Below are 57671 nucleotides of genomic sequence, written 5' to 3' on the forward strand. Positions count from 1 at the left end.
TCCTGAACGACCACGAGCCGTTCTTCTCCCTTACCCTCAACGGTAAAAGCTGCCCCACAACTGGGACGTAGGGCTGGATGACTATTTTGTACAGTTAATTCAATATCCTGGGGATAATTATTACGTCCTCGAATGAGAATAATTTCCTTAAGCCGACCCGTAACAAACAATTCACCGTTTTTAATAAAGCCCAGGTCTCCTGTCCGCAAAAAGGGGCCTGCTCCTGTATCCGCTAAATAGGCTTGAAAGGTCTCCTGGGTCTCCTGGGGTTTTCCCCAATAGCCCTGGGCGATCGTTGTACCTGATACCCAAATTTCCCCGACGATTTCAGGTAAACAAGGCTTTAAGGTTTCGGGATCAACAATAACAATTTTGGTATCAATCGTTGTCCAGCCGCAGCCCACTAGGGTATGTACATTGGTATCTGTTTCAGTGGCCGCAATAATCTTATTTTGTTCTAGGGCATTGGCGTTAACTCGATAAAAGTGAGGGGGACTATCATAACTAACTGCCGTAACTTTGAGGGTAGCTTCTGCTAAACCGTAGCCAGGACAAAGGGCCGTTGCCTTGAAACCAGAGATTTGAAAAGCCTCTGCAAACCTTTCTAGTACTTCCGCTCTGACAGGTTCAGCCCCATTTAAAGCCATACGCCAACGACTCAGATCTAGGGAAGCACGCTTTTCGGCAGGAATTTTACGCACACAAAGATCATAGGCAAAATTGGGAGCCGCACTGTGGGTTGCTTTTTTATCGGCAATGGCTTGTAACCAACGTAATGGTCGTTCCATAAAGCTGGCAGGCGAGATCATGTAACAGAGAAATCCCTTGTACAAAGGCTGAATGACACCATAAATAAGACCCATATCATGGAACGTCGGTAGCCAGGTCACGATCGCACTATCTTGATCATGTCCCCAACCGCGATCTAGATCGGCTGAATTAATCAACAAGTTATAGTGACTAACCATTACTCCCTTCGGGGTTCCCGTTGAACCAGAGGTGTATTGTAGAAAAGCTAGACTGTTTTTTTCGAGGGTCGGTTCTTGCCAATCTGAACTGAGGTGATGGTCAATTTTATCGGTAACAACCCATTGCATCGCTGCTAATTCAGAATCTTTAGCCCATTGATTTTCCAAACTAGGAAAGAGGGCCGAATTAGTAAGAGTAAATCGAGCTTGAGAATCGGCAATAATCGCTTGTAAGCGCAATAGGTTTTGATTGCGTCGGGGCGGATAGGCGGGAATGGCGACGACTCCTGCATACATACAACCAAAAAAGGCTGAAATAAATTCCAGTCCTGGGGGATAGAGCAGTAAACCCCTTTCTCCTTCTGCTGCTAAGGATTGTAGATGAGCGGCGATCGCCCTAGCCTTTTGATCCAGTTCCCTGTATGTTAAACGAGCTTCTTCGGTTTCCCCATCCCGTAGGAAAATATAGGCGATGCGTTCAGGTTGACTACTGGCCCGATAACGGAGTAATTCAACTAGGGTTGAGAATTTATTAAACGGTTCTTGCAGATCATCATAGTTAATAGTCATAGAAGAGTATAGAAAAAGTTAGCAAGGTATGAAAATTTTACTTGGGAAAATTTACTGGGCGATCGCGGTTTTACAAGTCCGACAAAGGGATAATTCCACAAGTCTGAACCTTGGTTAAAACGAGATGAAGTTGCCATAATAAGACTTATTCGGGGTAAAGACAAGATACACGCAAAATTTAGCACGACGTAAAGTTTTGTAACAAATTTACTCAAAAGCCTAAATTTAACGTCTCCTCAAGTGCTGGTGGAATCGCATCAAGATCAATCAGATAATCACCAAAACGCTTAATATGACTGGTTAAATAAGGACTCAAAGCCACTAAATCTTCTCGCTCCCAGAAAAAACCTTCTTTTCTGAGTTGAAGCAAAACCTCAGTTAAATCAACCACATTGGCGTAAATAGAAGGTTCGTGTCACCAGGTGCAGCCTGGTAAAGTTTTGTAAAAATGACCCATTTGGGGGGCGGAATTGATAAGAAATACAAATGATAACTTTGCCTAGTTTGAGTCAATTTAGGCAATGTATAATGAAGGGAGAAACAGATCATAAAGCTTTCAGCCATTCTTACCCAACCACTCCAACTTCCCTTTTCGGCAAAAATGGTTTCTCACCCTTCTCCCCCTGTAAAAGTAGCGTCAAAGCGAGAGCGGGAATATTTGCGTAATTCGTGGAAGATACAGCAATAACTGAATAAACTCTGAAAACTTTAAGGATTAAATTTAATGAATTTACTGAAGAATAAAATTTATGGGTTTGGGTTTATTGTTATTACAGCAATTGTATTCGGAGTTGCTAACAATTCCAGAGCGCAATCTCGTTGTGATAATACGCAAACCCAAGCTGATATGAATGGTTGTGCTGTCGAGATGTTTAAACAAGCGGATGCTCAACTAAATGCTGCTTATCAACGATTAACTTATATTGTTTCTCCTGAACGAAAAGCAAAGCTTACTCAAGCTCAATTAGCTTGGATTCAATTTCGAGATAATCAATGTTTATTTGAGTTGAGTAATGCTGGACGTGCTGGTGGACATTCAGGTCTAGGGGTTATAACACGCTACACTTGCCTTAAACTCTGGACGGAAAAACGCACCAATGATTTTAACCAATATATTCAGAGTCAGTTACCTAAACCCAATAGGAATAGAAGTTTAGAAGACTTGGAACGTGGGCTTAATATTGGTTATGAACTTTTAAATATTAATCTTTCTGGAGAAGCTCACAATAATTTACAAGCCGCCCAAAGTTCTTGGTCTGTATTTCGGAATCTCAATTGTCAGTTTGAAGCAACATTTGCAGCCATTGGTCAAGATTTATGTTTAAGGCGCATGACTCAAGAACGAATAGAATGGTTTCCATCAGATCCTTAAAGGTTTTTGACCGGGCTGCTAGTTTAACGTTCCCGTGAAAAGATTCCAAGACATTCTTGTAATCCTAATTCGGCTTCATGGGAAACTTCATTTAAGTTTAAACGATAAGAACTATTTCCTAGATAAGTGACATCGGAGCCACGAAAAGATAAGTTTCCTTCTCGGGTAAAACTTGGATAAACAACATTCGTAATTGTATTGCCATTCAGTGTTCCTCCAAAACATTCTTCAGCACCAGAATTATATTTATAGCCAAGAACTGCATTCCCTTGTTTGACAAATAGAATGTACTGATTGTGATGAGGAGGATTCAAATTCGTTCGCTTCACATAAAGATATTTACCATTAGGTAAACTTTGAATTGTTGACGATGAATTTTGAGCTAAAAGATGTGATTTTTGAAATAGATTCGGTGGCCGTTCCGCTAAGGTTATTGAGGGAAAATTGCTAATAAAGGCTAGACTGGCAATTAAACTAACAATAAGTTGAATTTTCATCGGGTTTACTCTTATTTTAAAAAATTAGTTTTTGTTGTGATTAGAAACCATCATGATCACAAAAACTAAGCCGCCTCCCAAAACTGCACCTATTAAACCAGAGGTCATCCGTTTTTGGGCTGTTGCATCGTTATCAACGGTTGAAGTAATCGCAAAGTCACTACCCGATGCAAGTTCACGGCTGCGCTGTGCATTGCAGAGTGATGAGTCGCCACATTGCCGATTTATACCCACACCAGGGACGCTTTCATAAACATTTTGACTAACAGGCGTGACAGAAAATAGTCCTAGACAACCACCAATAATGGCACTAATTGTTGTTGCTGCTAAAATCTTAGACATTTTAAAACTCATTAGGTTATTTCTCTAAAAAAGCCTAGGGTTAATGAGATAATTTAACTCTTAATTTTTCATTATAATATAAAATGATATTATTCATGTTCTGTCACTCTCCGAAAACTTTTGCCATTTCTGGATTCTAGAGCTTTTGCATAGGAAGCGATCGCTGCTATTTCTTTCTAACAACAAATACAACAACCCAGTTTTTGTAATAGGATAGCTTGTATTGACTGACTAATAAATCTTCTAGGGATTGACCTTTTGGAGAGTGATAGAAGAGGGATAGTGCAAGAAGTAATTAAGGGTAGGATAAATCATGAGTACCAATGAGAATGAAGGAATGTCTGAATCTGCGGATATAGGTACAATAACTACTACAACCTAAAGCAGAGTTTCCATATAATAAATAGTTATGGGTACTTTTCAGGGACATAAAATAAACTGCTAGTTAGTCAGTCGCAAATTCAGCAAACGACTTTTTTTTGCTCTAGTAAATATAACTGGTTTCATGTACTTTAAGCACATTACTCTGAAAAACGTCGGGCCAATTGAAAAAATCAACTATGACTTTCCATTTAGCAATGATGGCCATCCTAAACCACTTATCTTAGTTGGCACAAACGGCTCTGGTAAAAGTATTTTTCTTTCATACTTATTGAATGCTCTAATAACTGCACAGCAGGTTGCTTTTGATGATCCAGAGGTAGAAGAAGGCAAGGTCTATAAACTTCGCAGTCCTCAGTACATAAGAAATGGATCGACGTACTGTTATGCAAGGGTGAACTTTGGTGCTGATTTTAGTTGCTATGAGTGGCAGCTTGCTTGCTCACAAGAAGATTATGTGAAAAACTTTGGCGACCCAGAAATCGACAGTTCATTTGGAGAGATTCCTTTATATGAAACATCAATATTTGGTGCAAATTTTATTAATAATCAAATAGAAGTCTCAAAACAATTCAATAGCAACTGTGTATTATACTTTCCAGCAAATCGCTTTGAACAACCAGCGTGGTTAAATGCTCAAAATCTTAAAGCCACGGCAGAATTCATTGAAAGTACAAGAATAAATAGAGTTTCAAACCGCTTGATTATTCAGCAATCGCCGCTTACTTTTTCTAAAAATTGGCTTCTTGATATCTTTTCAGATCGAGCAAATTACGACCTAAAAACAGTACCGTTTCAATTCAAATACGATTCTACACAAATAGTTTCGATACCTCCAGTGTGTTTGTGGTATGCAGGAAGTGCTACTAATATTTGGAATGCCACCACACAGCTTATTAAGCTAATTTTTAGAACTGATGAGAATGTTCGCTTTGGAATTGGGCCTCGGCAGAATCGTGCAGTATCAATTATGAAGAACGAGACAGAATTCATCCGTAATATTTTTCAGCTATCCACAGGTCAAACTTCAATTCTTAACATTTTCTTATCAATTCTACGCGACTTTGATATGTCTGGTGCATCCTTTGAAAATTTAGAAGATGTAAGTGGAGTAGTTATTATTGACGAGGTTGATGCACATTTGCACGCCGACTTACAGTGCAATTTGTTACCAGCAGTTATTAATATGTTTCCCAAAGTTCAGTTTATACTCACTACTCACTCACCATTGTTTTTGTTGGGCATGAAAACACAATTTGGCGATACTGGATTTGAAATTTTGTCTCTTCCAGCAGGAGTGAAGATTGGTGTTGAGGAATTTGAGGAATTTCAATCTGCTTTTGATTATTACAAGGAATCAAATACATTTAGGGACAAAATTAAATCCGAGGTAGAACAAGCCCAAAAACCGGTTATTTTTGTTGAGGGTGACTACGATATCAAATATTTGAGTAAAGCCGCTTTGCTGCTTGATAAACAATCAATACTAAACAAAATCAAGTTATTAGATGGCGATGGATTTGGGAATCTAGACAAGATTTGGACAACCTGTAATAATAGCAAATTGGCGATAGTTTTTCCAAATATCGTTGGTTTAATATACGATTGTGATACAAATAAGCCAAAAGGTGACAATCACATGGCTAAAAAACGTGTCATTCCCACAGTTTCTAGCAACCCAATTTCAAAAGGGATTGAAAACTTAATCCCAGCAAGCAGAATTAATAACCTTCGGGAATCCCATCCTCAGTTTTTTGACATAACTCCAGAGGTGGAAAGAAAAGTTCGTGCAGTATCTCAGATTCAGCCCGAGACTTGTGAGATTAATAAATTTGAAAAACGAAATCTTTGTAATTGGTTATGTGAAAATGGCACTGCTGAAGACTTTGCTCAATTTGAATTCGTATTTACTTTAATTGAAGAGATTATTGAGCATAACCAATGATAGGAATATAACGGTAATTATTAAGGTATTTTCCACTTCTTGATAAGCAATAATTTAATTATCCATAGAAGACTATTTAGGAATATAACTTAGCATATACAAACTTCAGGATTTTGCATCAGTAAAATTACGGATTTACTTAGACTTCTGCCGAGAAGATTTTTCCTGTACTTCCTCTTGAGCTAATCTCAAACTTTCACCGTTGGGGCAACTATCAATTTCCTTGGTAACTGTCGCAAATCCTTGAGTAATTAATTGTTCTCCAATCATATCCTCTGGCAATTTTCCAAGATTTGCATAAACTTCAGTAATCCATTGCTTCCCTTCTTTTGCCAAAAATGTTACCCCAACTTCTCCTTGAGATTCCTTAATAAGTTCATTCAGATAATTAATTGCAACTTGAGAGTTTTTATTCGGAACTTCAACACCACAAACTCGAATTTCTCTAGTATCAAACCAACCTTTATTAATAGTAAACCCAGTGGGACTATCAATTGATTTCACTTGCCAAACTTCCGTTATTTGCAGTTTCTCAGGTTGTGCCATGATAATTTTATCCTTCGTTTGTCTGGACTGCCAGAAAAAGAAACCCGAAAAACTTAATATTCCCAAAGCAACAAAAGCTGACAGAATCCTAGATATAGCAATCCTATTTGAGTTGTAGGGATAAATGAGCCTGAAACCCAGGCACAGCAAGGAGCCAATATTAGAACCTATTTAGGATTGCTATAGTTGATTTTTCATGGAGAGAACTGATGGCGATATTATTGGGTGTAATGACTTCTCTGTTATTGATTGTAGGTGTTACCGTATCCGTCGCTCAACAACCTACTCAAAACTGCGACCCTGCCTATCCCAGAGACTTAGCCGGAAATGAAATTTGTATTCCCTCCCCACCACCCGACTTAGATTGCAAGGATATCTCTTATCGGCGCTTCGTAGTTCTCCAACCTGACCCCCACAACTTCGATTCTGATAAAGATGGCATTGGCTGTGAAGGACGTTAATATTCAGTTATCATAAGGGATTGAATCTACTGCTAGTTGACCAATGATCATTCATAAAATCATCAATATCGGATTGCTCCATATCAACTGAAAAGCAATAAAGACTTGTACAAACATCATTAGCTGACATTTTTCGAGGGTACTTATCATTCTCATAAGTTTTAGCATAAATCTTAACTCTCCCAGTCCAACCGTTCGGAACTTGACTAATATCTTTCTCGTTGACAAGTCCCATATTAATAAACCCAGGCTGTCCGTCTAATTTACCTTCCAGACTAACTTTATCCTTGCCATTAATATTAAGAAAACTACTCCTAACGGTTAATTCCTCGCCATTCCAAGCATTCAACTGGGGACGAGCAAATGCGGTGAATTGAACTGCATAAATTGTTATTAACCAAACCTTTTTATTTTCTAAATTCTTTAGTTCTTCAATAATCTCATCACAAAATAACAAGAAAACTAATCCCGCAGTTCCCGATTTAGCTAAATGATTAACCCTCCAATAAGCCGCCGCCCAAGTCTTCGGAGGATAAGGTTTTCTCAAAGGATTGAGGGTTTCCCTCATAATAACTTCAGTTTGAACCTTAAATTTAGCCGTAACTTCTTTGACCAACCTATCATCATCATTAGCGGCTTTATGGGCTAAGGCTGCACCCATTTCGGCTCGATAAGCGTCACGTTCTCGTAGTGCGATCGCATCCTGAACAGCATCAGAAACAACAAGAGAAAATAAAGTAAATCTATAATCCATTGGAATTGTATCTTCCTTGAGATTAGGTTGTCGATAATAACTATTAACTAAACTAACTATTCGAGTAACAGTATCAGTTAAATTGTTATTCACCAAACAAGGACGAGTAAAATAACAATCATCAGATTTTAAGTCTGCCAACCATTGAATATCAGCACCAGATTTATCAAGAAATTCCTTAACAACTTTTAGACCATCTTGATTATTAGGATAAGCTGATTTTAAACTATCAACAGCTATTTGTAATTCTTGGGAAAGAAAATCAATTATCCTCATTTCCCCTTCCCCTGGGATATTCTGGACAATTAATTCAGCACCTATAGCTCTAGCTCGTCCTAACAAACTAGCAACAACACCAGTAATATCATTCATAGAATTAATAGCAATTTGTTGAAGACTTCCTGTTAGTGCAACCTTGGGAAATTTCTTAACTTTTGGTGATTTATCCATACCCTGCAAAGCGTAAGTTATTGCCGGATATCTTTGACTATTTATTAATTGAATAAAATCTCCATCAGTATCTCTACCAAGACTTAATAAAAGTTCACGAGTTGCGGCTAAAACTCCCCTAGTATTTTTGAATCTACCCTCATAAACATTGTTCCAAAGTTGAACATCTCCCCAATGTCTCATAGGATTGCAAAACACAATATACTCGCCTTCTTTGAAACTTGGTGAACAGAAGGTTTTAGGGCTAAAAACGAAATTATCGCCATAACGTTTCTGATATTTTTCAAGGCTAGTATCAGGAGTACACATAACTGAATAAAACCTAACTCCCGCACTTTTAGCCAGGTTTTTCCACATCTCTCTCAGTCTAAATTTAACCTTTAATAAAACATAAGGATGTAGAATTAAAACTCCTTTTTTATCAGCTTTAATAATTTTGAGAACCGAATCAACATAAGCTACTTCAGCATCAGGGTTATCATCAAGATTAGCTAATTCTTGTTCAGCTTCATCTAAATCAATTCGTAGGACATCAGCTAATTTATAAATATCATCAAGGGCAGTGCTTAATTTCTGACATTTCTCATGGAGTCTAGTAATGATTCCATCTTCTTCAAGAGTCTCGAAACTAAACCATTGCCACAACATCCAACCGGGTTTAGCCCGCCGTTCCTCGGCTTCATGCACAACCCCAATTAGAACTTTACCAGTATAGTTACCCGGTGCGGGTTTATTACCCTTAAAACAAGATAGGGGAATAACTAAATCATATCCTTTAAATCTATTATCGTTTTCAAACTTATAGGAATGACTTGCTGTTCCTTTAATTGTCCATTCCCTGAAGATTGCGGCTCTTATCTGAATGGTTTTTGGGTTATCTTCATTGCCAACTGTATCCCAGCTTTCTAATAGGGTTAGGAGACTTTTTGAAACTTTTGCATGACAATCCCCCGTATCCCAATGAACACCATTTACCCCATCATCTTGAGGACTACTATCCTTTGGATTCCGTCGTTCATCATCAACAACAATATATTTTATTTCTCTATAAAATAATCTATTGCATCCTGTATGCAAAATACTCCCGTAAATTATTCGTTTCCAGTCGTCTTTTTTAGGAAAATAATCTCTACCAATTGTTCTTTTTGGAGTAAATAAAAACCTCCCATGTGTTCTTGAATTAGAAGCTAAATCCAAAAAATAAGGGTCAGAAACAGCAGGAACTTTAAAAGGGTCTAATAAACTGGGGTTAGTTGATGTTTTAGGAATTTCACCAATAATAAATTCTTTAGCCGGATATAAAGCTGCCAACATTGTATTACGCAAAACTACTGGTGGTGAAGTTGAAAACCTCTGGTTTGTACAGTCCCAAACATAGAAAGTCGATATCGTTATTATTTGACCTTCTGTTCCATCTTCTTTAAGTTTTATATTCTCAAATGTTGTTGGCATAATTTCTCCTTAATTAATTTACTAATTAGTAATTCATAATTTGTAATTGATTAGAAGGGTTCTTCTGCAAAATGTTTTAACGAATCCCAGGTAGTTGTTTGAATGGTTTTATCAGAAATTTCTATAGGTTCATTAATATTTGTTAAATCAAACATTAAGGCAACTTCTTCATCATCATTGACATTAAATGCCCAAAATTTAACATAAGTAGATTTAGCTTCATTGAGCATCCGTTTGGAGAAATCAATAATGTAATCTCTCATTTGCTTCTCATTCATATCGTAAGTTCCGGCAAAACCCGTATCGGGTGAACCTGATAATCTGGTTCCAAAAAGATAGACAAGTCTACCAAATTTCACTTTCTTATCACTTAATTTAAAAGCAACTAAAATTAGTCCAGCAACCAGAGCAATCCAAGGCGCATAACCCATCAAAACTGCCCAAGCTCCACCAAATAAAGTTCCAGTAGCACTCCCAATTTTAGGCACTAATTGAGGTAAAGATTGTAATAGTCCTGCTGATAAATACCTACTAACTTCTGCACCTGCCGAACCAATAGCTTTACAAACAACTGATGTTACCGTATGGGTTAATACTTCTAATATCTGATTAGGAATACTAAACATTGATAAAAACCAATTTGCCAGTTTGTTAATTACCCCTACAACATCCCCTAACTTTGGTGTTGCTGTTGGTATTATTAATTCTATTGCTCCAAAACTCCCATAATTTACTATTGGTATTGATTGAGAACTAGAACTAATTCCCATAAATTTCTTAACAAAACTTCTGAGACGATATAATTGATTTTTAATTGTATTAGAAGCGTTTTCCCCAGCTTCTGCAATTAATCCTTCAAGTTCAGTAATTTTATCTTGAAGATAATTTAAACCAAATTTATCAGCAAATTGATTAATAGTTGATTGAGCTTGAGATTGAATCCCTCCAACTTTAGATTGAAGATTCGTTATTTCACTATTTAATAAGGGAATATTGAGGGTTTCATTGTAGGCAGAAATCCCCATAACATAATAATATTCATCATCAGAACTTGGGATATCACGACTCATTATATTGTTGGCATAAGCTACTAGATTTTGACCCTTATAGAGTTTTGTATTATAGGCTTTATTAATCCCATAGATTGATTCTAAGGTAACTAATCCTGCCAGAATTGAAATATCAGGAAGGGCGATAAGTTGTTCGGCTATCTGTTTTATCGGTTCTAATATTGGTTCAGTTAATCCTGTTAGGGTACTAACAACAGGAAAATTATTAACCCCATTATTGATGAACTCATAAATTTCAGAACCAATCTCTAAGATATCTTTTCCTAACCAATTCTTAGATTCCCCAGAATCAACAACCCGACTCTTTAATGTTTGTAGGTATTTTGCTGTTAATAACACCATATTGTTATTTGTTATTGGTAATTTGTTATTAGTTTGTTATTTAGCAATCGCAAATTATCAGGTTTAAGATTGCGATTGCTAGATTAATCGCGGGGTGGTTAATCTATTAATACCTGATCAATGGAGTAATAGCAATTTTGATTCAAGTATGTCGGAGATGGTAATACTGTAATTGAATTATTGATACCATATCGACAAATTCCTACAGCCAGAGTATTGCCTGATGCTGCATTAACAGATATGGGAAATTCCTTATAAGGAGTTACATTAAATCCATCAGGAATTGTACCAATATTTGCTCCAACGACGGCACTATTCACACCACTTATGGTAATTTGAACGCCACCTTGAATATGAATAAATGATCCGGCTCTACGAACTTTTAAGTCGCCTCCTGAAATACTAATCCCGGTAGTTAAAGGAATATTAACCCACTCTCCGAAAACGGGCATAGCCCCTGCTAAACCTTGAATACCTTGAATACCTTGAATCCCCTTGTCTCCTTTATCCCCTTTAGCTGCAATAAGTTTCCAGAAAATGTTGGGGCCAGTAAGAGGATTATCCCCAGGAGTAATCCCCATATTCTCAAAAATTGCCACATACGAACTTCCGTTGAAGCTAATGGGACTTAAACAAAAATCAAGCCCAAATCAAGCCTAAACTTGCTTTGTAGGCTGCAAATACATCCCTATTATTCTGGAGCCACTCCACAAATCGAAAGGAAATCGCTGTGCGGAAGGCTTCAAGGGCATCAGCAAATGTGTTTAAAGGTTTGTTAGCCCATCGACGTCTTAACCCTCCAGTTAAACTATGCCAGAGAATAAAAGTATAGGCACAAAATACCAAAATCCAATGTCTGATTAGACTTCTTTTATCTCGGACTTGATATTCTTTCAGCCCCAACCAACCCTTAGCTTCCCTGTAAAAAACTTCTATCCAATTTCTTTGTGAATAGGTCGTTACTATCCATTCTCCTGTGGCTTTTGATGCCTCAACATTAGTCATTAAATAATCAATATCACTGGCTTGGTCGAAAGTGGCAGCATTCATGACGATGGCTATTACTTTCTTCCCTGCATACTTTGATAATTCAATTTCTTTTGTTGCTACCCACACAGTTCTGGGTTTTTCTAGTTGGAGTTGAATTTCACTAAAAGCTCCTTGGGGCAACGATTTGGCTAAATTATCTAATCGAGTTTCCTCTGTTTTATCTTCCCCCTTTTTGAGGATTACCTTTCGATTCTTGGCGACTCCCCCTATATATTTTAATCTTTTTTTCTCTAACTCTTGTAAAAAATTTGTGTTATTTCCATACCCGGCATCTGTTAGCACAATTCCCGGTTGATATCCTCTCTCTAAGCTCCTTTCTATTAATTCTAATGCTATTTCCGGTTTCTTTTTAAATTCCGGGTCAGCTTTTCCTGACGGTAATGACTCGGCTTTTTGATATAATTCTATATCTAATGGTAGGCTTTTTTTGCCATCGTATAGATGGCTCGTTACTGCTACGATTCCATTGTCGGTTTTTCCGATTTCTCCGATGTATTGTCGTCCCACTCCATCAGTAAAGTTCCCGCTTTTTCGATGTCCTGAATCATCAATAATTAGGGCAAATCCCCGACTAATCTGGGTTTGCTTACACTGATTCATCACCTCCAGGCGACGCTGATTCAGTTTCATTGCTAACCAGGGAGCTTCGGTTAAAAAGTGGTGTAATCGGTGGTAAGCTACTCCTACGGAGTTATTCGCCATTTGCGACAGGTTTTTTCGCTCACTTTCTCCCAATAATCCCCCTAAATAGTTCCTAAATTCCCGTTTTTGGGCAAGATGACCAAATATATCGTCAAATCTTTGACACCATCGGTCAAAGCAGGGGGGCATCGCTGCCGGGGTTGTCTCTTTCATTCGTTATTCTTGAATGTTATGTGCTTGCTACATAATCATTATCATCTATTTCTTCCCTTATTTTTGTTTAAGTCCCACTAACAACATCAAAAGGCTGGTAACTATTCCCAACATCCCACAACCCTCTGAAATTTAAACTTTGTCCTGGTAAACCAATCCCCGGTTCTCCAGGCATCCCCGGTTCTCCAGGTTCTCCCTTATCCCCTTTATCTCCTTTAATTCCCTGAATCCCATCGTCATCAACAATTATCAAATTACATTCAGGAATAGCCCCCGCAACCGCACCCTTAAAACTCCCTAACTTCAAAGGAACAAATTCATCACCTTCAACTAAATTTTCTTGAATGATTGTAAATTCAAGGGTTTTTATTCCATCTTCACCATCAGCCCAAGTTAATAATTGAGCGCTCCCTGTTGTTGTTATTGGGTTAATCGGAAAAAAATCTAATTTCCGAGTCCCACGACCCAAACTAGAAGCCGAACTATTTGTTACTTTGACACTAACTAATCCTGTTGTTCCGACCGTTCTTTCAACACTAACTTTAGCTCCAATATAAGTTCCATCTTCTCGAACTCTAAACTCAGTTTGAGTGAAACTTAATTTCCCCGCAGCCATAATTTTACCTGGTAATTTGATAGTATTAGTTTATCACAAAGTTGATTTTTAGGACAACAAAATGGCACTATCTTGTCAACTGGCAAATACCTACTATCCCACCAAAAACTACGGGATTTCGAGTTGGTGGAGTTCACCTAAACTTGATGGAGTACGGGGACTCTACTTACCAACCGAACAAGCAATTTTTAGTCGAACATTGAAATCTAAATTCGCTGGTTTAGATCATATTCTCGACATCTGTAAACAACAAGGCTACATTTTGGATGGTGAGCTTTATATTCCTGGGGAACCCTTTGATGTTATTTCCGGTATCGTTAGAGGTGGGAAGAAGTACGATATTGCCAAGAAACAAAGATTGCAATTCCATATATTTGCTATCCTTTCAATTGAGACTAGGGAATGGTTAAGTACCCAAGAAATGATTGATACTATTCCTGGGGTTATCCCTTCTGATCAATCAATTGTTGTAGGCAATCCCTATACTTTAATTGAAAATACTCCCACGTCTATTCAAGCTCAAAATCAATTTAATAAGGATTCAGGATTATCCAATGAAGGAACAATTCTGCGGCATCCTGATATTGCTTATTTTGAGGGTAGAAGTAATGATTTATTGAAAGTCAAGAACTTTGAGAAATCTACCTTTATTTGCACTGGTTTCTTTAAAGGTACTGGTAAATATTCCCAGAGTTTAGGCAAAATATCTGTTCAATCTGATATTCTTGGCGTTCCTGTAGCTGCTAGGGTTGGTACGGGTTTTTCTGATGCTGAAAGGTTGGAGATTTGGAATAATCAATCAAACTATCGGGGTCGTCAACTTGAAGTAATTCATCTTGGGCTTACTAAAGCTAATTCAGTTCGACATCCGGTTTTTTCTAGGTTTATTTAGATTTAATTAATTTAGATTCTGAAGTAAAAGCATTAGTTAGAAATTCTAATTAATGCTTTTTTTGGCTTGGTTTCGTTTACATTCTAACTATATCATAAAATTAAGAAGCTACCGCTTAAATTTAATGAAGTTTATTTATCTAAAACCATGACTGAATTAAAGACTGAATTAAAAATGTATTCAAGTTTTTGTTGTTTTGAACAAGAGGCTATTGAATCGGCGCTCAAAGAGGCTGGGATTAATTATCGAATTGAACCATTGAATATGGGAAGTGATGAGCGACCGCTTGACTGTTTCAATCTCTTTACTGAACCTGAACCTAATTTAGATTTACAGTCCATTGAGATGGAAATTGTCCTCAAGTATCGTGAACAATTTAATCTCAAAAGTTGCTCCTCTCTATGGGAGATTCAAAAATTAGTCCAATACGGTCAATAAGTGCAATAAATCAATTCTAATTAACAAAAAGGGGCTACCGCTTTGAAAGGTTGCTCCTTTTTTAATTATTTAAAATGGAAACTAAAGAAATCAAAATGGAATGTTACTCAAACTATTTTGAGTATGAACAAGAAACCATCGAACAAGTTCTTAAAAAAGCTGGAATTAATTATCGAATTGAACCATTTTCTCGAACGGTGAAGGGCATTAAACGTCCGCTAAATTGTTTCTATCTCTTTATCGAGAAAGGTAAACGTAATATGGAGTTTAATATGGAGTTGTGGTTTAAAATTCATGCTATTGAACTTAAAATCATGCAAGAATACCGTAATAAGTTTTGCCTTGCCCATCTAACTCCCTTTGATATTCAAGAGTTAGTTCAATATAGTCAATAATCAATAAATCAATAAGCGGTAATTAGAATTGATGCTCTAGCTACCGCTTAAATTTAATGAAGTTTCTCTTAACTAAATCAAATGACTGAATCAAATACTGAATTAGAAATGTATTCGAGCTTTTGCTGTTTCGAGCAGGAAGCAATTGAACAAGCTCTTAAAGAATCTGGGATTAATTATCGAATCGAATACTCCAATAAATAACTTGAGCGGTAGGTCGCTATCGCGATAATTCAATGAAGTTTCTTCACTAAATCAATGAATACCATAACTTTTGCAGGAATTAAAGGTAAAGTTCTTAAATCATCTCCTCACGGAAATTATTGCATTGTTGAACTTTGCGATCGCATTACGATTGTGGGAACCAAAAACAATCAATACCAATGGTCAGAGGCACCTGATTCTAGTTCGGGCTTTACCAGTTTTATTGCTTATATTGGTTTCACAACTGAAGAACAATCAATCCTCCATGACCAAATTCAATTCTATGGCGGTCATATTCAGGACTCCCGTGATTCCAAACGTAATCAACATTTTCCCTTTGAGTTTAAAGTTAAAGAACTCTCCATCAGTAGTTTGTTAAATCTCTTTAATGAACTTCAATCATAAATTCAATAACAAATAACAAAACCAATAATGCTACTCAGGAGAATAACGTTATTGGCTTTGTTATGCGTTCAATTCGGTACAAATTTAGGATAACACAATGAGAGACAAAACAATCAAGGTTTGTAGAGAACTTTGCTGGCAAGAAGAACGGGACGAATGGGAGTCACCGGAAGGGAGATTGATCCCTTATATTCGATTTTCTAAGTTTATAATGCCAGAGAACGATGACATGAATAGTTACTACATCCAGATAACAATATGGGCTAAAAACGTTTCTCTCGACATCAAAGAATATTGTGGGGAATGCGGCCCAGAAATAGATTCTGAAGATAGATGGGTAATGAGTCGCACCTTCAGAATCGCCAAAGTTCCTTATGCAGAATTTATTGAAAGAAGTAACGAATTAATCCAACAAGCCAACCGGATTCTGTACGAAAAATTTACCCCTTAAAGTCAATAAACCAGCATTAGTTGTTGGTTTATTTTTTTTTCTACCTAAAACTATGAAACCTAAAACCAACAGCACCCCATTTGACTCCGCTCATGACAGGCTTCGACTCCGCTCAGGAGAGCCCTTCTACATTCAATTACAATTACCTTTATTTCCCAAACTCAAACGAAACCAGAAAGTCAAGATTAAAGGCTTAGATTCTGATGGGGAATATCCTAATCTAGTTGGGAAATTTGGAATAATATTTGCCATTGCCAATAATGGGATTTGGGTAAGATTCCCTGGTTATTATTTGGGGCGAACCAAGAAGCGTAAAGTAAAACTAATTTTGCTTTATTCCCTTTGGAATATTGAGTATTAATAAATAAAAGAAGCTAACGCTAAAGTAGGTGTTGTTCTTTTTCCCAATACAATGTCTATCTTTATTCAAACTAAAGCTCAAAAAACAACTTCAACCCTCATTGATTGCTTCCGAATCCTTGCTTGGCAACATTATAAGAGTACCAACAAAGGCTTAAAAGTTGAAGGTAAAGAAATCAGTGGTTTAGAACTTTATGAAAACTTCAAACCCCAATGGCTCAAGCATGAAATTCATAAAATGGATTTAGCTAAAGTCCGTAAATTCATCGAGGAAATGGGTTATACCGAAGATGAACTTATGGAAATCCGGTCTGATTATTACGAACAAAAATCTAATTATCAACCCAAAGAATCAACTGAATCAAAAGTTAATCAACTGAAACAAAAGTATCAAGAAGCTGATTCCGAATACGAGTCCAAACCTTTCTAGTTTCTAAACCTCTTAACTAATTAAGTCTTAGTCTCTTTGTGAGATTAAGGCTTTTTTTTATCCTCAAAGTTAGTGGTGAGATGCTAACGCAAGAATTGATAAAGTTTTTTGGTAACAAACAATGACTAACTTTCAATTTCCAATTCTAAACATCAAAATAGTTTTCCCTGGTAAAAGTCGAAAACATTTAATTAATTTAGGCAAAGAATTTCAGACTTTTGGCTATACTCCCCAAAGTTTTCGGGAGAATCTCTGGCAACAAATCCAGAACAGTCGCAACCAGCAAACACGAGAATTTAAGCGTTTGAGAAGTATGGCAATGAATCACAAACAGATAGCTTTATTGATTAAGGACGAGGAGCAAAGACCATACTCAGAAATCGTTATCCGGGCAGTTAGTTTTGTTCACCGAATCGAAGAACTAGCCCCATTAGGCGGTATTGAATCCGATGACAAAATGCAACCCGAAGCCTTTTATGAACTGTTGAAGCAATTAGGTTTTAAGCTACATCTCGTCAAATAAACCTAAATAAACCCCTAATTAATTAGATTCAATCTAGTTAGGGGTTTTTCTAATTCACTTAACTTTAAATCAATGAAAATCACTGTGGCTATTTCCGGTTCACGTTCAATCGAAACATTAAATACAGAAGCCCTAACTAGAATCAACAAAATAATTGAACTCAATTATGAGATTCTAATTGGTGATGCTCCTGGTGTTGATACCCTTGTTCAAACTTATCTTGATTCATTAAATTACGATAATGTTCAAGTTTGGTATGCCTTTAGTACCCTGAGAAACAATGTTGGTAATTGGGGAACCGTTAAAGTTCAGGGAAGTTATAGCCTTCGAGACAAATTAATGATGAGTTCTGCTGATTTTGGTTTAGCTATTTGGGATGGTAAAAGCCCTGGAACTCAACGAAATATCAAACAACTTGGTAAACGTTGCCGTGTTGTCTTAATTAATTAATTTACTTAATTAATAAATAATTTGGCGATAGCTTAGTGCTTGGGGTAGCTACCGCCAAAGATAGGTGTTTTATCGTTTTTTCTAACATAAATATTACCATGAATGAACTCAATGGTCAATGGCTTGAATGTGGCGGAAAACCCTGTTTCTGTCCTGATAATTCCCCATCTCCTTATGATTATCTTTGGGACGATGATATTGAAGATATTGAAGAAACTGAAGATATTGAAGAAACTGAAGATATTGAAGAAACTAAAGAAGTTATAGAATTTCGAGAAAAATGCAAACTGATTTCAAGATATTCAAGTCTTATCGAACCCTTCGACTCCGCTCAGGAGAGTTCCCTTGAATTTGAAATTGAATCTAATTCAAGATACGATGAGTTTTAAATTAAATCCTTAATTAATTAGATACCCAATCTAGTTAGTTGAGGATTTTTTTTACTATTGGCTACCGCTACAAGCTATTGCTGTTTTTCTTTCTATTTCTACTATGAAAACTGCATTTATTACCGGACATCGTTGCATTATTCGAGCTAAATCTACATCTGGAATTAATCAATTAACTGACCTTGCTATTCAACGAGGATTTAATTGTTTCTTGTCGGGAATGGCTGTTGGAACTGATTTATTAGCGGCTCAGATTTGGGCTAAACGACAATTAACCTGGAAAGCGATTTTACCTTTTCCTGACCAGTCAAATTTATGGACTCATAAACAGCGAATTAAGTACCGCCAACTATTGGCTAAAGCAACAGAAGTCAAGGTTTTATATCCTGAATATTCTAACGGTGTTTTTCAAGCTCGTGATCAATATCTTGTTAATAATTCCAGTCTGGGTTTAGCGGTCTGGGATGGTCGCAAAAATGGGGGAACTTATCTAACTATTACAATGGCACGAAAAGCTAAACTCCCAGTTATTATTTTCAATCCTAAAACATTAGAAATTAGCCATGAAGAACCCTTAAAACAATTAAGTTTGTTTGAGGACTAGCTACCGCTTAATGGCGTTGATGTTTTTTGGAATCAACCAATGTATCAACGTCATTCAACTCAATGGACAATTCATAGTGCTTTTGAAGGTGCAGATTTCTGGTTAATTGCCAAACATAATCGGGAAATATTAGGTAAACCAATTCGTGAATACAAAAAGGGTTGTTTTGGAATGTTAGCCCCTAAAAACATTGACCCAAACTATGGCTTTTATCTCTGTCAATACCTCTACAATGAGCGATTTTGGCAATCTTATAGTTATGGAGCTCTTGAACTCAATCACCTGCGAATTACCGATGTTCGAGAAGTCTTTAAACCCGATAGTTATTTACTTTCGCCTACTGGAACTCTAATTGTTTTAAGTTCTACTTGCCAACTGGCTACCGCTTAATCTTCTTGATTTCAATTAAAGGTAAACATGGAAACTAAACAAACACAAACTAAACTCAATCTCGATATTGATGTTGATGTTGTTATCGAACGACTGCAACTTGATGGGGTTTTCGAGTGCGATCGCATTCCCCAACATCTCGTTAAACAAGCTCTTTCTAAATGGCTCTCCAAGATTGAAGACAGCATCAATAATGAACCCGATTGGTGGATTCGACAGTTTGAATCTAAAGCCTTTAAATCTTCTATTGAATCCTTCCTTGATGATTATTCTCAAGATTCTGAAGGTATTGAACAATCTGAAGATTCTGAAAAAGATATTGAGTTTGCTGCCCTTTCCTAACAACAAACTCAAAACTATCAGAGTACAAGATAAGTAAACCAATTCACTAATAATACCAGGATTCTATTAGTTTGTCAATGGAATCTTGGTATTTTTCTATCAGTAAACCTCAACTAAATTAAACCAATGATTCCTAACAAATCTCAATTTCTTTCTGAATTAGAAGTTGATTCTGAATTAGACCTTGAACTCTCTACTGATCCTAATCAATCTATCCGAAAGTTTGTTGAACACAAACAAGTGATTAAGTTTCTTTCTGAACAACTCTCTGAAATTGAACCCGATGCAATCGTCGAAGCCCTTGCTATCCATCAAGATAACATGAATAACAACAAGAATAATGTTATTTATCAGGATAGCATTGCAAAAGTTGTTATTTGTTTTCGTCAAAAATATGTGAGTTCAAAAGATTCACCGGAGTTGGCAAAATTAGAGGAGTTGATTCGGTCTGAGGAAATTATTATCCTTAAACGCAATGGCGAGAAACTCAACAAATTAGATTCTGAGATTGAGGAACTTGAGAATCAAATTAAAGCGCTTGAAGTTCGTAAAGAAAAGCTCTTGAGTTCCAAACGGATTGAAAGTTTGAAAGCAGAATATCAGCAATTAATTCAGGAATTAGCTTACAAAGAACCTGGATTAAATATTAGCTTTAAACGATAAATATTAGGTTATAATGTTGGGAAGACTACTGAGTTTTTCCAACAAGATAATCTAGCTACCGCCTAGGGTTTTTGGTTGATTTATCCTAAGTAAAAAATCAATCACTAGAAACTCAAACAACTTACAAAACTAGAACAAACCATGAATATTATCCAAATCGACGGTTATGGATTTCTGATTCCAAATTCTCCGAGTCGTTATCGTGGGAATTGTAGTAAAGAATGGGGTCAATTTGTTGGAGGAAACACCAATAATATGACCTGTTCTGAAGCGGAGAAAGCGGGATTAACCAAAGGAAAATTTGTTGAAATGGCGGTTTGTCATATTTCAACGAAGATTCTTACCTTTGAACCTAATTATCTTAATGAGGAATTTCTGGAAATTTGGGGGATTCCGGTTGGCGGCGAAATGAAAACTCAATTCCATGAAAAGGCTTCTGAACTTTCAACCTTTTTACTGCACCGTCAAAGTAAAGATAAATTTCAATTGTTGACGGAACAATTTGTCAAGAAGGCGTTGAATAGTTGGGCTTCTGAAGGGATGAAAGATAACTTCAACAAATATAGTTTGGAGAAGATTCGGGAAAGCTACAATAACTTGATTTTCCGGTTCGAGATGACCAAAACGGAAGGAAAGTTTGGTAATTATTTCCACATTGCCAGTAGCTATCGGGAACCCAATGGCGAACTTGAATTAGCTGCGTTGAAAGCATCAAAAGATATTCAATCAATGGATGTCTGTAATGATCAACGATTGGTTGAAAATCAAGCGAAATGTTTTGCTTCAATTGCGGAAACCGAACTCAATCAAGCTCCAGTTGCTCAATTGAATGCAACTAACTCTAAACAACTGAAATCAGCTAAAGCCTAATTATAGAGTCGGGGAGAAATCCTCGGCTTTTTTTTACCAACATTAACCAAAACATTTAGGAAAAATCAATGACAACTATCGCCTGGACAGATGAGACAATTAATCCAATCGTTGGATGCTCAAAAATTTCTGCGGGATGTGAGCGATGTTACGCCGCTAGTGCCGCCAAATCAGCAAGGCTTCAACAATTCTCACAATATCAGAAAGTTAGCAAGTGGGACGGGACAGTGGAGTTTGTAGAGTCACAATTAATGAAACCCTTTCACTGGAAGAAACCAAAACGGATATTTATTGGGTCAATGACAGACATATCTCATAAAAATATTCCTGATGAATGGCGTGATCGCATTTTCTCGGTAATCGCTCTGAATCCTCGACACACCTTTCAGTTGCTAACAAAACGCCCTGCCCTGATGCGGGATTATCTAATGGGTGCTAAACAGAGAATCAGACGAGCAGCCGTAGACTTGGGACGCAAACTAAATCTATCTTATGAAACCTACGAACCTTATGAAACCTGTCAATTTGACTGGCCCCTCTCTAACCTCTGGCTCGGTGTTAGTTGTGAGAATCAAGCAATGGCAGATAAACGAATCCCGCTACTAATGCAAATTCCCGCAAAAGTACGATTCTTGAGTTGTGAACCTCTCTTAGAACCCATAAATTTATCTAAATTCCTACCCATCGAATGGTCAGAAATTGCCGAGGATTGGATTGAATCATGGCCTGGAATCGGAAGCTACTCTACTGATTATCCTAACTGGATTATTGTTGGTTTAGAATCGGGTAGCAATGCCCGTCGCTGCGATTTGCAAGCTGTTCACAGTATCATCAATCAATGCCAAACAGCTAAAGTTAAAGTATTTTGCAAACAACTTGGCACAGTTTGGGCTAAAGAATCAGGAACTTATAAACAAGACAGAAAAGGAGCAAGTCCCGAACTCTGGGATAAATCTTTTAATGTGCAAGAGTTTCCAAATTGCTAAATAGTAATATCCCGGAGTGTTACAAGCACTGCCGGGATTTGTTCAACATATAAGGTACGTTGATATGAGCATTATAAAGCATTCTGAAAGGTTTGTATTAATTAGCATTGCTAATGGTGAGTTTGAAGTTGATGAAAATGGTTATATCTGGAGACTCAAGAGAAGAAATGGTAAAAGATATGGCGGAACTGCAATTTCTTTATGCACTCGTAAACGAGCCGAAAATCAAACAGGAACAGGTCATTTACAGGTAAGAGTATCTATTGATGGCGTTCGTCATCATGCCCTAGCTCATAGAGTTGTATGGTCACATTTAAACGGGGAAATCCCTGAAGGAATGGTGATTAATCATATTAACGGAACCAAAAACGACAACAGACCCATTAACCTTGAGTGCGTCAGCAAGTCAGAAAACGTGAGACATTCATTTGAAGTATTGGATCGACAACCATTAAGGGGTTCTAGCAATGGCAGCGCAAAACTTTCAGAAAACGACGTAAGGAGAATCAGAGAGTTAAAAGCAGCAGGTTTAACTCAATCAGAAATAGCAGAGACTTATGGTATTTCGTTTCAGCAAGTCTCAAGAATTATCAATGGTTCCAGATGGTCACATCTAATTTAGCAGGAGGAGAATCGGGAACGGGCGCTCGTCCCTGTCACGTTGAATGGCTCCGTGATATTGCTAGTCAATGTCAGAGTGCTAAAGTCCCAGTCTTCATCAAGCAATTGGGAAGTAATGCGATCGCATCATCCCCATATATTGACGGTGTTGCCAAAAGCCATTACAAACTTAAACTCAAAGACCGTAAAGGCGCGGATATCAACGAGTTTCCTGAAGATTTGAGAATCCAACAATTTCCTAGTTAAACTCTAATTAAGCCTTAACTTTCTAACTTTAGAAAACTAAGGCTTTTTTTTACTAGCGATAACAAAATCTAATTCCTGTTATTCTATCTTGTTATTCTGTTATTGCGATAACAAATTCTGTTATTCTGTTATTGGGTTTATTTTAAAACAATCTCCTAACCCCAGGCAGAACAAAATCTTTATCTCCCCAAATCCCAAGATTTCCTTGATACGCCTCATATTGTGCCATCAGAATATCACAACAAAGTAATATCCCTCGTTTTGGCAAGTTGTAACGAACTAAAGGAAGCAAATCCCAAGCTAATCCTTGTCTCAATAATTCTACCTGAATATTCAACTCTCTTGAACCAATAAACCAATCAGCCAATAATCTACCGTATTTATCTGCCCCATAATCTTCAATAAAAAATAATTCCTTATTAGAATCTACCAAATCTTCCAAGTATTTCTTAGCTTCTTGTCCCCATTTACTAGGCATCTCTGGGCAATCAATCCAACGACACCTTGAATTAATTACCCCTTTCCTATGGATTATTCTTATCGTATCACCATCAACAATTGAATGAACTCTCACGGGAACCAGTACCATAAAAACCTCAATATTTTTCAAAAATAATGCGATATTTTTATTCTATATCGAAGGTCGCAACTTTCCAATCTTGATAATTATTTGCCCAAACATAGAGACATAAATTTATAAAAATCTCTCTATCTCCTCGACTTTTCTGATATTCTTGCTGATAATAGTTTTTGAGATTAATAATAGTAAATCTCTCCTGAGCAATAACAATATTTCCATTCAAAAGATAGAATCTTATTCTTGAGTCGTCTGAAATTTTCATAATATTATTAATCTCTTAAAGCTAATATTGATGGGAGTTTAATAGGTTCCCCTAAATAAATTGGAGTGTCTGAAACCAGAACTTTAACATAACTTTCTCCCTTGTGAACCTTAAACCAAGTTACTATCGGGGGTTGAATAATCTTCATTGAATCATCAACAATTATTTCTGCCCGTACCATCCCATCCAGAATTGGTTTTAGGGTTGCTGGTAAATTATCTGCTGGGTCAATTTGTCTTTTCAGATACCAATAGACTTCCAACCAAACTTTACTATGAAATTGAGTTTTACCCCAACAAATTGCCTCACAATCTTCTGTCCAAGCCTTCTTTTCTGCTGCTGATTTATACGGATTACTTCTAGCTGATGCTATTATTTTGTTCAAACTCGGTGGCAATGGAAAAATTAGTTTCTCTATCATAATCCTAAATCAATAATCGAACAAACTACCAAAGAAAAGACTGGATTATTATTGCTAAAATAATGAGGATATAGTTCCATAAAATTCTCGATAAAATCCTCAACTAAACCATCAACTAAACCATCATAACCAGAACTAAAAGTTAACTTCCCACTTTCTTCAAAACAATCTGTTGAAACTGCACCAATAGTTATTAAGATTAGGTTTTTGGAGAACCGACTAGACTTAGAGTTTGGATTCTTTTTTATATGCTTAATTAATGCTGCAATATAGACTAAATCCTCCTGATCAAGTAATCGAATATCTAAGAAATTCATAAGGTCTTGCTCAATCCTCCTAATATTATTTTAGTGTAATTTTCAATACAAGTCAACCATTTTTTAGAACTACTTTTGGTCAGTTTTAAACAGTTTTATAAGGTTTTATTGGAACAAATTCATGTAAATCTAGGTAAATTCTTATAAGGACATTGATAATTGTTAATATAAGGATTGTGCCTCACCAAAATAGAAGTAAGCCAGTGTCGCAGCTTTTTTCAATGTGTCCAGGTTGACGAAGATTGCAACACTAGAACCTTGGCTAACTTGTTCGACAACGTGGATTAGGAAACTAAACCGTGCAATCTTACCGGGCATTTTTTTCCATTGTGCCTCTAGTGCCTCAGTCCGGGCTTGATTTCGATTTATTTCACAGTCATTGTTTAACAACGCAAAATATTTTTCAGCTTCCGATGTAAACCTTAACTTTAACTTTGGAAGATTGGATATTTTTTCGTAAAACCCGGTTAACAATGGAGTGATATCGAGTTTACCCTGTGGGTTATCTGGAATAATAAATGGTGATTTAGGCTGGTTAATAAAGTTGACCCGGCTCCACTGACCATTATCATCAGTTCCATTGTTATATGCAGCCGCCACTTGGGGTTGAATCCCTCCCAAAATTGACACTAAACATTCATCGTAATCTCCTTTTAAAAGCTCAATTTTTCCGTGTCCATCATAGTAAGAAAGCAAGTCTTCAGTTAACCCACTGTTATAGGATTTTAAATTATTTTTATAACTTCTTGCTAACTCATCAGAGATAACAATAATTCCCCATCCTTTCTTACCATGTCGATTCAATAAGCTTCGGAACCCGGCTTGTGAAGCGTTATTGATATAATAACGCCGCATCACAGGTTTTTCAGGCATCGGAAGGCTTTTATCGTCTTCCCAGTCATCTAATTCAGCTTGGTATTTTTGCATTTCTTTGGCTAAATCATCAGAGGCTTTTCTTTGTAATTCCCGTAATGGTTGGGTTGCAATCTCGTTAATTAAAAGTGATTTTTTCTGGCTTGGGACGGCACAGATAGCGGTGTATATCCCCTGTGTCTGGTCAAACTCTGTAGAATCCAAAGCGTCAATTTTTGAGCCAACTGTTACCAGCGAACTAACAACAGTATAGAAGGCACTCAATGACAGTTCAGGACGAAGACATAACCGATTAGCAAACTCACAAATTTTTATTAGGTTTCCAGGTAAATAATCTCCAATATTGATTTTTGCTGCCCAAACATTGATGCTATTTTCCCAGTCTTTCATGGTTTCTCCTCTTGATTTTAATTAATTAAATCATCACCCATTACAATTAGGTTGTTCGTTTAAAAATCTCCCACAAAAATCATGGATTTTCTTTGGGGAATTGTTGGTATTGTTCTATATTATTTTTAATCAAATTAACCCCATAAAATTTAATTCCTAAATCAATAAGAAAAGTTGAAGAAATTATCAGGAAACTTATAAGTAAAATCCAACTTCTGATTCCGCCTGGTGTTCCGGTTATGATTTTTCCAAAAGTCCTTAATCCCGATAAATCTGATTCTAAATCTTCCCATTCTTTCTGATTTCTTCGTTGGTCGGATTCTAATTCTCTGATTCTGGGGAGGAGAGCATTGTCGGAAATATAGAGATTTTTTTCAACCTCTTTGAGTCGAATTGCAGCTTCTCTAATTTCCACTTCAAGCCGAACCAGTTTCTCAATTTGAGATTGAGATAATTCCTTGATTCCTGTTCCTGAAAAGAGAGGTTCATCTACTAACTTTGCTATGAGTTTTTCTAGCCCAGAACTATTTCTTCTGATTTCTGAATGTTGAAGCACTTCAGGAATAGCTTTAATTAAAGCCAGGTTGCGTTCTTCTGAGATTCTCAGGGATTCTTGAAGTTGTTTCGACTCGGTGATATCAATTCCAAATATTGCTATTCCTAATTCGTATTTTCTAGCTGATATTAAGAAGAATTTCTTTGGAGTCCTACACTCAATTTCCCAATTACCGGAGTCTAAATCTGATTGAATGAATAAACCCATTACCTCTCTTAGATTATTGCCATTGTTTAGCCAGCCCAGGGGTTGATTGCAAAAATCCTCTATGGTTTTATCAAAATATCCAGCCATTTGTTCATTGACCAAAATATAAGTCAAATCATAAGAAATATAACTAGCTAAACCGGGACAAGTAGATAAAAAAATTGAGATTAAATCATATTCAGTTTCCCACCCTTCGCCAAGCTCAAAGCATCGAGTTTCGGATTCTGGTATATTTTTTTTCATGGTTATTATTTACTTTCTACCTACTGTTTTATCTAAAAAAATGATTGCTAACTCTATATCAATTATGCTAACAAATTTATATTATAATGTCAATATTTTATGCTATAGTTGTTGCAAAATAGAATTAGGTTAAGATTTAATGCAGCATTATAATTCTGATTAATAAAGATTAAGATTAAACGTTATTTTTTACTGCTAAATCTAATTCGGCTTGAGCATTTTCTTTGCGAATTTTAATCTCTCGTTCGTCGTTATCATTTCGATTAGAACCTTGGCTTAATTGGTCTATTCTTTCTTTAGTTTGGAGCCACTTCTGATGAGAGGTTTCAGCCCAAGACTGAACTTCCCACTCATGGATTTGCTGACAAACTTCAGAAGGAATCCGATCATCTAATCCGAGGTTTCGATAGCCCGATGCCGCACCGCACCCATTTCGATTACAGAGCGGGTCAGGGTCATTTGGATTCAACCCGTCGATAACCAGTTCGCTCCGAACGATAAAGCCGGAATCATGGCAACAAAAACAGTGCCAACGGGGTTTCCAGATTTCCTTATCTTCGGGGGGGCGGGGGTTTAGTGCCGGGAGTTTTTCAAAGACTGGGGCTGTTGGGGCTTGCATTGGTCGATTTAGAAATTGAGCTTTCAAGATTGGCGAGTTCGGTTGGGGAGAGGGTCGTTAATCGTCGTTGCCGTTCTACCCTTGTCCCGTTCTTTTTCGCTTCTAGTCGGGCTTTCAGATTGTCCTTAAATGAATGCCTTGATTCCTCTGTGTGCGCCCCCAAGGGTTCAGATGTCGCTTGATAGGTTTGCGTTAAAGCACTTTCTTGTGCGGGTGCGGCGGGAATATGGTGGCGACTCAAAATTATCCATTCCCAGAAATCCGAACGGTCGAAACTCTGTGGGTCTATGGCCAGGAATAATTTACGGACATCTTCTATAAATGGGGTTTGAGATTTGGCGATCGCAATTTCCTGTACCCATTCCTCAAACTGCGGGTGAGCTTCCCAATAGATTTTTTCTTTAGCTAATTGAACTCGGAGAGCCTCGGCTTCTTGGAGTTCACGATTGCGGACTTCATGGGGGGATTTCAGGAATTGAGAATAGTAGTCCTCAAATCGGGGACTGCCAGTGGAATCGGTGGAAGCTAACCAATCAGGAATAGAAGCGATGGGCTTGGTAAATCCCTCAATCTTTTTATTGACAAAATTTAAAAATCTCTCTCGCTCCGGTTCTGAGAGAGTATTAAAAAATTCTTTATAAGTCTTAAGAGTCTTAAGAGAATCCGACCCTCTCTGTGTAAGGGTTTCAGGGGTCGGTTGTTGCATTTTTGCACTAGCTGTTGCATTTTTGCACTGGCCGTTGCATTTTTGCACTGGCTGTTGCATTTCTGCACTGGCCGTTGCACTGGTGCAACACTGTTGCATTTGGTGCACATCTAAAAGTCCCTTTCCCGTTACCGAAACTTTGGCTGAGATAATCTCCATTTCTATAAAGCCTTTGCTATCAAGCTCTTTCATCGCTCGGCTAATTGTGCTCCGGTTTACTCCCAGTTCCTTAGCGATGGCAGCCGCCGTTAACTCAATTCCATTGCTGTACGGGTCAGTAGTTCTGATGTAATACAGGGTATCGCGGGCGCCGGAGGTTAATTCCCTGCAAGCTTTTACCCATTCTTGGTGTTGCAATGGGTAGAATTTCCCCTCAATCTTTACTTTTGATTCTGTTGATTCTGTCATTGTTTTATCCTCAATAAATAAACTTGAACTTCTTATCTGTAATGGGTTTCAGCGTTTCCTACCCGTGTTTTCGAGATGTCCAATACCCTATTTCCCGTAGTTCTTGTCGTTGGCGTTGTCGTCGTTCCTGTGGGGATTCCAGGTAAAGCCATTGCTCATCAACTGGGATGGCTTCAAATTCGGCTTGAGTCATTTGTGGGTATAACTCCGGCGGTGTCCAATTCTTGAGTCGAGCGGGTTCTGAGGGTTGAGATTGAGGTTGAGAAGCGGTTCCCGACATCCAAAGAACGACCCATTGAGTAACCTGAACTGCAAACTCTGGACTTAACCACATGGCCAGATGGACTGCGACTTGAGGATGTACCCAAGTTCCCTGAACTGGCTTGTCCGCACCCTGAAACACTTGTATTAATTCAGTTGCCGGAATTCCGACCACTGGATTTCGGGCGATAATCTCTATCCCTAGATTCTCGGAGAGGGCCGCAAGATATTCCTTGGTCGCGTCGTTTTCAAAGTAGTGACTCCACTTTTTCCCCGCCGCCTTACAGAGAGCAGTGGCATTGAGATATCCGTCCCCCCGCCGTTGCCCGATGGGTAAATCGTTGGCTGAATGAAAAACTAAAGTTGAGGTCATAATTTCCTTTTGTTAATTGTTAATTGTTAATTGATTTGGTAGATTTGGACTTGAATTTGGTAAACTTCAACAAAATTGTTTTGGCTTGAGATTCAGTCAATTCATCTGGGTTTAATTTGAGAGGTTTACCGCTTTCAAGGTGGTCATATTCGCAGTATTGACGGATTAATTCATGGCGGTGAAAAACCCAGCCACAGGATTTACAAAGGGAACTATCTAAGCCTGGAATTGAGTATTTATCTCCACACAAACACTTAGATAAATCTTCTGAATTAATCCAATTAGATAAAGTTATGCTCTTTCTCACTCTGCCTGTTGGATTTACTGTTCATTGTATAAAATACGTAATTACACATTTAATATAATATAATTGCGTATTTATGTCTAGTAAAGTTTTGATAAAGTTACAAGGGTGATTCTATGGATTTAGAGAATAGAGAAAGATTTGCAATAGCAGTGAAAGCTTTACGGGCTGATCGTAATCATGAAGAATTCGCAAAAATTATTGGAGTTTCCAGACCCACAGTGATTGGCTGGGAAAAATGTAAAGTTGACCCGAAACGAGAAAGCCTAGAACAGATTGCCCAGTTACGAGGGGAAAGTCTTGATGAATTCCTTTCTTACCTCAGTGGTGCGAAACGACGCGACCCATTGGAACGTCTGACTCAACAAATTGCCGGACTTTCACACGAACAGATTGCTTATGTACTTCGGGCTTTAGCCGACCGACTCGACCCTTCTTAATAATTTCTTTCTAATATAACATATTTACATTTTTATATAAATATGTTATATTAGAATAGAAAAAGTAGGTGCAGACGATGGGAAAATTACCAACAACATTCACGAGCCTGGATTTAACTGGATTTGAGATTGAGAAAACCAATTATCGGGAAGTAACGAGTTCAATGGTCGAAACAACCTGCGCGGTTCTACAAAAGAATCGTGTAGGGATTGTCGTGCGGTCAGTTCATGCAGGACTCAAGCATATTTATGGGATTGGAGGAAGTGCCGAGACAGTTTGCGCTTTATTAAAGGAATGGCGGGCTGAGAACCTTTCAAGTCTTAAACAAGGTAAGAATGATAAGGATTTCGTTTCGGCAATCCTTGAGGCAAGTGATGATGGATTGCTTGAAGAAACTGATATCCCTGAAGAATATCTAACAGTTTCTCGTCAAATGGCGATCGCATCTTATCGACTGGCTTTCCAAAAAGCTGATACCTCAATTAGTGGTGAACGTTTAAAACAATTAGCTAGTGATAATGATTTATTGACATCTCAACTCAAGGAATTTCCTCAACTCAAACTTGAATTAGACTTTTATAAGTCTGAGTATGAGCGGCAACGGAATGAATTGAAAGAAGCCTATATGAACCTGAATAAACAACAACTTGCCGATAGTGATAATTTCCGTCAACAATTAGATGGGCTGTATCAGGAACGTAATGATTTAACGGTTAAACTTTCTGAAGCTGAGAAACGTTTACTTGAAGTTTCTGACCTTGAAACCAAAGAACGAGAACGTCAAGGTGAAATTTCTCGACTCAATGGTCAATTAGAAGCACGGGAACGTGAAATTTCCTCGCTTCATAGTCAAACCCAATCCTTACAATCTCAAATTGGGGAGAAGGAAGTTCTTGAATCTCAACTCTCAACCATTCAAACTCAACTCAAAGAAGCCAATGAGACAATTATTAATTTACAATCCCAAGACAAGCTCAGGACTACGGTTGCCCTAGAAGTTGATTCCCTAGAATCTGAACAAGTTGAAGAACTTAAATTTGAACTTGAGGAAAAAATAACAGCCCTCAATAAAGCTGAACTCCAGTTAGTTGAACAGGATGAGGAAATCAATAACTTGAGAACTCAACTCAAACAAACCATTATCCCCCCTATTCCTGCCTCCGTTACTTCCATCACTTCTAAGACCAACAAAAAAGTTGCTAAATAACCATAACGTTATTCCCATAGCAGAAAGTTTGTTATGGGGATAACAGAATAACAGAATTTGTTATTGGGATAACAGGATAACAGAATTTGTTATTGGAATAACAGGAATAACAGAATGATGGGAATAACAGAATGATGGGAGAATTAGAATTAATGTTGGCGGCGAGGTTCCCATTAATTTATGTGGTGTCTGCCGAAGAAGAACCAGCCGAAGAAGAACTTTTGAATGTAGCTAAGTCAAGAAAATCACAGATTTACTTCTGGGATTTTGCACGGGGTTGGAGTGATAATAATGCTGATAAAGGTCAGCCAATGGGGGCTTTAACTCGAATAGCTAAATCTCCTAAAGACCAACCCACAATATTTGTTCTCAAGGATTTAGGTTGTTTAATAGCTCCTGGTTCTAATAATCAAATAAATCCTGGCCAGTTACCTTTAGTTCGGGAAATCAAGAATCTAGCACGGGAAATGAGTCGTGACCGTCGTTGTTTGGTTATCCTTTCTGACCAATTAAGATTACCAACTGAACTCAGAGAAGAAACGACAATTGTTGATTTTGATTTACCCAGCATTGAGGAAATTTCTTTATTAGTAAATAATCTGGTAGGCAAAAAGTTAAAACTATCAGGTGAAAGTCTTGAACAACTTCTTAAAGCCTGTCAGGGTTTAACTCGGTGTCGCATAGCCCGTGTTCTGGCTAAATGCCTAGCCCGGTCTGGAAAAGTTGATGAGAGTGCCATCGGGGTAGTCATCGAGGAGAAACGTCAAACCATCAGAGAAACGGGGATTTTAGAATTTATCCCTATACAGACTGGGTTAGATTCTGTTGGTGGTTTGGAGAATTTAAAACAATGGGTTAAATTGCGATCGCACAGCTTCACTGATGCCGCTCGTGATTATGGCTTACCCAGTCCCAAAGGTGTGCTACTTGCAGGTATTCAAGGCACAGGTAAAAGTTTGAGTGCCAAAACTATTGCGGCCGAATGGAAATTACCTTTATTAAGATTAGATGTTGGAAGGTTATTTGGTGGGATTGTTGGGGAAAGTGAGAGTCGGGTGCGGCAGGTAATTAAATTAGCAGAAGCTATCGCGCCCGTTGTTTTAATGATTGATGAAATTGAGAAAAGTTTTAGTAACAATCAATCAGATGGTGATTCAGGAACCAGTCGGCGGGTATTCGCTACGCTGTTAACTTGGTTAGCAGAAAAAACCAGTCCTGTATTTGTAGTGGCAACTGCTAATAATGTTGAACTTCTGCCTGCGGAATTAATTCGTAAAGGAAGACTTGATGAACTGTTCTTTCTATCGTTACCGACTCAATCAGAACGGGAACAAATCTTTAAAGTTCACTTGAATCGTTTAAGACCTAATAATCAATTCAACTTAGAGTTATTAGCGGCTAGAAGTCAAGAGTTTTCAGGAGCCGAGATTGAACAGGTTATTTATGATGCTATGCAATTTGGGTTTAGTCAAAGTCGAGAATTTACAACTCAGGATATTTTAGATTCAATTGTAGATTGTATTCCTTTAGCTAAAATTGCCAATCATCAGATAGAAGCCTTGAAAGATTGGGCTAGTCGGAGTGGGGCTAAATCAGCTTCTTTAGTAGATTCTGCTAATAATAATTTGCTACCGCTTTTAGAAGTTGATTATCAGGATGAATTAACCAACAATTAAACAAAATGCAAGCATTAACAATCCATGAACCTTGGGCAACTCTATTAGTCAAAGGAAAGAAACAATTTGAAACCCGTGAATGGCAACGGAATTATCGAGGTTTACTGGCAATTCATTCAGGAAAACAATCAGTAGATATTGAGGATTATCCTTTGGGATTAAGTGAAATTCTTGATGATTCAAAGATTACTCAAGATAACCTTAATAACAATAAGCAGAAAATCATTGCCATTGCCACCTTGAAGGAAATTCATTTAATGACCGATAAATTCATTAATGAACAATCAGAACTTGAACGGTTAACGGGCTTTTGGGAACCTAGACGATTTGCGTGGGAACTCACGAACATTAAGCCACTTCCTCAACCAATTGCGGCACGGGGAATGCCTGGATTATGGACTGTTCCCGATAACATTTATGTTCAAATTCAACAACAATTAGGAAACTAGACATGAATAAAGAATTTATTAACTTACAACTTTTCAATCTCTCTCAAAATCTCTTAGAAATAGTCGGGCTTCCGCCTAGAGGTTGTAATTGTAAAAAGTGTGAATCTGGAATGATATTTGAGTGTTACCGATGTCAAAAACTTGTTCCTTGGTGTCATGGCGCAACTGATGATTACCTAGACTGGTGTAATTCCTGTGTAGCTGATTCCATGAGAACTGAAGAATTTTCTGAAGACTAAAAGTTAATTAATCCCTTAATCAAATCAAGTAATTGATTAGGGGAGCTACCGCTTTTTGATTATGATGTTTTATCTAAAATCAAATGTTAACAGCAGAACAACTGAAAACGGAATTAAGTCAATTCAATGGAACCGAAAACTATTACAAGCATTCTCTCGGATTTTCTTACACAGATGGAATTAACTTTCTAGCTGAAAATGCTGAATGCTATTGGCTATTAAATGCTATCGGTTCCTATCAGCATAAACTTCGATTGAATCCAATGCTTCGTGATTTTCAACTTTGGCTTTTAGTTGTTGGGAATAATCACGAATTCATTAAGCCTGAAGCTAGAAATATGGCGGTTTTAACTTGTTGGGAAGATACACCAGTCTTAGGTGTTAAACCAGCAGTTAGTCAACAAATTCCATTTACTGATTTCCCCATGAGTGAAATTAAGATTTACTTAGAAAACAAAGTTTTGCTACTGCCAGATGAACGTTAGTTAATAATATCCCTTAATCAAATCCAGTAATTAATTAAGGGATAACTACTAAACAATTATCAATTATCAATTAATTAGGAGAAATCAAATGCAATATTACAAAGTCGAATTTACCATCAATCCCGATGGCACAATCACTGAAAAAGTTCTCAATGGTTCTGGCAGTAGTTGTACTGAACTTACTAAGGATTTAGAACTTGGAGAAGTCAAATCTCAACAACTTTTACCTGAATATCAAGAACAAAACCTAATTAATCAAGAACAAGAGGATAATTTATGGCAAGGATTTTAGTTTTGTTGATTCCAACTCTTTTTCTAATTACGATGTTGCTTCTCAAACATCAATTCTATCTAAACCAAAATCATTAACTGTTGCCTTAAATTATAGGACGAAAACCATGTCACATCTAACAACTATCAAAACCTCAATCAAAAGCCATGTTATTCTTGAACGAGTTCTCCATAAATTACTCCAATCCCAACTTGATATCCTAACCGGAGCAACTCTTGAAACCAATAGCGTTATCAAAGATTATTATGGCAATAGCACAATAGCAGACTTTGTTATTCGACGACCTAATCATAATTATGATATGGGATTCAAGCTCAATTCTCAAGGGGAATATGAGTTTATTTCCGATAACGATGCTTGGGGGAAAACTAAATTTATGGAGGCTTTATTACCGATGTATGCAAGGGAAAATACAATTTATCAACTACTAGCTCAAGGATTTGAGATTGAATCCCAAACTGAGAATGATGGGACTATTAAGATTGTTGCTGGTAAATGGAGCTAAAACCAATAATATTAAGGATAAAAGTCTTCAGGATTCTGAGGGCTTTTTTTTATTGTGATTTATTATTGTCAAAAATAAAATATTGTAGTATGATAGAAGTACAGTTGTTATTTTGAATTAAAATGGTTTCACAAATTACGGCTAAGTTAGCAGTTTCGACACTAAAAGATGCAGTTTCAGATTTTAACTTTTGGGGAGAATCAGAATCGGATAGTCCGTTAGCAATTAAGCGCTCAAAGACCCCGTTAGATGATAAAAAAGTTCTAAGTTTAGATGCCGCAGCCCGGAAAAAAGCTGTTGGAGTAGAAGGGTATAAACCCCCGGAGCGGACTGTTCGAGTGATGGGTTTGAAAGAAACATTTTCCCCATTAGTTCAGCAAGCCCTAACTGAATTTCAAGCCGGAGCAACTGCGGTAATCGGAGGAGCCGGAATTGAAACTTTAGAAGTCACGGCAGAATCCTCGGAATATTACATCCAGTTGTACTCGCTCTTTAAATTGTTAGATACTCCACGAGTCCTTTATGTCGAAGATACGGGAAATTCCCCTGACCCCTACACTGGGTTATTCATTACGGGATTAAGTAGTGATGGTGAAACAATTTATGCACAAGCCTTGTTAACTCAAACTTAATTCTCCCTCTCTAAAGTTCTCCCTCTCTAAAGTTTTGGCATTAAAAAAAGACTATGGATCAGCCCATCCTAGTCTTTTTTTTATGGACTTAATTTTGGGGACTTAATTTCGGGGATTCAGGAAAATAAGTATTTTAATTTGGGGACTTCAGAAGCAGATTTCCAACCGTCTTGTCCCTCAGTCCAAACTAGGGTATCGGGGGTGATTTGCCATTTTAATTCCGATTCAGAAATTGGGATAGCAACCCCATCCTTAACAATGTGCCAAATCCTATTTGATACTGCTGCTGGTACTGGCGGGGGTACAGATGCCGGAGCGGTTAGAGTCGGGGGAATAGTTGGGGGAATAGTCAGGGGAGTTGGGGTAGAATCAGAATCCTGAATAGATTTTTCAAAACTATCAAAGAAACGAAGTCTAGGTTTAGTCCGAGCTTTGGCTATGAGGTGTTCTCCGGTTCTAGGATTGCGAGATTTCCGTTCCCCAAACTCTTTAGGGTAAAATACCCCAAATTTGGGGATTTCGACTTCATTACCCGCCCGTAATTCTAATTGAACAAATTTGATAAAACCTTCAAGGACTGATTCAACAGTCGAACCACTGTATCCTGTTAGTTTTTCGATGTAGTTTGTGTCTAGCATTTTATTGTTGATAATATTAATTCGATTGTAATTGCATTTACTAAAATGGTCAACCACTTAGCTTTCACCAACTTGAAGTAATCAACAAAATCAATTAACTCGTACTCTCCTGTCTATATTGACAGTTCATTAGTTTGGTAACTTGGTTTTCTGATCATCCTAATTGGAGTTTATTTACTTAATGCAGTAATGCAGTATTTACTTAATGCAGTGTTTACTTGCTGTCTTATCTGTATATCGCAGTAGATTTTACTGGATCAGAATTTTACTGAATCCTGCAAACTGTAATAAAATACTTAATTAATGCAGTAAGTAAGTAAATCAGTAAGTAAATCAGTAAGTAAATCAGTATGGGAATAATTGCCTTAATCAATCAGAAGGGAGGGTCGGGGAAATCTACCTCGTCAGTGCATTTAGCCTATTGGCTTCAGTTCAAACAGAACTATCGGGTGTTGCTGGTAGATGCCGATGCTCAACGGTCAAGTTCTCAATGGGTGGCCGGGATGGGCGTTGAACTTCCTTGTCAGGTGATTCAATCCCCAGATGACCTCCTAGAACAGATTCCCGAATTAGTCAAAGATTATGATTACCTAGTTATTGACGGCCCGGCGAGTCTTTCCGAAGAAACCAGAGCTATTTTATTCCGATGTGATTTAGCCGTAATTCCGGTGCAACCGACGGGTGTTGATTTACGGTCTGCCAGCGATGCCATGCGATTACTCAAACAGGCTCAGTCTGTGCGGGGGGGATTGCCCAAAGGTTTAGTTTTCCTAAGTCGGGCGGTGAAGAATACCAAACTCAAACAGGAGGCGATCGCCCTTTTATCTCAAATCCCCGATGCTAAATTTTTAAAACCCATCATTCACCAAAAACAAGCCATCGCCGATACTTCCGGTCAATCCCTAACGGTTTGGGACTTACCAGGACAAGCCGCCAGTGAAGCTGCTATCGAATATGACCGATTATTTAAAGCCATCCTCAAACAATTGCCAGAGGGAGTATGAACAATAAAAAACAAACCCGTAAACCCTTGAGTGATGCCTTAGCCCAAGAATTTGTCTATGGAGAAAATTCAACACCGGCGGTAACTCCCAAACTAGAAACCATTGAACTAGAAACCATTGAAATTTCCGAACCCAAAACCCAACCAACACCACAACCAGAAACAACATTTATGGACAGATTGCAAGTTCAACCCAAAGAAGGGACAAAACGGTTCACCGTTGACTTACCCGAATCCACCCATCGAAAATTATCAATGTTGGCGGCCAGGACAGGACGAACCAAAGCGGAAATCGTCAGACTCCTATTAGATGAAGCATTAGAGAATGTTCAGGATTAATTTAGGGCCTCATCGGTAGGAAAGAAACCCTCAAGAGTCCTGAAAATATCCTCCAGAATAGGCTGAGTTTGCAATTCCTCCGCCACCCATTGCAAAGCTTGGGGAATCTTCAATAGCTTCCTGAGTCGGGGTTTCCAATCGGTACAAGTGAACAGATTCCAGAATTGTGTCCAAAACCGTTTCAGCAATTCCGATTCTCCGGCCGGAGGTGCACTTTCTGATTCGGGAACATCACTCACAACAACTTCTATATTATTTATAGACTGCGGTGTTCCCTCCTGTTCCCTGAGTAAATCCCGTTCTAACCAATGGTCAAAGATAGAGTAACGCCAGGTGGGACAATCAAAAGCATAAACTCGTTGCCTTGTCCCATCGGGTAACTTAATTTGGCGCACACATTTGAGAGGTAGACCAATTTTATTCCTCAACACATCCTGAACAATACGGATAGGAGAAGCTTTACTATCGGGACTAATCCCCAGATAATCCCTCATATCTCGACTGTAGGTAATCACCTTATCCGCAAACTCCAGAATTTCCTCCGACTCCAAGGTAAACTCCGCATCAGGGTTAAGTAAATGTTCAACTCCTAATAGTTGCAACACCTGGACTTGTGCCGACAATAACTTAATATCCTGCAAACAAACTTTTCCTTCCCCTGCCTCCAACTGTTTCTGTAAATGGTGTTTATCCCGTTGATGAACAAACTCAGGATGCAGTAAATAATAATGTAACCGCAACTTAGGATAATCCCCCGCCATATCCCTCAACACCAACTCCGGCGAGACTTCCACCCCATAACGATAAGAAATCTCATAATGACGCTGTTGGGCTAACTCATCTTGGGTTTTCTTCCGTTTACTTTTTAGTTCCTCATATTGATTTCGAGAAACCAAGAATTGAGCCGCAATAAACTTAGCATAACTATATTGGTTCTTATCCCTGGTTTCCGTCGCTTTCTCTAAGTGATTTTTGGCAGTTTGTTCTAAATGATGGAGTTTTTGAACCGTTCCTTTTAATTGTTCAGTGAACTCAGGAACCTCAGCTAAGGGGTCTAAAACTTCACCTAATAAACGCTCACATTCTAAAGAAGTTTTCTCAAATTCAGACAATTCAATAATATGTCCTTCCGCTTCTAATTCCCTGACTAAAGTATTTTTAAATTTCCATTGACCTGCATTAACCCGTGCAGCAAACTTAGCCCAGAATTTAGTATGTTTAGGAGTCAGTTGCTCATCAAAATCTATAGATAACTCTAAATCAATTTCTTGCAGAATCTGGAGATTGCGTTTAAAAACCTTATTTTGAGTTGCCAATAAGGGTTTCCAATCAGTCTGGCGATTACCAATTTGACCACAACCATAGTTCGCCGCCCAAACATGACAAGGAACATTCAAATCTCGAACCCTTGCCAAAAATTGACAAGCATCTTTAACATTAATTGCCCCTTGGAAAATCCCAAATATCGCTTGAAAATGATTAACTAAATCAATACTAACTCCCGTACCAATCGTGGGAGAAGTAATAACAACATCATAATCTTTAATATGATTATTGATATCTTCCATACAGCCAAAAGCTTCATGGGTTTCATCAGCAACAGTTTCCGAATCAATCCGCAAAATCTTCAACTCAGGAAAAGACTCTCGTAATTGACTTTCAATATTAATACAAGAAAACTTCCCTTTAACCTTCTGACTATCTAAAACCATTAGAATCGGAGCTTTCCCTACGGATTCATAGAGTTTAGTGATTAGATGGGACGGATTTGATTGATTATAAACAATAATTTTCCGTTGTTGATTATGTTTATATTCATTAACATAAACTTGAGGATTAATTGAGAATCCAGCACAATCAATTAAATAATCAATAGCATAATCAGATAAATCCGCATCTTGAGCAACAACTAAACCATCAGAACCCAAAACCGTCTGCATTAATTCCATGAACATTCGGCATAAAATGGCTCGTTTATCTGTACAGGTTGAACTATTGAGTAAATGCCAGATAATTTGTTCAACTTCGTCTAAAATAATAATAGCATCCTCCCATTCCGAGGGATTAAATTTAGCTTGACTTAGGGGATGTAAACTATCAATACATAAACCAAAACCAAAGATAGAATCGTAGGGATTTTCCTTCTGGTCTTCGACCCAAACTAACCCTAATCTCTTACAAATAGAACGCCCTAATTGAATCCGGTGGCTAATTACTAGAACTTTCCGACCAATGCCCATTGATTCTTGAATCAACTTAATGAGATTCTCAGTTTTTCCGGTTCCTTTTCCTGATTTAATACAAACTAATCCCTGTTCTGGGAAGTTCAGGTTTAAATACCGACTATTAAGTTTAGTTACAGGATAAGTAATAGAATATTCTTTCTGATAGTTCCAATACTCTAAATCCGTTGCTTGAGTAAATAATTCATCAAATTGATGTTCACCATGATGGACAATGAAATCATCCACACCTTTATCTGGCCCAGGTAAAGTAATTACAAAGACAGGCAATGGGGAATGGGGAATAGGCAATGAGTTTTTTTCCCTATTGCCCGCTTTTAAACATTGACCCAGTTTGGAGATTTCCCGATTCCCGGCAATTTGGGCAGTTCGTTTCCGGTCATGGTCAAAACAAATATAAATCCGCCGTCCATTAGCAAACCTTTCTAGTTCAGGGAGTAGGAAACTCCGCAGTTTCAAACCATTACTATCTCGCTGAACCCGTACCCCTCCGGTGATACCAGGTAAACCAATGGCCACATAACCCGCAGTTAATAAAGCCCCCGCTTTCTTCGCCCCTTCACAAATCGTAATGGGAATATTATTCTCTAGTACCCAGTCCCAAAACCCGATATCTTCTTGGGACAGAAGCGAGTCCAGTAAACTATCGTATCCGTTGAGTAAATGCGCCGGGGAAAGAGTAAAGGGAAGTTGCCAATGCTCTTGTAGTCGTTTTGAATATTGCTGACCATAGCCATGTTTCAAGGCAATCTTTAGACCAATACACCAAGATGTCGAAAGTTGAAAGATACTGGTGGGGACTTTGGGGGGATGCTCGTATTTGACAACTTTGATTTTTCCCGTGTTCAGGTCTGGGGCTTGTCGAGGTTGGTCAGGTTTAAAACAGCCCCAGTTTCCTAGACCTTGACAATACCAGCCCCCCAATTCCAAGTGTTTATAGGTGTGGAGGAGGTGAGAACTAAGTCTTCCGGTGTTGAGTCGCTTGAGTTGTGGCGAATAAAGTAAATACTCGGCGGGTTGATATCCTTGTAAACTAACAACGTTCAGACCAATGATATCTTGATGGACTCCAGAGCCTTGCCATTCGCTGAAATGGGGTTCCTTGAGAAAATCTGGAGAAAAAGTTGAGTAAACGCTTGCAGTATGCCCTGATTGTGTTAATATAACCATAAGTTAGGGTTTCCACGAAACCCTGGTTGAATGAATAACTATCACCCGCAGAAGCGTCGCAAACATTCCTGTGGGTGATTTCAGTTTAAGCCTAAATAAGTACAAAAATCAATCAATCTCGGGAATATTTAATAAATCTCTACGACTTGACAACCTCAATCTCGCCATCAGAAAGGATTGGATTTAAAGCCCAAAGCATTAGCCCGTCAGGATTATCTAAGTCCTAGCAGTTTGGACGGCCATTAAAATTCGTGAGGGGCTTGATAAACATTTACCCTTGATTGGTGAGCAACCAAGGATAAGGGATTGCACCATTCCCCCTGACATTGAGGAAATTATCAGAAAATCTGCTAGTGGGAAAAAACTAAACAATATTGAATCTGATAAATTAAAGAATTATTTTAATATTGATGACTGATGCGATGCTCAAAAGCTAAGATTAGAAAAATTCCCAACTATCGAATCAGTTGGAGAAGTTACCCGACAATGCCAGATTATTTTAAAGGGTGTAGGAGTTGAACGAAAAATTAACCGCTATTCACGAGACAGACAACTTAGAGGAGTGCCAACAAATCAAGGAAGTCTACGAGGATACTTACCCAGATACTCGGTTTCGTTTGCAAGTCAAGGACAATGCTAAAAAAGGCGATTTACTCCCAGGATTCAAGCGTTACACCTGCATTATTAAAGAAATTTAGGGGATTTAAAAATGAACTATTTTGTGATAAATAAAAACCAAATAATCCATAGTACGGGCGGGGTTGTTCCGATACCGGGATTAAAACCCCAATTTGTTGAACAAGCGATGGAAACCTTGCAAATATCTGATGAGAAATGGGCTAACTTTAATTCGGGTGAGGATGAATGGAAAAAACGGCGGGTTGTTGAAGCACAGTTAAAAGTATTAGCTAATTACTCACAATGTCGTTATCGAGTAACTACTGATGATTTGTTGACATTAACCGCCTTATCTAGCTTTTTAAACACAAGACTGGATGAACCCGCACCCACTGAAGGAATGAAAACTAGCTATGTTTACTCCGTTGACAATCAGGCTTTAGTTGCAGGGCTTGAATATCGTGGGAATTGTTGGCAAATTACCCCGATTAAAAAGCTAGATAACCCCACATTCCGAGAACTGGCCTTAGCCCATCGTGATGCTAGAGAAGTGGCAACAGCTTCTTAGCTAGGCGCTCGGAACGTGGCTAAATTGGTTTACTCCCTCAAAACTTCAGAAAGTTGGGGGAGTAAAATTCAATGGCAGTAAACCTAAAAATAATTTCATTGTTTTTAAAGTTCTAATTTGTTGACCTTCCATGCTCCCTGATTGCCAATCTTACCCGCTCTGACAAACTCCCACCCGCCCCGGTGGAATATTTCGCCTTTGGGTTTAATTCCAATTAATGCCTCAACCTCGGAACTAGACAGAATCCAGCCTTGTTTAGCCGCTTTCTCCAGTTCATCATGAAACCATAGGGGGGAACGGGGTTGAATGTTGGAGACTATAACTCCCACCAAACGCTCTAACATGACCATCGGACTGTCTTCTGTTGAATTTACAGTGTCTATTGCTGAGTAGACAGTAGAGGGTTCCGAGGTGTCTATCTGACTGTCTGCCGTGGTGTAAATTTCAGGACTAGACACAGGGGTAAAACTGCCTAATGTTCCCCCTTGTTTTAGATGTTCAAACAACTGATCTAAAACCTCAATCTGTTCCGGTGTAGCGTAGGCGTGACCCCGATCATCTTTCGGTAGCGTAAGCTTTCCAGCTTTAATCCAATCATAGATTGATTGCCGTGTTTTCAGCCCGTAGCGTTCCTGTAGTTCCTTAATTTTCATCTGTCTACCAGGGTGTAAATTTACAGTGTCTATTTTGTAGTTTACACCTGTCTAGTGATTGGTAGACACCCTTAGTGAAAAGCCAGTTGCCGTCAAGCGGAAACCAGCTTTTGCTATACCTCTAACTTTTTACAATCCCTCCTGTGATTTTAAAAATGTAGAGAGCAACTAAAATAAATAAAAATATAAAATTCCAATACTTTTTATGTGTTGAAATTAAGACTTGAAAACCATTCTACAAATGTAGGAATTTCTTCCGTTCCTTGCGTTCTTAATGTTATTAAATCATGCTGCGCTAAATTTTGGTTGTTTTCTTCGTTGAATCTATTTAATCGTTCTAATGCTGCTTCAGGCATTTCTCGGTTAACACCATTCCCCCTACCAGGTCTTTGACAGTCTTCAGGATTTTGTACTGCGGTTTTTCCTCCTTCTTGTTTAATCCTTAATAAGCCTTCTGCCCCATCATTACCTAATCCAGCCAGAATAACCCCCGCTAATTTGATTTTTTTAATGTTCTCAATCTCTAAAAATTTATGAATAAAGTCATTAATCTCAGGAAAATCTGTTACCCAATTTTCCTCTAAATCCTCTTCAGGTTCTTGCTCATTTTCTGAATCATTTAAACTTTCTAAAGAAATTTGATTGACGTTTTCTACTGTTATAAATATACCTCCATTTTCCTCATAAACTTCAAACTCAACAGAATCATTAGGGTGGGATAAGTCACTACTTCCTAATATATAAATACAATTATTCTGAAGTAGTTCTCCTGGATTAAAATTTTCCAAAGTTATTAGATTATCTTTTACACCAAAAATCTCACGTATTCCTTGATTTTGGTGATTAGACTGTCTATTTGGAACCAATGGGTACAAATTATGAATAACAATAACAATTGCCCAGTCATCAAAAAAGGAATTAGTTGTTAATATCTCAGCCAGTTTTTCGGTATCACTCTCATTTGATGTAGAGCCACCAATAATTAAAACGTTAACCATATAATTAAACCCTTTATTTTTTATCTGGATCAAAAACAATTATATAATATGTTTTATTTTACCAAGCTGTTGTCAATGTATCAATTCTTCATATATACAGCCTATAGACACCCCATTGAGAACGCTGGATAAGTACAGGACTGCTACCAGGGGACAAATTAAGCTGTAATCCTTGTGTGTAAAGATTTAGCGGGTTATGTTGCACGGTTTTACACGAATCTTGGCTTACTTCACAACTTTTTCATTCAACGCTGGTAAACTTTTAACTATTTTCACAGTTTCTAAACTTACCCTGACAATCCTTTTCACTAAATCTACTATATAACGCGGATCATCTGACCAGTCGTTAGGATTATTGGTTATATCGCTATCTTTATCTTTGGTAAATTTGTATCTCTCCATTACCCAATCTAAAGCGGATTTACCATTAACTATATAATCATAAGTTTCTAAGGGAATTTGCGATAAAGTAAGTTTACTATTGTAGATAATTGTAGTTTTATCCACACCGTCTTTATTCTTACCAAATACCATTTTTTCGACTCGGTAATCCTCAGCATCTAAATATAATTCTTTTTTCCATTCTTTCACCTCATAAGGCTCGATGGTTTCATAGTTTAAATGCCAATATGCTAATTCTCGTCCCGCTTTACTAAATGCCCAGAAGTCCTCACAGTAGGGAATACGGGGTAACATTTTCTTTAAATCCGAGGCAAAACGCTGTTTATATTCTGGGGAATGTAGCACTCCATAAACGTAATAAAATATATCCTCTTTGGTGATGGTTTTGTCTTGATAAACTTTCTGATATTCTTTTAAGATGCTATCAGGAATATTCTCTTTTCTGACATATTCTCCCGTGTTAGCTGTCGAAAAAAGTTCGCCTAAATCACTTTGTTTTTCGTAGGTGTATAGGCAGGGCTGTTTCAAAGTCAGGTGAAAAAGAGTAAAGAAAGAGCGATCGCCACCTGATAAAATGGAGAGCGATCACCATTTTTTTCTAAAATAAAGATGCTAACAAGTTTAATAGAAAATTTAAAAGAAGTCAAGGATTTCCGAAAAAATCAGGGAAAAAGGTATAGTTTATGGGAAGTGCTATTAGTAGTAGTTTTAGGGGTGATGTTAGGGCATCAAGGATATCGAGAGATGGAATATTTTGTCAAAGCCAACGAAGTTATCCTGAAAAGAACATTCAATATCTATAGCCAAGGAATGCCATCTTATTCAACAATAAGGAGGGTGATGAGAGGAGTAGACGAGAAGGATTTAAGCAAAATAGTAAAAGAATGGTCAAGAGAGAATTCTCCTAAATTAAAGGGAATAGAGGGATTAGCAATAGATGGAAAAAGTTTAAGAAGTACGGTAAAAGACCCAGGCAATCAGCAGCAAAACATGGTAATAATGGTATCTCTATTTAGTCAAGAAACCGGATTAGTATTAGCGACGGAAAAGTTCGAGAGTAAAACCGGTTCAGAACAAGCTGTAGCCCAAGGGATAATAGAAGAATGTGGTCTAAAAGGAAAGTTAATAACTGCGGATGCGTTACATTGTAATGTCACCACAGTCCGAAAGATTATCGAGAGTGAAAACGATTATTTAATCGCGGTTAAAAAGAATCAAATCAAACTGTATAATCAAATTGAAAAAATTACAAAAACGACGAAAGCTGAAAGTATAGATACTCAAAAAGAGAGGGGTCATGGACGAGAAATAACTCGTCGGGTATCAGTGTTTAAAAATTCGATAAAAATTGAAAGCCCTTGGGAACATATTCAAAGTATAATTCAGGTAGAAAGGTGGGGATACAGAGGAAAAAAGCCTTATAGAGAAACGGTTTATTATATAAGTAGTATCTGGGAAAAGGCGGATTTTTTTTCCAAAAAAATTAAAGGGCATTGGGGGATTGAGAATCAAGTTCATTGGGTAAAAGATGTGTTATTTAAAGAGGATAGTATGAAAATTCATCAAGTACAAGCCGCGACTAATTGGGCACTGCTCAACACCCTAGGATTGAATATTTTCAGAGGTTTAGGATTTTTGTCAATAACAGAGGGAAGAAGGTGGTTAGGAAATCATTGGGAGAAATTACTGGCTATCTCTTAATCCCAAAGTTAAAAATGAAAAAATAGAGCGATTAATTTAGGAAAAATAGATAAAAATCGGGAATGTAAGTCTTACTCCATAGGGAATAAGAATATTTATGCTGCTTAGATAATACCTCCTATAATTAATATTAATATAGCAATTATATGAAATATTAATTATTCGGAAAATAGCTATCATGTTTGAGAATTATGACCCAAAAGTAGGCTATAATTTTCAAACATGAAACAGCCCTGGGTGTATAGGGGGAAGCATTGACTACCTGATTCAAAAATATTCAAATCTAATAAAGTATTTGAAATAAAAGTTGAAAAATCACGTCTTGCACCAACTCCCGGTACACAAATTGCTAAATTTTCCAAATTTTGATTGGGAAAAATTTTAGGCATTTGGTAAACACACTCGTTGAACTGTCTATCAAAGTATAATGATTGTTTACAAAAAGGGCGATATGTACTCTTAGCAATATGTTCAGTCTCAAACTTGCCAAATTTGCCTCGCCCTAAGCCTTGTTTAATCGCTCTTGTCCAGCTAATCTTCTTCGGATCGGTATTGATAAATTTTTCAACGCTAGACTTTTCCTTTGAGCTTTGATATGCTTCGACCTGTTCATTATAAAAGTCAATCATCCTACTCATATTGGCAGCAACTGTGTCGTGAGAGAAGTTGTAGCACCAAGCGTCTCGGTTGGTTACTATGCCACCTGAATACACATCAAAAATAGTTTTACTTGATTTATCTTTTTTATCACCTAATGACATAAAACTTTCAAAGACATCATTACGTTGATTAATCCAGTCATAACTATCATTAGGGGTGATTTCTTGCCATTCAATAGTAGAAATATTCCCAAATTTTTTAATATTAGCTAATTTCTGTTCACGGGTTAAGTAATCACCAATATCATAATAAAATACTTTATTCTTTAGCTTTTTATTGGGATTTTTGATTAAGATAATAATAGCAATACCCGCTTGACTACCAGCACCAAAAATTTGACCTCCTTCTTCTTTCCAATTACCAACCCTCATATCACCTCGCAGATTTAAACAGTAAACGCTCGTAAATTCATCAACTAAGCATTTTCTTAATCCATCAGCAAAACCTTTATAAATAAATGAACTATTAGTTACAAAACAAACTATACCTTCATTTTTAATTCTATCACTTGCCCATTTAAAACCGCGAATATAAGAATCATAAAGTTTACTTCTTAAAGTAGCAGTGGAATATTTAGCATAACTGTTTCTAATCTTTTCATCTAAATGTTCATATTTTAGATTTTTATTACCATCATTCTCGCTTTTTTGACCAGCAGAATAAGGCGGATTACCAATAATAACAGTAATATCTTGTCCTTTTTGATTAACAACCCGTTGATTATTTTCAGGGAATATTCTCTCTAGTAAATAACCTTCATTTTCAAACATTTGGAAAGTATCAGTCAGCACAATGCCATTAAAAGGTTGATAGGGATTACCAGATAAATAATGATAAGTTTCCTCAATATTAATCGCCGCGATATAATAAGCTAATAAAACAATCTCATTCGCGTGTAATTCTGAGGTAAATTTCCGTTGTAAATCTTCAGGTTTAATCAACCCGCTTTGTAACAGTCTAACCATAAAAGTCCCCGTACCTGTAAAGGGGTCAAGGATATGAACACCCTCATCAGTTAATCCGACTCCAAACTCTTGTTTTAGGGCAAAATCCGCACTTTTAATAATGAAATCAACGACTTCCACTGGAGTATAAACAATCCCTAATTTTTCGACTAATCTAGGGAAGGCTGCACGGAAAAATTTATCATATAATTCGATAATTATGCGCTGTTTCCCTTCAGCGTTATCAATCCCTGAAGCCCTATCTCTAACACTTTGATAAAACTTTTCTAAAGTTCTAACTTCCTTTTCTAAAGATTGACCTTCTAAGACATCTAACATCTTTTGCATCGTCTGAGATACGGGGTTAGATTTAGTAAACTCATAACCCTCAAACAAGGCATCAAAAACAGGTTTAGTGATTAGATGTTGCGATAACATTTCAATCGCTTCATCTGGAGTTACATTAGGATTGAGGTTATTATGTAAACCTTTTAGAAACTCATCAAAAGCCTGTTTAGCGTTGGATTCTGAATTTTCTAATAAAGCCTTAATTCGGGTGGTATGTCGCTCTGCAATAACTGCCACATCCTTAGCCCAATCTTCCCAATAACGTCTATCGCCACATTTAACAACAATCTTGGCATAAATCGCGTCTCGCCATTCTTCAATGGAGAAATTGAACTCTAATTGCTGATAGGTGTCATCAGTTGGCTTTCTGACACCTTCTCCAGTGCTTTCACCACCTTGATTACCTCCAACACCAATAACATTAATTTTAGGAGGTCTTTGCTTATTTAACTCAATTTTATTAATAGTTGCATTAAATCTATCGTCATGCGCTCTTAAAGCCTGTAAGACTTGCCAAATAACCTTATATTTCTGATTATCCTTTAAAGCGACATCTGGGGATATACCCGCCGGAACTCCCACAGGGAGAATGATATAACCGTATTTTTTCCCCGCAGCTTTACGCATGACTCGACCAACGGATTGCACCACGTCAACAACGGAATTACGGGGCGTGAGGAATATAACAGCATCTAAAGCTGGAACGTCAACCCCTTCAGATAAACAACGGGCATTTGATAAAATTCGACAAATATTACCATTCTCTGAAGTATCGGCTTTTAACCATTCTATTTTAGAGGCTCTTTCTAAAGCATTCTGATTTCCGTCAACGTGGTCTACTTCACAATATAATAAATTCTCATCATCTGGGTTTAAATTTTTATATTGATTAACAATTTGAGTGAATAAATTAACATTTTTCTTAGAATCTTTAATACTACGGGAGAAGGCTACAGCCCGTTTCATGGGGTTTGTATCTTCTTCTACTTCTATGTCTTCGGGGTCAGTTCCCATCCGTTTTGATAAAACATTCCAACAGCCTGTAATTTTCACCGCATCTTCTAAATTTAACTCATTATCAGCGTCCGCTAACTGTCTTTGGAAGGTAGCACTAACATATTTTTCATCAACAGCCAAAACCATTACTTTATAGTCTGCTAATAAGTCATTCCCTACCGCTTCGCCAAAACCTAAACGATGAAATTCTTTACCATAAAGATCAACATCATCCATTGAACAAAGAGAAGCATCATTTTCCTGCGCCTGAACTTTGGTATCATCACTAAATATTTTAGGAGTTGCTGTCATATAAAGACGCTTTTTCCCTTTAAGAAAATTCTGGTCATGTACCTTAACAAAATGGGATGTATCTTTTCCCGAAATCGTCACGCCTGTAGTCCGATGTGCTTCATCACAGATAATTAAATCAAACTCAGGTAAGCCTTTGATTTGAGCATCTGCAATCGCTTGTATTGATTGATAGGTAGAAAAAATAACAGTTAAAGTTTTCCCATGAGAAGCCCGATAACTCTTGATAATTTCTTGGGCGTTAGTTGTTGGGGGAAAAGCTAAATCACTAACCGTTATATCTGAGTCATCATCATCATCACGTTTTCTTTTCCCAACTTTGGTATCTGAACAAACTGCTATGCTATGGAAATTAATATCACTTTCTGCTGTCCATTCTCTAAGGGTTTGAGATAATAAGGAAATTGAAGGGACTAAGAATAAAATTAAAGATTTTTTATTTGTAGCGAATTGTTCTGCTATTTTCAGAGATGTAAAGGTTTTACCAGTACCGCAAGCCATAATTAGCTTACCTCTATCAGCTTCAACAAAACCAGCCATTACCTTGTCTAAAGCTGTTTGTTGGTGCGGTCTAATTTGTTTTTTCGGTTTAAGTTTTAATTGAGGTTTCTTGAGACTAAAATTACTCCAGTCAATAGGACTATTAGCTAAATCATGTAATGTTAAACGAGTAACAGGAATTTGTTGATTATTTAAGGTATCTTCCGCGTGTTTGCTCCATTTATCGGTAGTCGAGACAATTATCCTTTTCTTAAATAAATCTGTACCTGACGCGGTGAAAAATGAATCAATATCAGGTTTTTGTAAAATGTGGTTAGGGCCATAACATTTACACTGAATCGCACAATAATCCCCCGTATCACGTTCTTCTGCTACTAAATCAATCCCTGTATCCGGTGCGTTGTTCCGTTTGGGGAAATCCATCCACAGCCAAACTTTACTAAAATGCTCTTTATATAAGGGATCTGTTTCAAGATACTGAACCGTTAAGCGTTCAAACTTATCGCCCAAGTCTCGCGGTGATGTGGCGGTTTCTCTAAATTCTTCAAGGATAGTATTAAGGGTAATCATTGCGTTTTTCGTAATTAAACAGATGTAACCGTTGATACAAAGAGACACGGATTCTAGCCCTTACATAGACCTTAGACATCCTTTAAGCCATTAAACGTTTTCAGTTGCTTTTCAAACTTCAGTCTAAGGGTTAATTGACAATTACTGTACCAAACTTTAATTAAACTTATAAGTGAGGTTTCTCTTATTCTGGTACTTAGCTAGGTTTTTTGTTCTCCACAGGCGGTTTTTCCTTAGAGTTTTAAGTCAAGGAATAACTGCCCAGGCGAGATATTTCCTCGACTGCGACAATGACAAGCCAGATGGCAACTGGTACACAAAGCCACTAAATTTTCTAAACGATTATCCCCAGGGTCACAATTCCAATGATGGACTTGCAACACATAAGCTCGGCGTTTTAGGGTATGAGGTAAAGCTTCTCCAGGTTTTAGACATAAACGACCACATCGTTGACATTGCCAATTCGCCGCTTCCTTAACCGCCAAAGCTAGTTCCGTCCAGTTTTCAGGATAACGATTTAAACTCATAGACTGATTTATTAATTTTTATTAAGGCTTTGATATTTATTGATGTTCCCCCTCAAGCACTTCTTACAGTCTAGTTTTTTATTGACCCGTTGAGGTAATGAATAACATAACGGATAACATAACGGATAACATAACAAATAACAGATAACATAACGGATAACATAACGGATAACATAACGGATAACATAACGAATAACAGGAATAGCAAATCAATCAATATGTCTGGACTAATTGTTAAAGGGAAACATTCATAAAAACCCCCTAACTTGGGGGCTAGGGGATTTCTGGCGGATCGCTAAATCAGTTTTGTTTGTTGCTTCAATTTGCAATCCCATTACTGAGGATTCTTAGCTAATTATCTGAATTGCACACCGAAACCTCAAGAAACACCTCAAGAAATTCCTGAAAAAAACTATCCAGATTATTCACTTCAATATGGAATTAGGGAATTGGGCTATCTCAACGGCCGTCCAAATTGTTGAGGTACTGATAGATAGCCATACCCTGAATCACGGGTACTGGAATCTGATTTGAAATGGGTTAGGTCGGCATCGGAGGACTAAATACATGATTGAGGCTGTTAATGGGGGGAATCCTAAGAACTGTCACATATTCATCAGAACTGTTACACGGATTTATATAGATTGCAATAATCAGCACCTCTCAACGATTCAAGGGGGTGCGGCATGATTACCACCGACACCACATTAAAAGGAAAGGCGATGCCGCAAGGCGGCGGCTACGCCATCGCCTCAAGCAAGCGTAACCCATGCCCAATCTGTGAAAAAACGCACGGTTGCAAGATTTCAGATAATTTAATAATGTGCCTACGGGGTGATAGCAATTGGAGCATACCCGGATGGAAATATCTCAAACCTCTCAGGGGAGGTATGGGGGGATTATTCGGGGATTATTCGGGGGAGCGTCAAGAATACAGACCGGAACAGCAACCCAAAGCCGCCAAACCTTCAAACATTACCCCGTTGACAGATGAGCAATTAGACAGAGAAGCCAGAAAAATCCTGAAACAGTTGGGATTGAGTGCCAAACATCGGGAACAGTTGCACGGTCGCGGCTTAACTGATGAACAAATTGATCAGCGTGGGTTTAAGTCGGTTGACCGCTATCAAGAATTTAATCTGATCTCGATTAGTCCTAACTTCCCTGGGATGGGAGACAAGGGAACTCTAGCCAATAGCGGATCAGGAATTCTGATTCCTATTCGGAATATCAAAGGATTAATCATTGGCTTTCAGCTTGCTAGGGATGATCGGGAGCCAAAATATCAATGGCTTTGGGGAAGTAGCGATCGCCGCGTGTCCGGTGAACTACCATTACAGTTTTTAAAATTAAATAGTTCCCCGGATTTAAACATTATAGAGGGAACATTAAAACCCTTACCCGCAGCGCATTTACACAATATTAATGTGTTGGGTGCAGGGGGTGTTAATTGGCATGGCTCCAAGAAGGAATTTAAAGCTATTGTTGATTCCAAAAACTTTGATTTATACATCTTAAACCCTGACACTGGATGCAAAGCTAATCATCATGTAATGGGTGCTTATCGGGAATTGTATCTATTCCTTAAAAAGCTCGGAGTTACCCTTTATATAAGAGATTGGGGACAAGGTGATAGACCAAAATCAGATAAAGTTGATATTGACGAAATCGACACAGAAACGTTTAATAATGCTCGGATTATCTCTTATATAGAATGGGATAATCAGGTTATTGATCAGGGAGAATTGAGTGAGGAACAATGGTTTAATCGCTTTAAATTACCTGAATTACAAAACGATTTAGCACGGATTGTTAAACGTTTTTACAGTCGGGTAAACCAGAAAAATAAACCCGTTACTCCCGAACAAAACCCCGAAGCCAAACCCGTTACAATCCCAGAAGAAAAAACAGAATGTAGCGCGATTGTACTATGGAAACCTCAGAAATTAATCTCACTACCTTACACCCCTGGACAATTGCCAACAGTTGACGAATGGCAACAGATGGGATGCCCTAAAATCATTTTTAATAATGGGGAAAGGTTGGCTTGCTATGGTGAAGCGTGCGAGAAGGGTTTTAAATTTACTTTAGACACAACTGCAACGGGTCACGGAAAATCGTTTGATTCTGGTTTGGCTAATTTAGAAACCTTTGGAATTGACCCCGATGATAAGGAGAATAAAGCCAGAATATTCTACCTATCACCTGATCATCGGAACCCAACTAACGCAACTGTAGAAGCCAATTATGTTGATTTAGAAGCCCGACATAATGGCTTAAATTATGACACTGACCGCAAAACTGCTTTAGGAAAATCTCACGTTATCCGAGCTAAAAATCAAAACCCTGATATTCCCTCGAATTGTCCAGAAAACTGTATTACTTCACAACCCACCCCTGGAACCTTTGCCATCTGACAACAGTAGCCTATAGGTTAACGGGGTAAAGCCGAGATCCGCGCCAAATAGGACATGATGTAAAGTTTTATTGCAACTAATCACTGTAACTTTTACACAGAAGGGGTTTAACTTGCTACTTTGCGGTTCGTGTCAGCTTCGCTATTTCTACGCCTATCTCGGTGGATACCCGTATGGCTCTAGTAAGGGCAGACTACGGATATCACCCAGGAAAATCTTCCCGTGAGCCGCGATCGCCCCTTCGTTAGAGTCATTTAAGGTGAGGTTTTGAGCCACTTTAATATTTGAGGATTTTTGTCATAACGGTAGGTAAAACCATCTTTGGCTGTAATCACATTCCCTCGACTGGCTTTGCTACGAATGCTAGAGAGTGATAGGTCTGTTAATAGTTTCATTTCCTGATGAGAGAATCCTTCGGGAGGATGGATTGTTTCTGGTTCCGATTCATTATTGATAGTAATATTGGGTGTTGAATTGTTATTAGGGGCATCAGTAAACATTTCTCGTGCTTTTTTAAGGCGATAATCTTGAACGGTTAAAAGTTGCCAACTAGAGTCAGCAGAAAGTTCCAAAACCCATTGATGGTAATTAAATAGACTTTCTCGGTGGCCCACACTAATAAAGGTTGTATTGCGAGTTTTTAATTGCTCATATAAAATCCCCTCGTTGGTTAAATCTAAGGCACTGGTCGCCTCATCTAAAATGGTAAAACTGGGAGGATTAACTAATAGTCGGGCAAAAGCTAGGCGTTGTTGTTCACCGAGCGAAAGAATGTTTTCCCAGGGTTTTTCAGAGTCAAAATCATCTACCCGATTTAGCACATTTTGTAAATTGACCTGTTGTAATACTTCTTGAAGTTCGGTATTGCTCATCTCACGATTGGTTAGAGGATACAACAATTGTTCGCGTAAGGTTCCCAAAATAATGTAGGGACGTTGGGGTAAAAAGAGAATTTCTTCCAGGGGAGGTCGCACTAAACGCCCAGTGCCAGCATTCCATAAACCCGCGATCGCCCGTAACAAAGAACTTTTGCCCCGACCACTGGGGCCAACAATTAGTAAGCCCTCACCCTTTTCAACAGTAAGAGATAAATCCTCAACAATGACCTGTTCATAGTTAGGGGTTTCTAAGGTAACGTGTTCAAAGGCAAAATGATTTTCTTCTATCGTTGTAATTGTGTTGGTATTATCGGGTTGTTTAGTAACAGTTTCCAAGGCATTTGAGAATTCATTTAAACGTTCTACATAACTCGAAAACCGTCCCGAAGTCCCAAATTCTGTGATCAGTTCTCCTAGGGCCGATGCAAACATAAAACTAGCTAATGAAGCTTGCTCGACTTGCCCATAATCAATTTCACCTTTGATATATAAAGGCCCAAGCACTAAGAAGGGAAAAAATTGAATGACGGAACGATAGCCCCGACTAAAAATTTCGTTGCCCTTTTCCCAATTAATTTTGTTTTTCGTATCATTTACGACTTCTTTAAAGCGTCTCTGAATAATATTTAGTTCTTCTTTTTCTCCTCGGAAAAAAGCGATAGATTCCGCATGAGTCCGAACATGGGTTAAGGCGTAGTTGTAATCCGCTTTTGATTCCAGTTGCTCTTGATTAATCTTACTTAATTCTTGATTTAGATAGGCGGCAATAAAGTTTCCAATAATAGTATAAAATAGTAAAGGAATAGCAATCTGTCGGGAAATTGACCAGACCACCGCTAAAAAAGTTAGCATTTCCAGGCTTTTTTCTAGGAAAGTCGCGGAGAAACTAATGGCGTTAGTGGCGATCGGTTCAATTTCCTGGGCTAGACGTTGATCGGGGTTATCAATGTCAGATTGAAAGTTGATTTTATAATAGGCACGATTACTAAAATATTTCTCTAAAATCTGGGTATTTAGCCATTGATACCAATCCAAGGCAATTTTTTTACGAATGTCTTTGGTAAAACCTGCCAGCAGCGTTACACAAATCAATCCGATCGCATAGACGATTAATGTACTAGCAAATTGAGAAGCATCTTTCTCTTGAATAATGACATCAATTAAACGACGATTAACAAAACTATTAAAAGCCGTTACTCCGACTAATCCCACAATTAAAAAGATGAGCAGTGATAGCATTCCCCAGGAACGAATCACCTCAGAAAAGCTTCTTTTATTCGATACAGTGGGATACCAATAGGGTTGGGCGATCGCCTTTACATCTCTTAAAAACTGATTAAAAGAAGCAAGTGCATTGGGACTAGAAGCTGCTTGGGTTGTCATGTTTGTTCTGTTACACGATTCTATAGATTATTTTAAAGGATAATCAGGTATTTTCTGAAAATTTTAAGTTACAATATTCTGTCGTTAAATCCCGTACAGGGTAAGAACATAATATATTCTGTCCCTACCAAAGATTTGTCCGTCATCACAACGTAACTTGCTGTAAGTAGCTATTCAATTTTTCAGCAAGGATTGGGTTTTTAATCAAACTGTAGTGATCTCCACTAATCCATTGGCATTCCAAGTCGTTAATTGTCTCATGCCAACCAGGGTTTTTAAGAGAACTATCCTCGGCACCGAAGAAAATGGTTTTGCCTGGGTAAGCTTTAGGTAAATAGTTGAAAAGAGCTTGTCGGTTAGCCTGAAAAATTGTAAACCAGGTTGTAATTTGTTGCTCTCCCAATTCTGGCGGTAAAATGTTAGTCTGTTTGCTCCAAGCCAAGAAATGAGTCAGTAAATCTTCCGATGTCAGATGGGAAATTTCGGACTCAGAGAAAGGAATTTCCTGATTAAACATACTTGTTAAATCCCTCACAAAAGCATAGGTAAGATTGAGACTTTCATTAAGGTCTTCTGGAAGTAATTCGGAGGAATTTTCCTGAGTATTAACTGAATTAAGCAAAATAGGAGAATAGCTATCTATTAAAGTCAATAAAGCCACTGTTTGCCCTTGCTCCGATAATTGTTGGGCGATTTCAAAAGCTATCACTCCTCCCATTGACCAGCCTCCTAAAGAATAGGGGCCAGAGGCTTGAATAGTTTGTATTGCTTTAATATAAATCGTCGCCATCTCTTCAATCGAGCTTAGAGGTTTTTCAGTTGCATTTAGTCCCAATGCTTGCAGTCCATAGAAAGGCTGCTCTGTTCCTAGATAACGAGCTAAATCGGCATAACAAAGTACATTACCGCCAATGGGATGAACGGCGAAAAATGGTGCTTTATTGCCTTGAGATTGAATGGGGATCAAGGGTGAATAGGTTAGCTGAGTCGTTTCCTGAGCTATTAATTGGGCTAGACTTGCTATCGTTCCATTTTGAAAAAGACTGGTTAAAGGTAAATTTTTGCCCAACTTTTGTTCAATGCAACTGATTAGACGAACCGCTAATAAAGAATGACCCCCCAATTCAAAAAAGTTTTCCTCAACACCAAGATCACTGATTCCTAAAACCTCTGACCAGATTTGGGTTAATTGTGATTCTAATAAATTACGAGGAGCAATTTTTTGAATATTTTTTCTGGCTTGATCATCAGGTACAGGTAGGGAACGGCGATCGCATTTGCCATTAGGAGTTAACGGCAAACAGTCTAAAATGACAAAGGTATTGGGAACGAGATAGGCAGGTAATTGATTAGCCAAGAATTGACGGAGTTCACCACTGGTTGTCTGGGAATTGGGAGTAAGAACAACGTAGGCAACTAAGCGTTGATCGCCTGGAGTATCTTCCCGAACAATTACAGCAGTAGTTTGAACATCTGAACACTGACTAAGAACCGCTTCAATTTCCCCTAATTCAATCCGAAAACCGCGAACTTTGACTTGATTATCAATGCGTCCCAGATACTCAATATTGCCATCAGTTTGCCATGTCGCTAAGTCTCCTGTTTTGTAAATTCGTTCGGTTCTTCCCAAGAGATTAACTTCAATAAATTTCTCAGCCGTTAAGTCTGGACGATTCAAGTACCCCCTCGCTAAACAGACTCCTGCAATACATAATTCTCCTGGTATTCCTGTGGGTAAGATTTGCTGATTCTCATCTAAAATATAGACCCGAATATTATCTAATGGTTTACCAATATTGGGTTTTTGACCATTTGCTTGACAAAGAGAAAGTGTAGCTGTTACTGTCGCTTCTGTCGGGCCATAGCAGTTGAATAAACGTCTTTGATTTGCCCATTTTTCTATCACATTAATAGAACAAGCTTCACCCCCAACCGTCATATTTTCTAAATGGGATAGGTTGGCTTGAGGTAAAACAGATAAGGCTGAAGGCGATAAAAAGCTATGGGTTATTTTGTTCGTTTCTAG

Annotated in this window: 63 protein-coding genes and 1 pseudogene (1 of these 64 running past the window's edge); 36 read left to right on the top strand and 28 right to left on the bottom strand. The window is 37.8% G+C overall.

What is annotated here, in order from left to right; translation table 11 throughout:
• Both NMG86_RS24780 and NMG86_RS24785 read right to left on the bottom strand, forming a co-directional pair.
• On the bottom strand, positions 1-1538 hold a 1538-nt coding region (locus NMG86_RS24780), incomplete at its 3' end, for a fatty acyl-AMP ligase (RefSeq protein ID WP_499103734.1).
• 211 nt (positions 1539-1749) lie between these two features.
• Positions 1750-1941: pseudogene (locus tag NMG86_RS24785) on the bottom strand (Tn3 family transposase); the annotation flags it as partial.
• 321 nt (positions 1942-2262) lie between these two features.
• Here NMG86_RS24785 and NMG86_RS24790 point away from each other — a divergent pair.
• Complete coding sequence (locus tag NMG86_RS24790; protein ID WP_052338793.1) at positions 2263-2910, top strand: lysozyme inhibitor LprI family protein; 648 nt, start codon at positions 2263-2265, stop codon at positions 2908-2910.
• A 23-nt stretch (positions 2911-2933) separates the two neighbouring features.
• Here NMG86_RS24790 and NMG86_RS24795 read toward each other — a convergent pair whose 3' ends face one another.
• The gene (locus tag NMG86_RS24795; protein ID WP_026798329.1) at positions 2934-3407 is read right to left on the bottom strand and encodes a hypothetical protein; all 474 of its coding nucleotides are present in this window, start codon (positions 3405-3407) and stop codon (positions 2934-2936) included.
• A 24-nt stretch (positions 3408-3431) separates the two neighbouring features.
• Positions 3432-3749 (bottom strand): hypothetical protein, encoded by a 318-nt coding sequence (locus NMG86_RS24800; protein ID WP_026798328.1) that lies wholly within the window; start codon positions 3747-3749, stop codon positions 3432-3434.
• A gap of 505 nt (positions 3750-4254) precedes the next feature.
• Between NMG86_RS24800 and NMG86_RS24805 the strand changes: the two genes are divergently transcribed.
• On the top strand, positions 4255-6075 hold the full coding sequence (locus NMG86_RS24805; RefSeq protein WP_081694534.1) for an AAA family ATPase: 1821 nt from the start codon (positions 4255-4257) through the stop codon (positions 6073-6075).
• Between the two features lie 135 nt (positions 6076-6210).
• Here the strand turns inward: NMG86_RS24805 and NMG86_RS24810 are convergent, their stop codons facing one another.
• Entirely contained in the window at positions 6211-6621 is a 411-nt protein-coding gene (locus NMG86_RS24810) for a hypothetical protein (RefSeq protein ID WP_026798326.1), read from the bottom strand.
• A gap of 209 nt (positions 6622-6830) precedes the next feature.
• Here NMG86_RS24810 and NMG86_RS24815 point away from each other — a divergent pair, with 209 nt between their 5' ends.
• Positions 6831-7082: a hypothetical protein gene (locus NMG86_RS24815; protein ID WP_237747658.1), complete on the top strand. Its 252-nt coding sequence runs from the start codon at positions 6831-6833 to the stop codon at positions 7080-7082.
• A 10-nt stretch (positions 7083-7092) separates the two neighbouring features.
• On the opposite strand, the gene NMG86_RS24820 is transcribed toward NMG86_RS24815, so the two are convergent.
• The 5 genes from NMG86_RS24820 to NMG86_RS24840 all read right to left on the bottom strand — a co-directional run bounded on the left by NMG86_RS24820 (position 7093) and on the right by NMG86_RS24840 (position 13671).
• Positions 7093-9738: a hypothetical protein gene (locus tag NMG86_RS24820; RefSeq protein ID WP_087882298.1), complete on the bottom strand. Its 2646-nt coding sequence runs from the start codon at positions 9736-9738 to the stop codon at positions 7093-7095.
• Positions 9739-9788: 50 nt separating this feature from the next.
• Positions 9789-11150: a hypothetical protein gene (locus NMG86_RS24825; RefSeq protein WP_087882297.1), complete on the bottom strand. Its 1362-nt coding sequence runs from the start codon at positions 11148-11150 to the stop codon at positions 9789-9791.
• 98 nt (positions 11151-11248) lie between these two features.
• A complete protein-coding gene (locus NMG86_RS24830; protein WP_144018199.1) occupies positions 11249-11749 on the bottom strand; it encodes a hypothetical protein in 501 nt (166 codons plus the stop codon).
• 40 nt (positions 11750-11789) lie between these two features.
• Entirely contained in the window at positions 11790-13055 is a 1266-nt protein-coding gene (locus NMG86_RS24835) for an IS701 family transposase (RefSeq protein ID WP_026796362.1), read from the bottom strand.
• A 67-nt stretch (positions 13056-13122) separates the two neighbouring features.
• A complete protein-coding gene (locus tag NMG86_RS24840; RefSeq protein WP_087882295.1) occupies positions 13123-13671 on the bottom strand; it encodes a hypothetical protein in 549 nt (182 codons plus the stop codon).
• A gap of 61 nt (positions 13672-13732) precedes the next feature.
• Here NMG86_RS24840 and NMG86_RS24845 point away from each other — a divergent pair, with 61 nt between their 5' ends.
• The 19 genes from NMG86_RS24845 to NMG86_RS24935 all read left to right on the top strand — a co-directional run bounded on the left by NMG86_RS24845 (position 13733) and on the right by NMG86_RS24935 (position 23330).
• Positions 13733-14563: an ATP-dependent DNA ligase gene (locus tag NMG86_RS24845; RefSeq protein WP_027255680.1), complete on the top strand. Its 831-nt coding sequence runs from the start codon at positions 13733-13735 to the stop codon at positions 14561-14563.
• 147 nt (positions 14564-14710) lie between these two features.
• Positions 14711-15001, top strand: coding sequence for a hypothetical protein (locus NMG86_RS24850; protein WP_026798321.1), 291 nt, complete (start codon positions 14711-14713; stop codon positions 14999-15001).
• Positions 15002-15075: 74 nt separating this feature from the next.
• Positions 15076-15396, top strand: a complete 321-nt coding sequence (locus NMG86_RS24855; RefSeq protein ID WP_026798320.1) for a hypothetical protein — start codon at positions 15076-15078, stop codon at positions 15394-15396.
• A gap of 81 nt (positions 15397-15477) precedes the next feature.
• Entirely contained in the window at positions 15478-15600 is a 123-nt protein-coding gene (locus NMG86_RS24860; protein ID WP_269147388.1) for a hypothetical protein, read from the top strand.
• Between the two features lie 54 nt (positions 15601-15654).
• Positions 15655-16005, top strand: a complete 351-nt coding sequence (locus NMG86_RS24865) for a hypothetical protein (protein WP_087882294.1) — start codon at positions 15655-15657, stop codon at positions 16003-16005.
• Positions 16006-16102: 97 nt separating this feature from the next.
• A complete protein-coding gene (locus NMG86_RS24870; protein WP_087882293.1) occupies positions 16103-16456 on the top strand; it encodes a hypothetical protein in 354 nt (117 codons plus the stop codon).
• A 52-nt stretch (positions 16457-16508) separates the two neighbouring features.
• Positions 16509-16817 (top strand): hypothetical protein, encoded by a 309-nt coding sequence (locus NMG86_RS24875; RefSeq protein WP_087882292.1) that lies wholly within the window; start codon positions 16509-16511, stop codon positions 16815-16817.
• 51 nt (positions 16818-16868) lie between these two features.
• The gene (locus tag NMG86_RS24880) at positions 16869-17246 is read left to right on the top strand and encodes a hypothetical protein (protein WP_087882291.1); all 378 of its coding nucleotides are present in this window, start codon (positions 16869-16871) and stop codon (positions 17244-17246) included.
• Between the two features lie 121 nt (positions 17247-17367).
• Complete coding sequence (locus tag NMG86_RS24885) at positions 17368-17769, top strand: hypothetical protein (RefSeq protein ID WP_087882290.1); 402 nt, start codon at positions 17368-17370, stop codon at positions 17767-17769.
• 72 nt (positions 17770-17841) lie between these two features.
• Entirely contained in the window at positions 17842-18219 is a 378-nt protein-coding gene (locus NMG86_RS24890; protein ID WP_052347429.1) for a hypothetical protein, read from the top strand.
• 98 nt (positions 18220-18317) lie between these two features.
• Positions 18318-18608, top strand: coding sequence for a hypothetical protein (locus NMG86_RS24895; RefSeq protein ID WP_087882289.1), 291 nt, complete (start codon positions 18318-18320; stop codon positions 18606-18608).
• 103 nt (positions 18609-18711) lie between these two features.
• The gene (locus NMG86_RS24900) at positions 18712-19212 is read left to right on the top strand and encodes an SLOG family protein (RefSeq protein ID WP_087882288.1); all 501 of its coding nucleotides are present in this window, start codon (positions 18712-18714) and stop codon (positions 19210-19212) included.
• A 39-nt stretch (positions 19213-19251) separates the two neighbouring features.
• Positions 19252-19602: a hypothetical protein gene (locus NMG86_RS24905; RefSeq protein ID WP_087882287.1), complete on the top strand. Its 351-nt coding sequence runs from the start codon at positions 19252-19254 to the stop codon at positions 19600-19602.
• A 27-nt stretch (positions 19603-19629) separates the two neighbouring features.
• Complete coding sequence (locus tag NMG86_RS24910; RefSeq protein ID WP_087882273.1) at positions 19630-19944, top strand: hypothetical protein; 315 nt, start codon at positions 19630-19632, stop codon at positions 19942-19944.
• 126 nt (positions 19945-20070) lie between these two features.
• Positions 20071-20607 carry a hypothetical protein gene (locus NMG86_RS24915; protein WP_087882286.1) on the top strand — a complete coding sequence of 179 codons (537 nt, stop codon included), beginning with the start codon at positions 20071-20073 and terminating at the stop codon, positions 20605-20607.
• Between the two features lie 141 nt (positions 20608-20748).
• A complete protein-coding gene (locus tag NMG86_RS24920) occupies positions 20749-21477 on the top strand; it encodes a hypothetical protein (protein ID WP_199918562.1) in 729 nt (242 codons plus the stop codon).
• A 68-nt stretch (positions 21478-21545) separates the two neighbouring features.
• Positions 21546-22463, top strand: a complete 918-nt coding sequence (locus NMG86_RS24925; protein ID WP_087882285.1) for a DUF5131 family protein — start codon at positions 21546-21548, stop codon at positions 22461-22463.
• Between the two features lie 16 nt (positions 22464-22479).
• Positions 22480-23085, top strand: a complete 606-nt coding sequence (locus tag NMG86_RS24930) for an HNH endonuclease (protein ID WP_144018196.1) — start codon at positions 22480-22482, stop codon at positions 23083-23085.
• On the top strand, positions 23067-23330 hold the full coding sequence (locus tag NMG86_RS24935; protein ID WP_026798319.1) for a DUF5131 family protein: 264 nt from the start codon (positions 23067-23069) through the stop codon (positions 23328-23330). Before NMG86_RS24930 ends, NMG86_RS24935 begins: the two co-directional genes overlap by 19 nt.
• Before the next feature lie 142 nt (positions 23331-23472).
• On the opposite strand, the gene NMG86_RS24940 is transcribed toward NMG86_RS24935, so the two are convergent.
• The 9 genes from NMG86_RS24940 to NMG86_RS24980 form a co-directional block, all read right to left on the bottom strand.
• Positions 23473-23940 (bottom strand): thermonuclease family protein, encoded by a 468-nt coding sequence (locus NMG86_RS24940; RefSeq protein WP_144018195.1) that lies wholly within the window; start codon positions 23938-23940, stop codon positions 23473-23475.
• A gap of 16 nt (positions 23941-23956) precedes the next feature.
• Positions 23957-24172: a hypothetical protein gene (locus NMG86_RS24945; protein WP_238558262.1), complete on the bottom strand. Its 216-nt coding sequence runs from the start codon at positions 24170-24172 to the stop codon at positions 23957-23959.
• Positions 24173-24179: 7 nt separating this feature from the next.
• Positions 24180-24593 (bottom strand): RusA family crossover junction endodeoxyribonuclease, encoded by a 414-nt coding sequence (locus tag NMG86_RS24950; RefSeq protein WP_499103735.1) that lies wholly within the window; start codon positions 24591-24593, stop codon positions 24180-24182.
• The gene (locus tag NMG86_RS24955; RefSeq protein WP_026798316.1) at positions 24590-24910 is read right to left on the bottom strand and encodes a hypothetical protein; all 321 of its coding nucleotides are present in this window, start codon (positions 24908-24910) and stop codon (positions 24590-24592) included. The genes NMG86_RS24950 and NMG86_RS24955 overlap by 4 nt, the downstream gene beginning before the upstream one ends.
• Positions 24911-25072: 162 nt before the next feature.
• A complete protein-coding gene (locus NMG86_RS24960; protein ID WP_043938495.1) occupies positions 25073-26173 on the bottom strand; it encodes a DUF3987 domain-containing protein in 1101 nt (366 codons plus the stop codon).
• 79 nt (positions 26174-26252) lie between these two features.
• Positions 26253-27179, bottom strand: coding sequence for a PAS domain-containing protein (locus tag NMG86_RS24965; RefSeq protein ID WP_244639494.1), 927 nt, complete (start codon positions 27177-27179; stop codon positions 26253-26255).
• 175 nt (positions 27180-27354) lie between these two features.
• The gene (locus NMG86_RS24970; protein ID WP_087882278.1) at positions 27355-27798 is read right to left on the bottom strand and encodes a hypothetical protein; all 444 of its coding nucleotides are present in this window, start codon (positions 27796-27798) and stop codon (positions 27355-27357) included.
• Positions 27770-28912: a MarR family transcriptional regulator gene (locus NMG86_RS24975; protein WP_087882279.1), complete on the bottom strand. Its 1143-nt coding sequence runs from the start codon at positions 28910-28912 to the stop codon at positions 27770-27772. Before NMG86_RS24975 ends, NMG86_RS24970 begins: the two co-directional genes overlap by 29 nt.
• Before the next feature lie 58 nt (positions 28913-28970).
• Positions 28971-29546, bottom strand: a complete 576-nt coding sequence (locus tag NMG86_RS24980) for a KilA-N domain-containing protein (RefSeq protein ID WP_052338789.1) — start codon at positions 29544-29546, stop codon at positions 28971-28973.
• Between the two features lie 420 nt (positions 29547-29966).
• On the opposite strand from NMG86_RS24980, the gene NMG86_RS24985 reads away from it, so the two are divergent.
• The 9 genes from NMG86_RS24985 to NMG86_RS25025 all read left to right on the top strand — a co-directional run bounded on the left by NMG86_RS24985 (position 29967) and on the right by NMG86_RS25025 (position 35776).
• Entirely contained in the window at positions 29967-30290 is a 324-nt protein-coding gene (locus NMG86_RS24985; RefSeq protein WP_026798315.1) for a helix-turn-helix transcriptional regulator, read from the top strand.
• Positions 30291-30367: 77 nt separating this feature from the next.
• Positions 30368-31498 carry a hypothetical protein gene (locus NMG86_RS24990; protein WP_199918560.1) on the top strand — a complete coding sequence of 377 codons (1131 nt, stop codon included), beginning with the start codon at positions 30368-30370 and terminating at the stop codon, positions 31496-31498.
• Positions 31499-31629: 131 nt separating this feature from the next.
• On the top strand, positions 31630-33174 hold the full coding sequence (locus tag NMG86_RS24995; RefSeq protein WP_244639496.1) for a Ycf46 family AAA ATPase: 1545 nt from the start codon (positions 31630-31632) through the stop codon (positions 33172-33174).
• A 5-nt stretch (positions 33175-33179) separates the two neighbouring features.
• Positions 33180-33623, top strand: coding sequence for an ASCH domain-containing protein (locus NMG86_RS25000; protein WP_043939611.1), 444 nt, complete (start codon positions 33180-33182; stop codon positions 33621-33623).
• A gap of 2 nt (positions 33624-33625) precedes the next feature.
• On the top strand, positions 33626-33862 hold the full coding sequence (locus NMG86_RS25005) for a hypothetical protein (RefSeq protein WP_144018193.1): 237 nt from the start codon (positions 33626-33628) through the stop codon (positions 33860-33862).
• An 83-nt stretch (positions 33863-33945) separates the two neighbouring features.
• Positions 33946-34347, top strand: coding sequence for a DUF6876 family protein (locus tag NMG86_RS25010; RefSeq protein ID WP_026798820.1), 402 nt, complete (start codon positions 33946-33948; stop codon positions 34345-34347).
• Positions 34348-34435: 88 nt separating this feature from the next.
• A complete protein-coding gene (locus NMG86_RS25015; protein ID WP_026798804.1) occupies positions 34436-34639 on the top strand; it encodes a DUF2997 domain-containing protein in 204 nt (67 codons plus the stop codon).
• Positions 34640-34745: 106 nt separating this feature from the next.
• The gene (locus NMG86_RS25020; RefSeq protein ID WP_026798818.1) at positions 34746-35144 is read left to right on the top strand and encodes a DUF1257 domain-containing protein; all 399 of its coding nucleotides are present in this window, start codon (positions 34746-34748) and stop codon (positions 35142-35144) included.
• 122 nt (positions 35145-35266) lie between these two features.
• Positions 35267-35776, top strand: a complete 510-nt coding sequence (locus tag NMG86_RS25025) for a hypothetical protein (protein ID WP_026796183.1) — start codon at positions 35267-35269, stop codon at positions 35774-35776.
• A gap of 116 nt (positions 35777-35892) precedes the next feature.
• Here the strand turns inward: NMG86_RS25025 and NMG86_RS25030 are convergent, their stop codons facing one another.
• Positions 35893-36414 (bottom strand): HU family DNA-binding protein, encoded by a 522-nt coding sequence (locus NMG86_RS25030; RefSeq protein ID WP_087882284.1) that lies wholly within the window; start codon positions 36412-36414, stop codon positions 35893-35895.
• 350 nt (positions 36415-36764) lie between these two features.
• Here NMG86_RS25030 and NMG86_RS25035 point away from each other — a divergent pair, with 350 nt between their 5' ends.
• Positions 36765-37418, top strand: coding sequence for an AAA family ATPase (locus NMG86_RS25035; RefSeq protein ID WP_026789291.1), 654 nt, complete (start codon positions 36765-36767; stop codon positions 37416-37418).
• Positions 37415-37756 (top strand): ribbon-helix-helix domain-containing protein, encoded by a 342-nt coding sequence (locus NMG86_RS25040; RefSeq protein WP_087882280.1) that lies wholly within the window; start codon positions 37415-37417, stop codon positions 37754-37756. Before NMG86_RS25035 ends, NMG86_RS25040 begins: the two co-directional genes overlap by 4 nt.
• Here NMG86_RS25040 and NMG86_RS25045 read toward each other — a convergent pair.
• Complete coding sequence (locus tag NMG86_RS25045; RefSeq protein ID WP_499103736.1) at positions 37753-41169, bottom strand: plasmid replication protein, CyRepA1 family; 3417 nt, start codon at positions 41167-41169, stop codon at positions 37753-37755. The two genes, NMG86_RS25040 and NMG86_RS25045, sit on opposite strands and share 4 nt — an antisense overlap.
• 709 nt (positions 41170-41878) lie before the next feature.
• On the opposite strand from NMG86_RS25045, the gene NMG86_RS25050 reads away from it, so the two are divergent.
• Positions 41879-42355: a hypothetical protein gene (locus NMG86_RS25050; RefSeq protein ID WP_026798339.1), complete on the top strand. Its 477-nt coding sequence runs from the start codon at positions 41879-41881 to the stop codon at positions 42353-42355.
• Positions 42356-42459: 104 nt separating this feature from the next.
• On the opposite strand, the gene NMG86_RS25055 is transcribed toward NMG86_RS25050, so the two are convergent.
• The 3 genes from NMG86_RS25055 to NMG86_RS25065 form a co-directional block, all read right to left on the bottom strand.
• A complete protein-coding gene (locus NMG86_RS25055; RefSeq protein WP_026798338.1) occupies positions 42460-43008 on the bottom strand; it encodes a MerR family transcriptional regulator in 549 nt (182 codons plus the stop codon).
• Positions 43009-43211: 203 nt separating this feature from the next.
• Positions 43212-44006: a chemotaxis protein CheB gene (locus NMG86_RS25060; RefSeq protein WP_026798337.1), complete on the bottom strand. Its 795-nt coding sequence runs from the start codon at positions 44004-44006 to the stop codon at positions 43212-43214.
• A gap of 225 nt (positions 44007-44231) precedes the next feature.
• Positions 44232-44936, bottom strand: coding sequence for a type ISP restriction/modification enzyme (locus tag NMG86_RS25065; protein ID WP_087882302.1), 705 nt, complete (start codon positions 44934-44936; stop codon positions 44232-44234).
• An 81-nt stretch (positions 44937-45017) separates the two neighbouring features.
• Here NMG86_RS25065 and NMG86_RS25070 point away from each other — a divergent pair, with 81 nt between their 5' ends.
• Positions 45018-46109 carry an ISAs1-like element ISPlr1 family transposase gene (locus NMG86_RS25070; RefSeq protein WP_087882301.1) on the top strand — a complete coding sequence of 364 codons (1092 nt, stop codon included), beginning with the start codon at positions 45018-45020 and terminating at the stop codon, positions 46107-46109.
• A 176-nt stretch (positions 46110-46285) separates the two neighbouring features.
• Here NMG86_RS25070 and NMG86_RS25075 read toward each other — a convergent pair whose 3' ends face one another.
• Entirely contained in the window at positions 46286-50440 is a 4155-nt protein-coding gene (locus NMG86_RS25075; protein ID WP_087882300.1) for a DEAD/DEAH box helicase, read from the bottom strand.
• Positions 50441-50673: 233 nt separating this feature from the next.
• Complete coding sequence (locus NMG86_RS25080; protein ID WP_026798336.1) at positions 50674-50967, bottom strand: hypothetical protein; 294 nt, start codon at positions 50965-50967, stop codon at positions 50674-50676.
• Positions 50968-51653: 686 nt separating this feature from the next.
• Here NMG86_RS25080 and NMG86_RS25085 point away from each other — a divergent pair.
• Positions 51654-53384, top strand: coding sequence for a hypothetical protein (locus tag NMG86_RS25085; RefSeq protein ID WP_499103737.1), 1731 nt, complete (start codon positions 51654-51656; stop codon positions 53382-53384).
• Between the two features lie 254 nt (positions 53385-53638).
• Here the strand turns inward: NMG86_RS25085 and NMG86_RS25090 are convergent, their stop codons facing one another.
• A complete protein-coding gene (locus NMG86_RS25090; RefSeq protein WP_026798335.1) occupies positions 53639-55645 on the bottom strand; it encodes an ABC transporter ATP-binding protein/permease in 2007 nt (668 codons plus the stop codon).
• 145 nt (positions 55646-55790) lie between these two features.
• Positions 55791-57671: the end of a non-ribosomal peptide synthetase gene (locus tag NMG86_RS25095; protein ID WP_026798334.1), read on the bottom strand. It continues 2301 nt past the right edge of the window; only the last 1881 of its 4182 coding nucleotides appear in the window; its start codon lies beyond the right edge, outside the window; its stop codon occupies positions 55791-55793.

This window comes from Planktothrix rubescens CCAP 1459/22, assembly GCA_904830895.1.
Taxonomy (GTDB): domain Bacteria; phylum Cyanobacteriota; class Cyanobacteriia; order Cyanobacteriales; family Microcoleaceae; genus Planktothrix; species Planktothrix agardhii.

Coding starts and splice junctions, on each gene's coding strand:
- NMG86_RS24790 (WP_052338793.1), top strand. CDS start 2,263: ATGAATTTACTGAAGAATAAAATTTATGGGTTTGGGTTTATTGTTATT.
- NMG86_RS24795 (WP_026798329.1), bottom strand. CDS start 3,407: ATGAAAATTCAACTTATTGTTAGTTTAATTGCCAGTCTAGCCTTTATT.
- NMG86_RS24800 (WP_026798328.1), bottom strand. CDS start 3,749: ATGTCTAAGATTTTAGCAGCAACAACAATTAGTGCCATTATTGGTGGT.
- NMG86_RS24805 (WP_081694534.1), top strand. CDS start 4,255: ATGTACTTTAAGCACATTACTCTGAAAAACGTCGGGCCAATTGAAAAA.
- NMG86_RS24810 (WP_026798326.1), bottom strand. CDS start 6,621: ATGGCACAACCTGAGAAACTGCAAATAACGGAAGTTTGGCAAGTGAAA.
- NMG86_RS24815 (WP_237747658.1), top strand. CDS start 6,831: ATGGCGATATTATTGGGTGTAATGACTTCTCTGTTATTGATTGTAGGT.
- NMG86_RS24820 (WP_087882298.1), bottom strand. CDS start 9,738: ATGCCAACAACATTTGAGAATATAAAACTTAAAGAAGATGGAACAGAA.
- NMG86_RS24825 (WP_087882297.1), bottom strand. CDS start 11,150: ATGGTGTTATTAACAGCAAAATACCTACAAACATTAAAGAGTCGGGTT.
- NMG86_RS24835 (WP_026796362.1), bottom strand. CDS start 13,055: ATGAAAGAGACAACCCCGGCAGCGATGCCCCCCTGCTTTGACCGATGG.
- NMG86_RS24840 (WP_087882295.1), bottom strand. CDS start 13,671: ATGGCTGCGGGGAAATTAAGTTTCACTCAAACTGAGTTTAGAGTTCGA.
- NMG86_RS24845 (WP_027255680.1), top strand. CDS start 13,733: ATGGCACTATCTTGTCAACTGGCAAATACCTACTATCCCACCAAAAAC.
- NMG86_RS24850 (WP_026798321.1), top strand. CDS start 14,711: ATGACTGAATTAAAGACTGAATTAAAAATGTATTCAAGTTTTTGTTGT.
- NMG86_RS24855 (WP_026798320.1), top strand. CDS start 15,076: ATGGAAACTAAAGAAATCAAAATGGAATGTTACTCAAACTATTTTGAG.
- NMG86_RS24860 (WP_269147388.1), top strand. CDS start 15,478: ATGACTGAATCAAATACTGAATTAGAAATGTATTCGAGCTTTTGCTGT.
- NMG86_RS24865 (WP_087882294.1), top strand. CDS start 15,655: ATGAATACCATAACTTTTGCAGGAATTAAAGGTAAAGTTCTTAAATCA.
- NMG86_RS24870 (WP_087882293.1), top strand. CDS start 16,103: ATGAGAGACAAAACAATCAAGGTTTGTAGAGAACTTTGCTGGCAAGAA.
- NMG86_RS24875 (WP_087882292.1), top strand. CDS start 16,509: ATGAAACCTAAAACCAACAGCACCCCATTTGACTCCGCTCATGACAGG.
- NMG86_RS24880 (WP_087882291.1), top strand. CDS start 16,869: ATGTCTATCTTTATTCAAACTAAAGCTCAAAAAACAACTTCAACCCTC.
- NMG86_RS24885 (WP_087882290.1), top strand. CDS start 17,368: ATGACTAACTTTCAATTTCCAATTCTAAACATCAAAATAGTTTTCCCT.
- NMG86_RS24890 (WP_052347429.1), top strand. CDS start 17,842: ATGAAAATCACTGTGGCTATTTCCGGTTCACGTTCAATCGAAACATTA.
- NMG86_RS24895 (WP_087882289.1), top strand. CDS start 18,318: ATGAATGAACTCAATGGTCAATGGCTTGAATGTGGCGGAAAACCCTGT.
- NMG86_RS24900 (WP_087882288.1), top strand. CDS start 18,712: ATGAAAACTGCATTTATTACCGGACATCGTTGCATTATTCGAGCTAAA.
- NMG86_RS24905 (WP_087882287.1), top strand. CDS start 19,252: ATGTATCAACGTCATTCAACTCAATGGACAATTCATAGTGCTTTTGAA.
- NMG86_RS24910 (WP_087882273.1), top strand. CDS start 19,630: ATGGAAACTAAACAAACACAAACTAAACTCAATCTCGATATTGATGTT.
- NMG86_RS24915 (WP_087882286.1), top strand. CDS start 20,071: ATGATTCCTAACAAATCTCAATTTCTTTCTGAATTAGAAGTTGATTCT.
- NMG86_RS24920 (WP_199918562.1), top strand. CDS start 20,749: ATGAATATTATCCAAATCGACGGTTATGGATTTCTGATTCCAAATTCT.
- NMG86_RS24925 (WP_087882285.1), top strand. CDS start 21,546: ATGACAACTATCGCCTGGACAGATGAGACAATTAATCCAATCGTTGGA.
- NMG86_RS24935 (WP_026798319.1), top strand. CDS start 23,067: ATGGTCACATCTAATTTAGCAGGAGGAGAATCGGGAACGGGCGCTCGT.
- NMG86_RS24945 (WP_238558262.1), bottom strand. CDS start 24,172: ATGAAAATTTCAGACGACTCAAGAATAAGATTCTATCTTTTGAATGGA.
- NMG86_RS24950 (WP_499103735.1), bottom strand. CDS start 24,593: ATGATAGAGAAACTAATTTTTCCATTGCCACCGAGTTTGAACAAAATA.
- NMG86_RS24955 (WP_026798316.1), bottom strand. CDS start 24,910: ATGAATTTCTTAGATATTCGATTACTTGATCAGGAGGATTTAGTCTAT.
- NMG86_RS24960 (WP_043938495.1), bottom strand. CDS start 26,173: ATGAAAGACTGGGAAAATAGCATCAATGTTTGGGCAGCAAAAATCAAT.
- NMG86_RS24965 (WP_244639494.1), bottom strand. CDS start 27,179: ATGAAAAAAAATATACCAGAATCCGAAACTCGATGCTTTGAGCTTGGC.
- NMG86_RS24970 (WP_087882278.1), bottom strand. CDS start 27,798: ATGCAAGCCCCAACAGCCCCAGTCTTTGAAAAACTCCCGGCACTAAAC.
- NMG86_RS24975 (WP_087882279.1), bottom strand. CDS start 28,912: ATGACAGAATCAACAGAATCAAAAGTAAAGATTGAGGGGAAATTCTAC.
- NMG86_RS24980 (WP_052338789.1), bottom strand. CDS start 29,546: ATGACCTCAACTTTAGTTTTTCATTCAGCCAACGATTTACCCATCGGG.
- NMG86_RS24985 (WP_026798315.1), top strand. CDS start 29,967: ATGGATTTAGAGAATAGAGAAAGATTTGCAATAGCAGTGAAAGCTTTA.
- NMG86_RS24990 (WP_199918560.1), top strand. CDS start 30,368: ATGGGAAAATTACCAACAACATTCACGAGCCTGGATTTAACTGGATTT.
- NMG86_RS24995 (WP_244639496.1), top strand. CDS start 31,630: ATGATGGGAGAATTAGAATTAATGTTGGCGGCGAGGTTCCCATTAATT.
- NMG86_RS25000 (WP_043939611.1), top strand. CDS start 33,180: ATGCAAGCATTAACAATCCATGAACCTTGGGCAACTCTATTAGTCAAA.
- NMG86_RS25005 (WP_144018193.1), top strand. CDS start 33,626: ATGAATAAAGAATTTATTAACTTACAACTTTTCAATCTCTCTCAAAAT.
- NMG86_RS25010 (WP_026798820.1), top strand. CDS start 33,946: ATGTTAACAGCAGAACAACTGAAAACGGAATTAAGTCAATTCAATGGA.
- NMG86_RS25015 (WP_026798804.1), top strand. CDS start 34,436: ATGCAATATTACAAAGTCGAATTTACCATCAATCCCGATGGCACAATC.
- NMG86_RS25020 (WP_026798818.1), top strand. CDS start 34,746: ATGTCACATCTAACAACTATCAAAACCTCAATCAAAAGCCATGTTATT.
- NMG86_RS25025 (WP_026796183.1), top strand. CDS start 35,267: ATGGTTTCACAAATTACGGCTAAGTTAGCAGTTTCGACACTAAAAGAT.
- NMG86_RS25030 (WP_087882284.1), bottom strand. CDS start 36,414: ATGCTAGACACAAACTACATCGAAAAACTAACAGGATACAGTGGTTCG.
- NMG86_RS25035 (WP_026789291.1), top strand. CDS start 36,765: ATGGGAATAATTGCCTTAATCAATCAGAAGGGAGGGTCGGGGAAATCT.
- NMG86_RS25040 (WP_087882280.1), top strand. CDS start 37,415: ATGAACAATAAAAAACAAACCCGTAAACCCTTGAGTGATGCCTTAGCC.
- NMG86_RS25045 (WP_499103736.1), bottom strand. CDS start 41,169: ATGGTTATATTAACACAATCAGGGCATACTGCAAGCGTTTACTCAACT.
- NMG86_RS25050 (WP_026798339.1), top strand. CDS start 41,879: ATGAACTATTTTGTGATAAATAAAAACCAAATAATCCATAGTACGGGC.
- NMG86_RS25055 (WP_026798338.1), bottom strand. CDS start 43,008: ATGAAAATTAAGGAACTACAGGAACGCTACGGGCTGAAAACACGGCAA.
- NMG86_RS25060 (WP_026798337.1), bottom strand. CDS start 44,006: ATGGTTAACGTTTTAATTATTGGTGGCTCTACATCAAATGAGAGTGAT.
- NMG86_RS25070 (WP_087882301.1), top strand. CDS start 45,018: ATGCTAACAAGTTTAATAGAAAATTTAAAAGAAGTCAAGGATTTCCGA.
- NMG86_RS25075 (WP_087882300.1), bottom strand. CDS start 50,440: ATGATTACCCTTAATACTATCCTTGAAGAATTTAGAGAAACCGCCACA.
- NMG86_RS25080 (WP_026798336.1), bottom strand. CDS start 50,967: ATGAGTTTAAATCGTTATCCTGAAAACTGGACGGAACTAGCTTTGGCG.
- NMG86_RS25085 (WP_499103737.1), top strand. CDS start 51,654: ATGATTACCACCGACACCACATTAAAAGGAAAGGCGATGCCGCAAGGC.
- NMG86_RS25090 (WP_026798335.1), bottom strand. CDS start 55,645: ATGACAACCCAAGCAGCTTCTAGTCCCAATGCACTTGCTTCTTTTAAT.